The sequence below is a fragment of the Dialister micraerophilus DSM 19965 genome (assembly GCF_000194985.1).
Taxonomy (GTDB): Bacteria; Bacillota; Negativicutes; order Veillonellales; family Dialisteraceae; genus Dialister; species Dialister micraerophilus.
In genome coordinates this window covers 945471-1003141 of record NZ_GL878519.1, presented here as the reverse complement: position 1 = coordinate 1003141, position 57671 = coordinate 945471, and the positions used below count along the sequence as shown (strand labels likewise).

Sequence of the window (57671 nt, the reverse complement as noted above, 5' to 3'; positions counted from 1 at the left end):
TCGATTTTCCCGATTTTAGGAAGAAATACCACTCCGTAAGTTATTTCATCTTTACTGTATACGTCAACCATTCCCGACACGAGGTATTCGGGTTTTACGTATTCAATTGTATCTTCAAGTATTGTTTTTTCTTTATTTGCAAGTACAATTTCTTTTTTACGCTTTCCTTCTCCGTTTGCAAGACGTTCCGAAAGTGTTTTTCCCGTTGTTATATAGTCTACACTCGCATCTCCTTTTACTATGCGTTTTATTTCCGTTTTTTGATTTGCTTTACCTTGCGCAAATATCGCAATTATTCCGGGTACATATTTATCGTTTACATGGTAGTAATAAATTTTCCCGTTTCCTTTTATTTTCGCTTTTGCAACTATTCCGAATTCTTCAAGGTATTCAGGAGAGTCGGAAAAAAGAAGTTTACCTTCTTGTTTTACGGTTTTCATCTTAAGAGGTTCATAGTTTTTATCTATTAATGCCGTTTCTGCAAAAGCATTTACAGAAAACATCAAAGACATAATTGTAATTATTATTGCCGTTATTTTATTTTTCATATTTTTTCTTTTCTTTTTCTTCAAATCTTTTTACCATACTTGCAATTCGACCGAATCTGTGTGCCATTCCGGATTTCGATATGTGGCACATTTCTGCAAGTTCTTTCATTGATGCGTTCGGGTATGCTACTCGAATTTCACAGGTCTTTCTTATTTCCGGTGATAACGCCAGTATCGGTTTGTATCTCAATAATTTTTTTATATTTTCCATTTGTCTTACGGATGCATCTACAGTTTTTTGTAAATTTGCAGTCTCACAATTTACTTGTCTGTTTATACGATTTCGCATATCTTTTACAACTCTTACGCTTTCGAAATCCAAGTAGCTTTGAGATGCTCCTATTATTTGAATAAATCCGCTTACTCCGTCACCTTCTTTTATGTACACTATGTAATCGCTTTTTCTGTCTGTCAGTTTCCCGTTTAAATCGAAACTGTTCATAATTTTTATTATTTCTTTTGCAAATGCCGATGACTGTGTGACTATTTCAAGGTGATAATCGCCTTGAGGACGATTTACGGTTCCTCCGCCCAAAAACGCACCTGCCAGGTATGCTCTTTTTTCTTCTTGAGTTTTCAGCATGGAGGCATCTTCTACGGGTTTCATCGGATGCAAATTCAATTCTTCTATGAATTTCATACCTTCTTTTGATGGTTGTACTACTAATGTGTACATATTTTTCTTACGAAGTTTTCTTCCTTGTCGTACCATTGCCGAGGGATTGAGTCCGAAATCTTTTTTCAGTGTAACAAGCACTCGTCTTGCAACTGCGTTGTTTCCTGTAGAAAATTCCAGTCCGCTGCTTCCGTACATTCCCGTAACAAATGAACCGCCTATTCTCAAAAGTGAGAGCAGTTCGGCTTTACGTGATTTTTTATCTTCACGCACCAAGTGTGCAAGTTCATTTTTTACTTTTTCGGTAAACGACATTAATCTTTCCTCCGCAAATATTCCGTTAAAAGTTCGGGTTTTATATTTGAATTTAAAAGATTTCCTATGCTGATAATTTTGTCTGCAAGTATATCCATATCATGCACTGCACCTTTTGATTTTCCGATTAAATCGCAAGCTACGAATTGTATGCCCTTTTCTATCAATTTTTCTTCATCTATTTCTACGGGTTTCGAATTTGAAATTGCATATTTTTCTATATTTTCTTCGGAGGGTAAAGCATTGTTTATAAGTACGCAATCTATAATTTTTTTTCCTATATGCTCATATAATGCCTGCACGTGATCGCTTACAGTGTATCCTTCGGTTTCTCCCGATTGTGTCATTACATTACATATGTATATGCAAGGCGCCTTACTTTCCTTTATTGCTTGCATTATTTCTCCCACAGCCAAATTCGGAAGAACGCTCGTATAAAGACTTCCGGGACCAAGTGTAATTATATCCGCTTTACGTATGGCTTCCAATGCCGCTCCTACCGCTATAGGATTTTCCGGAATTGTAGTTATTTTCTTTATTCTTGCAGGATATTCCGCAATTTCGGTTTCACCTTCCACAATTTTTCCGTCCGCCATGAGTGCACGCAATTTTATTTTCTCAGGTGTCGCAGGCATTACTTTACCGCGTATATTCAATACTTTACTTGCAGCTTCAAGTGCAAATTGTACACTTCCGAATTCTTTTATAAGTGCTGCCAAAAATAAATTTCCCAAACTGTGTCCGGAAAGTTCTCCATTTCCTCCGAATCTGTACTGGAAGAGTTGTTCAAGTACGGATTCTTTTTCCGCCATTGCTACAAGGCAATTTCTTAAATCTCCGGGGGCTATTATATCCATTTCTTCTCTAAGTCGTCCGGATGAACCTCCGTCATCTGCAACCGTTACTATTGCAGATAAATTGGATGTTCTTTTTTTCATTCCGCGAAGCAACATCGATAATCCGTGTCCTCCGCCTATCGCAACTACGTGTACTCCCTTTGCAAGTTCAACTTTGCTTATTAACTTTTTGGATAATTCTTTTTGATCCGGTACAAGAAGTTGTAAAAAACGCTTCACCATTTTACGAACAGATACATACATTATGTATATACCTAAAATTGCAAGTAATATACCCGTACCTACAAGGAAGAAATAGTTATAACTTCCCGTCCACACATACAAAAGATATAGAACTTCATCTTCCAATGCACCGAAAAGTTGGTAGTTTATTATTAATGTCGCACCGAAAATCAATATAATAAGGCCTGTTGAAAACAAAATCATCCAACGTTTTATTTGAAGTCCGGGTGACATCCATCTCATTATTTCTTTCATAAATTTTCCTCTGCAACATCATGTTCAATTTTGTTTTTATGAAGATCTCTATGCTCTATATTTACACCGGTATGACTTTTTTTCAAAAATTTTCCGAGTTCTTCAGTGATGTATACGGATCTGTGCATACCTCCTGTGCACCCTATCGCTACCGTGAATTGAGCTTTTCCGGATTTTTCAAATTGATCCGCCATAAATGACATGAAATCAAAAAGATGCTTTTTGAAATCTTTCGTCACTTGTGAGGAGTCTATATAGTCTGCAACTTCTTTTACTCTTCCGGTCCAGTACTTGAACTTGTCTATATAAAAAGGATTGGGCAGACATCGTACATCTATAACCATATCCGCATCTATAGGTATTCCGTATTTAAATCCGAAGGAAAAGACCGTTATTTGCATTTCTTTTCGTCCGGAATTTATTCCGAATCTGTTTTTGAGGTACTTTGTCAGTTCGGATGTCTTCATATTTGTTGTATCTACAATCGTATCGGCTTGTGCACGTATACCGGCCAAAACCTTTCTTTCCTCACGTATACCTTCTTGTATACGCATATTTTTTGCAAGAGGATGCACACGTCTTGTTTCCATGTATCTTCGTACCAATGCTTCATCCGATGCTTCCAAAAATACTACTTCATGAGGTATTCCACGATTTGTCAGTTCGTCCAAAGCTTGAGGAAGTGCATCAAAAAACGATCCGCCTCGAATATCCGTAACTACAGCCACATAGTGCATATTGGCATTACTTTTCCAACATAATTCCGCAAAACGTGCTATAAGTACGGGCGGTAAATTATCTACACAATAATATCCTATATCTTCAAGTTTTTGCATGAAATTCGTTTTTCCGGCACCGCTCATACCGGTTATTACTACAAAGTGAAATTCTTCCATATTATGCCTCCAATACGTACTTTTCTATCGCATGTGCAACTCCGTCTTGATTGTTTGAAAGTGTTGTAAATCTTGCAGATGCTTTTGCAACTTCCGATGCATTTTCAACTGCAAACGACCATGGTGACAATTCAAACATTGAAATGTCGTTTTGTGCATTTCCGAAAGTCATTACACTGTCCAGCGGTATATTACGCTCATTACATAATTTTGTAATAGCGTTTCCTTTGGATACACCTTTTTTATTGAATTCGAAATAATTCGGTTGAGAAATAACACTTCCGGCAACTTTTTCAAATTTTTTACCTACAAGTTTTCGGATTTTTTCCATTACCGATAAATCATTGTCATAAAAAAGTACCTTTGTCGGTGCTTTTTCAGGTGTCCAAAAATCATCTCCGATTACATGTGCCCGTATATTACAAATACGCTCATAGTGATCGGTACGTTCATCTCTGAAAGGTACATAAACTTTGTCGTCAATATATGATTGCATGTACCAATTATTTTCTTTTCCTTCATTTAAAATATCTCTCGCAACGTTTAAATCCATACGTTGGTCCGAAATTATTTTTCCGCTTTCACAAAGTCCTACCATTGAACCGGTATATGCACACAGGGGTACATCTCCTATACCTATAGCTTTCCCCCATTCACGTGCGGAACAAAACATTCTTCCCGTTGCAATTACAATATGAACACCTTTTTCTCTCACTTTAGATAAAACTCTTTTTGTATAATCCGATACGGAAATATCATCACGAAGTAATGTTCCGTCCAAATCAATTGCTATTAAACGAATGTTTTTCATAAATTCACCTCAACTTATACCGATTTAATTCATTATATCACGCATTTATTTCAGTATTGAACACTTATAAGAGTAAGTCCTTGCGGCGGTGCGGTAAAGCCTGCATTACTTCGTTGTTTCGATTTCAAAACGTCGTATAACGAATCCGCATCTCGCTTGTTTTCTCCGACTTCAACCAAAGTTCCTACCATAATACGTATCATACCTTGCAAAAATCCGTCACCGCAAAAACGCAAGTGCAATATGTCGTTTGAAGTCGATATTTCTATGGAGTACACGGTTCTTACTGCGGATTTTTTAAAATGTTTATTGTTGCAAAATGCCGTAAAGTCATGAGTACCTTGCAATATTTCCGCCGCCCGTTTCATCTTTTCAATACAAAGAGGTTTTGCAAATTGCCATATGAAACGCTTCTGAAATACATCTTTATTACTTCCTATACGCAAATTATATTCGTAAATTTTACTTTTTGCATGAAATCTCGAATGAAATTTTTCTTCAACTTCAATGCATTGTTTTATATAAATATCATCGGGAAGAATTTCATTCAATTCATTTTTCAAGTTTTCCGCATTCAAATCATACGGTAAATGTACATTTGCGACTTGACCTTTTGCATGAACGCCGGAATCGGTTCGTCCGGCACCTATGATTTGTACATTTTCACCTGTAACTTTTTCAAAAGCTTTTTCAATTTTACCTTGCAACGTTTCATCGCTATGTTTTTGTTTTTGCCAACCTTCATAACGTGTTCCGTCATATTCAATAATCATTTTGTAATTCATAAGTTCACACTCCGATTTTTTCTCATGTTATAATTATAGACGATTTTAAACTCTTTTAATACTGAAAAAGGTGAATTGATTATGTACATGGATATAGCAAAAGATTTATTACATTTTATAGACAAATCTCCCTCTCCGTTTCATGTTTCCAACAGTATGAAAACGGCACTTATTTATAACGGGTTCATAGAACTTCGTGAAGAAGATTCATGGAAAATCGAAAAGGGAAATAATTACGTAGTCACTCGAGGCGGTACCGCATTGATTGCATTTTCCGTTCCGAATGAAAATGCAAAATCATTTCATATAACTGTCGCTCATTGCGATTCTCCTACGTTTAAGGTAAAGGAAAATCCTGAAATCAAAGATAAATATTACACACGTTTAAATGTGGAATCTTATGGCGGCATGAATATGCAGTCATGGATGGATCGTCCTCTTTCCGTTGCGGGAAGAGTTCTCGTTTCGCATAACGGATATGTAGTTCCGAAACTTGTGAATATAGAAAAAACAATTCTTACAATTCCTTCCTTGGCAATTCATATGAACAGAAATCTTAATCAAGGTCAGGCATTGAAGGTGCAAAACGATATGCTTCCGTTGTATGGACTTTCAAATTCAAAAAAATCTTTTATGGATCTTGTAGCGGAAACTGCAAAAGTAAATAAAAATCAAATATTAAGTCACGATTTATTTCTTTATTGCAGAGTTCCGGGAATTATTTGGGGAAGTGAAGATGAATTTATTTCTGCTCCCAAATTGGATGATTTACAGTGTGCATTTGCAACTTTCCGCGGTTTTACAACAGGAAAAAAAGAAAAACACATAAGTGTTTATACTCTCTACGACAATGAAGAGGTCGGAAGTACAACCGCACAAGGTGCAGGCTCTACATTTTTGTACAATGTACTGACACGTATAGCAAACTCTTTGGGACTTTCTTACGATGAGTCTATGGCAATGACGGCAAGAAGTTTCATGATTTCCGCAGATAACGGACATGCAATACATCCGAGCAGAATGGATGTAGCGGATCCGATAAACCGTCCCGAATTGAATAAGGGCATTATAATAAAATACAACGCACAACAAAGATATTGCACAACGGGATTTTCATCCGCAATATTTAAAAATTTATGTATGGAAAACAATATTCCGACACAAATATTTACAAACAACAGCAACATTGCCGGCGGTGCAACACTTGGAAATATTTCAAATACACAGGTTGCCATCCCGTCTGTAGATATAGGACTTCCGCAAATTGCAATGCATTCCGCATATGAGACTGCAGGTGTAAAAGATACCGATTACCTCGTTAAAGCAATAAGTGCATTTTTCGAATAAGGGAAAATAAAAAAGACTACGCACAAAGATTACTCTTCTGCATAGTCTTTTAAAATGCAAATATTTCAATAAAAACATTTGCTTCTTAATTAATGTCGTTCTTACATCATAGCGATTTTACGATTTACAACCGACCTAGATATTTATTTTCGTTTTCACCGCTTATTGAATTTTTCCGTTACTTGTTCTTTACAACGTATCAATACCTTTTACTCTGTCTTCATAGACCGGTATTAATTGTCTGACGGTATTTAATTGATCGGTGTCAATATTTCCTATAATGATTTCTTCTTGTTGCGTTCCTTGTGCAATATAATTTCCCAAAGGATCCAACAACATGGAGTTCCCCGCCAATATATTTTCTCCGCTTTTGCCTACTTGATTGACGGCACATACGAAGATTTGATTTTCAATTGCTCTTGCACGATTAAGTATATTCCAATGATTTTTTCTTAAATTTGGCCATGCGGCAACAACGAACAGTATGTCGATATGTTGCAATGCCAGTTTTCGAATTAATTCGGGAAAGCGTATGTCGTAACAAGTAGCGATACCTGCACGTAAATTTCCCAAAGTAAAAGATACCGGATTTTTACCTCTTTCAAATTGTTTGTGTTCACCGGAAGGACTGAATCTATGTATTTTATCGTAAACCGCCGCACATTCTCCGCTGCGATTGATACAGTAAGCTCTATTGTATAAATATTTTCCGTCAGTAACCGCAACCGTTCCTCCGATTATATGTACTTGATGTTTTTTCGCCAATTGTGTTAACAGATCAAGTGTGTGTTGCCCCTGATAATCAGCCAAATTATGCAATTTTTCTTTAGGAAAAAATCCAACATTCCACATTTCAGGCAGTACGACAATATCTACTTTTTGTTGTGCCGCTTTTTCTATAAGATGTTTTGCTTTGTCGAAATTTGTTTTAAAATCCGACATGACAACATTCATTTGTAATAAAGCAATTCTATATATCATATCCGTCTCCTGAAAACTTAAAAAAACCTGCCTAAAGGCAGGTTCATTTAATTTCCTTCCACACCGAGTTCTTGTTCCACAACCGATGCTATGTCATCTATTATTCTTTGCAATTGGTCCAAATCCTTACCTTCACCCATTACTCTTATGAGCGGCTCCGTTCCGGATGCACGTACCAATATACGTCCTTCTCCATTCAATTCTTCTTCTGCCGAAGCTATCGAATTTTGTATAAGTTCGTTGTTTTCCCAACCGTTTTTACTGTATACTTCAACATTTTTCAAAACTTGCGGATATGTTGTCATAAGTTTACGTAAATCAGATAATTTTTTACCGCTTTCTTTCAATACGCACATTGTTTGAACTGCCGTAATCAATCCGTCTCCCGTTGTATTGAACTGAGGGAAAATAATATGTCCGGATTGTTCTCCGCCCAATGAATAATCATGTTTTCTCATTTCTTCAAGCACATAGCGATCTCCTACACGTGTTGATACAGTCTTGCAGCCATGTTCTTTCAAAGCTTTTCCGAATCCTAAATTACTCATTACGGTTCCGACTACCATATTGTCTTTCAATTGATTTTTTTCTTTCATATGCAATGCGTTTATGAGCATAATATGATCTCCGTCCAACACATTACCTTCTTCATCTACCAAAAGACAACGATCTGCATCTCCATCATTTGCTATACCGCAAATTGCACCTTCTTCAACTACACGTTTTTGCAATGCTTCAATATGTGTTGAGCCGCAATTTTCATTGATATTCACACCATCCGGTTCACAAGAGAGTGCCACTACATCCACACCTAATACACGAAGAATTTCAGGCATGAATTTACTTGCCGCACCGTTTGCCGAGTCGGTAACTATCTTCATTCCTTTCAAATCTTGGAATGCGGTAGATGCCACATACTTACGATACTTTTCAGCCAATTCGGTACGCTGTCTTATAACACCTACATCGGCACCCAAAGGTCTCGGAATAAGTTCGTTGTGACGAAGTATATCTTCAATTTCATTTTCCATACTGTCCGGCAATTTATATCCGTTTTTGTCGAAAAATTTTATTCCGTTATCACGAAAAGGATTATGAGATGCCGAAATAACAACACCTGCATCGTATCCTTCCACACGAGTCAAATAAGCTATCGCCGGTGTAGGAATTACACCTGCAATATCAACATCTACACCGGATGAACACAATCCCGAAGCAAGAGATGCCATAAGCATAGTACCCGAAATTCGTGTATCCATACCGATTAAAAACTTATGTCTGCCTTCCCGTTTGCAAAAATAAGCACCTGCCGCACGACCCAATTGATATGCCAATTCCGGCATCAATGAAGAATTTACTACACCTCGTACACCGTCGGTACCAAATAATTTAACCATTTTCCTTCCCCCAAAAATTATTATCTGAACTTTCCAATAATAACTCTTTTAACATAAATTCGCAAATATTTTACAAATTACTCTTTCTTTATCTCGACAGTCACATTAACCGTACTCGGTGAAACTGTCGTATCATCCGGTGTTTCTATGGAAACCGTTCTCGTTACATCTTCGGTAGCTCCGCTTACATCCACACTTTCGGTTGAAAGTGAACTTTTCTCATCAAACAAACTGTAAGGCCCTCTTACACTTACAACCGGAGTATCTATTGAAATTCGCCCTACATGATACCCTTTCATGGGAGTACCGATGACTTGAGGCTTTACATTCAGCATTTCAGTCTTTGCTGCTTCCGTCACCTTGACATTTACCTTTACTTGAGTAGGCATTATATCTATACCGGTGACCGTACTTCCTGATTGATCAAGTACATTTATACTGTCATACTCGGAAAAATCTTTTTTCTTTCCGTCGGTTTTTACCGAAACTACCGCACGATCCGCTTTTGCTATACTTGCGCTGCTTCCCGCCACGGTTATGTATTCCGGAGTGACCTTATCCAATTTCACACCGAAATTCTGTGGAGATTTACCGAAAAATTCAACTGTAATAGGTAAAGTTTTTACCGCATAAGTATCTATTTCCACATCAATATATTCAGGACTTATCGAAACGGCCGGATCGCTGCCGGGTACCGATGCATGAACCGGTATATGCTGATAAACTCCATTCGAAAGTCCTTGTAAATCCACATAAGCTTTTATTTTATCGCTACGCAAATTAATCATTTCTTTCCTGTTGAGCTTTACTTTCACCTTCACCGTCTTAGGTAAATTTGTAGCAACAAGAGAACGATCCAGATTATGAACTTCTATCGGAACTTGAAATGTTTCTTCGACAATAGGATTTTGTTCATTTATTACATAAACCCAAAATGCAAATGCCGCTATAAGACACAGCAACTTGGGTAACCACCACTGTAACTTGGTAAACTTCATTTAAGCGGGCTCCATTTCTGTAAAATATTGCCTACACTTCTGTTCTTCTTTTGCAACAAAAATGTACGCAACCTGTTTCTAAGCGACTCGGAGTCCATATGACGATATATATGTCCTCCATATGCATAGGAAATAATTCCCGTTTCTTCACTTACAACTACGACTACGCAATCCGCCTGTTCGGATAAACCGATAGCCGCACGATGTCTTGTACCCATTTCCGATGACAAAGAACGATCTCTTGTGAGCGGCAAAAGACAACCTGCCGCCATAATTCTTCCTTCACGAATAATAACCGCTCCGTCATGCAAAGGTGTATTTACAATAAAAATATTTCCTAAAAGTTCTTTTGAAACCAGTCCGTCCACACGAATTCCAGAGTCTATATAGTCGTCAAGACCTACGCTGCATTCAAAAACAATCAAAGCACCGATTCTCTTTTCAGCCATAATCTCGGAAGCTTCAACAACATCATCAATTACCGATTCCCAATCGGTTTCATTCATAACTTGAGAAGAAATATAAAGCTTACCTCTTCCGATTTGTTCCAATGCACGTCTTAATTCCGGTTGAAAAACCACCGGCAATGCGACAATCAAGACTGTCATCAATTTTTCCAAAATCCAATTTACAACATGAAGTTGCAAACTTCCGGACAAAAGTGACAAAAATCCTAAAAAAAGTAAACCTTTTAAAAGTGCCGTAGCACGAGTATTCTTAATTAATGCATATATACGATAAAAGAAAAATGCAACGACCAATATGTCTACTACATCCCATATACCTATACCGTAATATGCCAATGAAAGTTGCTGAAATATAGACATCTTCATTCTCCATAAAATAATTTATTTTCATTGTATCACGTAAACATTGCCTTTGCACATAAAATACATATTCGCTTACAAAAGCTTTTAAACTGTGCATTTCTTTTTTTACAAAATTTACAACTTGCAATTTTTCAAAACTGTAAAAAAATCTCTCGCGATTCGATTTTCATCTCGAAAAGCAAGAGATTTTCAATAAACGATTTTTATTTCCTGTAAAAATCCCAACTCAATTTCAATAAATTGAAACGATTTTCAGAAGTTTGCTTTTGCAAAGCTCTTATATCTTTCTTTTGTTCTTTATTCTCCGACAATGCCGTTTCGGCTTCCCACCTTATATCATTCAGTTGATTATCATATTTTACAGACTCTATATTCATCATACGTTCCTGTAAATCTGAAATTTGGTATTGCTGCCATATCACAATTGCAAATAATACAAAAGTAATTATTTGCAATAAATTGTTTTTGATATATTTCATTTTTCTTTATTCTTCTGTATGATCACTTTCCGGCGTTTCATCCTCATTCAACAAAGAAAGGTGACGTTTTGTGAATTCTATCCACTGCCTTGCAGCTCTTGACAGATAGCGACCTTTTTTCCATATAGCATACAAGTGATGCGTCATTTTCGGTTCGGTCATAGGACGAATTGCTATTTTATCCTTGTATCTGTTTCTCGGACAAAGTCTTTTCGGAAGTATTGCAACTCCCAAACCTGCCGCTACAGTTTGTATCATAAGTTCACGCTGACTTGTTTCAAATACGACTTTCGGTGAAAATCCTATTTTTTTACAATTTAAGAGTATATCGTCATGAAGATTGAAGTCGTCACGATACAAAACCAAAGGATAATCAGCCAAAAGTTTCATCGGAACTTCTTCATGCTCTTCAAGAGGGTATCCCTTAGGCATCATTACGTACATATCATCTTCGGAAAGGAAGAAAGATTCAAATTCTTTGTTCGGTATTGTACAAATAATTCCTACGTCTATTACACCTTCCTGTACGGACGACTCTATCATCTTTGAACCGTGTTCATACAATTTTATCGAAATTTGAGGATATTCCTGTTTAAATTCTCCCAAAAGTTTTGCAAATACGTTTGCATTTGTTATGGGTGGCAATCCGATTTCTATTGTATCGTGTTTCATGTTGAATTCATTTTCAAAATCCGATTTCAAATGTTCGAAAACAAATAAACAACGTTTCGCATAATTCAAAAAAATTGTCCCCGGCGTAGTAATTTCTACAGTTTTTGCATTTCGTATGAAAAGTGTCACTCCGAGTTCATCTTCAAGCGACTTTATCATACGACTTATGGCTGATTGTGAAATGTGCAAATTTCTTGCGGCTTTGCTGAAGCTTTTTTGTTCTGCGACTTCCATAAAATACTTCAAGTGCCGATAGTCCATAATATTTCCTCCAATTTGATAATATTCTTCGACTTTGTATGATACATAAAATGATAGTATTATCTAAAAATAATATGCTTTCTTGTCTTAACATTGAGTTTATTCTATAATTAGTTGTAATGTGTTTTTTCAATAAATGTATTGAAAATGCATGTATAAATCAAACTCCTTATACTTATGCTATTTACTCATACATTCATTGTACAAAATTTTAAAAATTCTTGCAAGATTTAAACGGAGGAGTGGTATTGTGAGAAAAACTAAAACCATGGACGGAAATACTGCTGCAGCATATATTTCTTACGCATTTACGGAAGTAGCAGCTATTTATCCGATTACGCCGTCTTCTCCGATGGCTGAAATGGTAGACGAATGGGCGGCTCACGGAAAGAAAAATATTTTCGGTGATACTGTACATGTAGTGGAATTGCAATCTGAAGGCGGTGCCGCAGGTGCTTTCCACGGTTCGCTTCAAAGCGGTGCATTGACATCTACTTATACAGCATCACAAGGTATGATGCTTATGCTTCCTACAATGTACAAAGTAGCGGGCGAACTTTTGCCGGGTGTTTTTCACATAGCTGCACGTGCTTTGGCAAATCATGCACTTTCAATTTTCGGCGATCATCAAGACGTCATGGCGGCACGTGCTACGGGATGTGCAATTCTCGCTGAAAGCGGAGTTCAAGAAGTAATGGATTTATCTGCAGTTGCACATTTATCCGCAATAAAGGGACGTATGCCTTTTATTAACTTTTTTGACGGTTTCCGTACGAGTCATGAAATTCAAAAAATTGAAGTTTTGGAATACGATGAACTTGAACCTCTTATAGACAAAAAAGCTCTTGAAAATTTCAAAAACAATGCTATGAGTCCTAACAAACCGGTTGTACGTGGAACTGCACAAAATCCGGATGTATATTTCCAACATTGTGAAGCGGCAAATCCTTTTTATAATGCATTGCCTGAAATCGTGCAATCTTACATGGACAAAATAAATGAACTCACCGGTAAAGATTACAAATTATTCAATTACTACGGTGCAAAGGACGCAGACCGCATTATTATCGCAATGGGATCCGTCACCGACGTATGCAAAGAAGTTTGCGACGTGCTTAATTCACAGGGAGAAAAGGTCGGAGTTTTAAATGTACATCTTTTCCGTCCTTTCTCGGTAGAACACTTTTTAAAGGAAATACCGGAAACGGTAAAAAAAGTTGCCGTATTGGATCGCACACGTGAACCCGGTGCAATAGGAGAACCTTTGTACCTTGATGTACAAAGTGCTTTTGCATCCGGAAACAGAAGTGCAAAAATTTGCGGAGGACGTTACGGATTAGGTTCAAAAGACGTAATCGCAGAAGATATAGCGGCAGTTTATAAACATTTGGAAGATGAAAATCCTCGTCATAATTTCACATTGGGAATAAAAGACGATGTAACAAATTTATCGCTTGCTCCCGTTCCGATAAAAGAATCGGACGAATCTGCAATTTCATGTAAATTCTGGGGATTCGGTTCGGACGGTACGGTAGGTGCAAATAAAAATGCAATAAAAATTATCGGCGATCATACAGACATGTATGCACAAGGATATTTTTCATACGACTCGAAAAAATCCGGCGGAGTTACTATTTCTCACTTGCGTTTCGGCCCGAATCCCATACGCAAACCGTACTTGATCAGTCATGCAAACTATATCGCTTGTCACAGACCGTCTTATGTATACAAGTACGATTTACTCAGAGGACTTAATAAAGGCGGTATTTTCCTGCTTAATTGCCGTTGGCGCAAAGAAGATTTGAATCGTGCATTACCTGCAACTCTGAAACGTAAACTTGCAGCACTCGATGCACAGTTTTACATAATAGACGCTTTTGAAATAGCAAAGAAAATCGGACTCGGCGGAAGAATAAACATGATTATGCAATCGGCATTCTTCAACCTTACAAATATCATTCCGACAGAAGATGCTATAAGCTACTTGAAAAAAGCAATTGAAAAATCTTACGGACGAAAAGGCCAACATGTCGTAGATATGAACTACAAAGCAGTTGAACTGGGTGCTACAAGTTATACAAAAATAGACATACCCGAAGAATGGCTGCATGCAACAACCGGCGGTTCGATTGCACGTCCTTCACGTCCAGAATTTATTTCAAATTTCTGTGATGTAATAAACAAACAACAAGGTGACGATCTTCCCGTTTCAAGTTTCAAAGGAATGGAAGACGGAACATTCCCCGTAGGCACGACAAAGTACGAAAAACCTACAGCGGCAATAAATGTACCTGAATGGATTCCGGAAAATTGCATACAATGCAATCAATGTGCATTCGTATGTCCGCATGCGACTATTCGTCCTTTCATACTCTCGGAAGACGAAGCGGTAAAAGCTCCGGAAGGTATGATTGTAAGAGAATTGGCGGGACCGAAAAAGGGATTGAAGTTCTGCATCGTTGTAGATCCGGAAGACTGCTACGGATGCAATATCTGTGCAAATACATGTCCGGCACCGAAAAAAGCATTGGTGATGAAACCGATAGAAACACAATTGCACAAACAGAAATACTGGGATTATGCAATAAAATTACCGCGTAAAGAAAATCCGATGAACAAATTTACCGTTCGCGGATCTCAATTCGAACCTACATACTTCGAATTTTCAGGAGCTTGTGCAGGTTGCGGAGAAACACCGTACGTACACTTGGTAACACAACTGTACGGAGATCGCATGACAATAACGAATGCGACAGGATGTTCATCCATATACGGTGCAAGCTGCCCGTCAATCCCCTATACAACAAACTCCGGCGGACAAGGACCGGCATGGGCAAACTCGCTCTTCGAAGACAATGCGGAATTCGGATACGGTATGCACCTTGCAGAAATAAAGTTGAGAGAACGTGTCACACGTAAATTAAACGAAGTCCTCGAAACATCGGACGAAAATACACGCAGCGCTATTCAAGAATGGCTCGACAAAAAAGACCTCGGTGACGGTACAAGAGATCGTGCCGAAAAACTTGAACTCGCACTCAAAAACGCAGTAGATTTACACCCTGAGTACAAAGAAATACTTGCACTCAAAGAACACTTCATCAAAAAGAGTCAATGGATATTCGGCGGTGACGGTTGGGCATATGATATCGGATTCGGAGGACTTGACCATGTACTTTCATCCGGAGAAGATATAAATGTACTTGTACTCGACACCGAAGTATACTCAAACACCGGCGGACAATCATCAAAATCTACACCGTCGGCGGCAATTGCAAAATTTGCGGCATCAGGAAAACGTACCAAGAAAAAAGATTTGGGAATGATGGCGGTATCCTACGGATACATCTATGTAGCGCAAATCGCACTCGGTGCGGATATGAACCAAGCAATACGTGCAATACATGAAGCGGAATCCTACCCTGGTCCGTCACTCATAATTGCATACTCACCATGTATAAGCCACGGAATACGCTCCGGAATGGGACACGCATCACAAGAACAAAAAGATGCGGTAAACTGCGGCTACTGGTGCAATTGGAGATACAATCCTCAACTTCTTGAACAAGGAAAAAATCCTTTCAAACTCGACAGTCGTGAACCGAAAGGAAACTTCCGTGAATTCCTCTTGGGAGAAGTAAGATACTCAAGTCTTCAAAAACTCTTCCCGAAAGAAGCCGAAGAACTTTTTGCAAAAACCGAACAAGATGCAAAAGACAGAAGACGCAGCTATGTACGTATGCAAAAAGCATTCGACCTTGAAATCAAAGAAGCAAAAGCAAAAGCCGAAGCGGAAAAAGCAAAAATGCAAGCAGCAATGCAAACACAACAAGAAAACGCTCCAAGAGCGTAAAAATAAATCCTCGGAACTTATTACTCCGAGGATTTTTTATATTAAGTTTTTCGGCAATTTGAATTAATGTATAGCCTTGAGAAATATAATATTTCATATATTCGACTTTTAATTTTTATGAATAAATCTCTATTTAAACCGATTTAAACATTGTTCTGTGAACAACCGGTTACATTTACTCTTTATCCGCATTACAAGCAATTAAAAACACACATAGTTGCAACTATGTGTGTTTTTATTCTTATATTTATCTTTTTTGTTTATTGTAGTAAACAACTGTTTCCTTTTATCAAAACAGTTTGTTTTTACTTTATTTTAAGAAAAATATATCAATCTTTTTTCCATACGGGAAGATCCATTCCTATTATTTCTCCCGTAAATTTTTCATTCTCGTTTTCGGTATATTGTTTTGTCGCTTTCAACACATACTTAAATCCCATGTAGAGTATCGGAACGTTACAGTACACGATAATAATATTTCCTAAATCCGAGAACGCCCAGAGATTTGAGAGGTCATATCCCGCTATACTGCATGCTATACCGAATGCAGCTACGAAAAGTGCAAGTATACGTATACCGTTTATAAACCCTTTTGAACTGCTTATTCTGTTTGCCGCAATTTCCGAAAATGTAATAAATCCTATTACACATGTAAGTGCAAAAAGACAGAAGCAAAGCGATACTAAAAACATTATAAAATTTTCCATTCCCGACGGTGTGAGCGAGTGCATCGAAAGAAGGAATTTACCGTATGTTCCTGCATCTTTCCATGCTGCACCGTTTCCTGCCCATTGATGTGCCATGACTATAATAAAACCTGTCATTGTACAAATCACATGTGTATCGAGAAATACTCCCAATGCAGAAATAATTCCCTGTTCACCGGGATGTTTTGCCTCTGCAGCTGCCGCCGGCATGGTTATTGTACCTTGACCGGCTTCGTTCGACATAAGCCCACGTTTTACGCCCTGCATAAGCACGGTACCGAAAGCTCCTCCGAAAAGTGCATCCGGTGTAAACGCTCCTTCAAATACCGCTTTAAAGAAATACGGTATGCTGTTCAAATTTGTCACGATAAGAAGTAATACTGTAAGTACATAAATTATCGACATTACAGGTACAAATCTGTTGCTTGCACGTACTACACGTTTTATACCGCCGAAAGCAACTATTGCAGTCACGATAATTAAAAGTACGGATACTACGTAGAAAAATGCAGATTGTACCGGTATTTGAATTCCGGTTACTATATTTGCCATCGCACCGATAGAAGTTACTACATTGAGTCCTTGTGCAGGTAAACACATCAATGCATAAAAAATATAGATTGACGACAGAAGTGTACCTACCCACACTTTATTGTTGCAAATTTTTCGTGCATAAAAGGGAAGTCCGCCTACGAATTCGTCTCCTCTTTTTTCTTTGAAAATTTGTGCGAGCGTACATTCTACATATGCCGTCGCCATTCCGAAAAATGCCGACACCCACATCCAAAACAAAGCTCCCGGACCGCCGGCGGCTATAGCACCGGTTACACCTATCATATTACCCGGTCCTACACGCATTGCCGTGCTTAGGAAAAATGCCGCCAAAGGTGATATACCTTTATATATTTTTCTTTTCTCGCCAAGTACATGCACACCATGCTTGAATTTTCTTACTTGTATGAAACCTAAACGGAATGTGAAATATATACCGCTGCCTACAAGTACAATTACTGCAAGTGAGAATTCTCCTATCAACGGTATCGCTTTCCAAAAATCGAACATTTTCGGAAAATCCCAAAAGAAATCCGATACCGGTGTTACAAATGACAATACTGCATTTATCGTTGCAAATATACCTTGCATAAATACTCCTTACCAACTATTGATTTATACCTAGTTTTTTCATAGTTTCAACAAGTTTCAAGGCAAGCCCGTGCATTTTCTTTTCAGATACCGAACAAACGGCTACACGAACTCCGTTCTTCATCGGTACCAAAAATATATTTTCCTTTTCAAGTGTTGCACATATTTCCGATGATCTTTCTACGGGAACTGTAATAAAAAATCCGGATACGTACGGTACATACTTAAGTCCGACTTTATCGGCTTCTTTTGTAAATACACCCGCTCTTTGATTCAGCTTTGTTACATATACTTGTCTTTCTTTTTCAATATCTTTCAAAAGTTCTTCGTTTTCACAAATATGTACAAGCATATTCATACCGCTGCTGTTGCAATTTGACCATGTTCCTCTACTTGAATATTGCAGTGCCGCCATAAACTCGTCAATAACACTTTTTTCCTGACTTATTGCAATCATTGCACCGGCTCTTTGTCCGTACATTGTAAAACTCTTTGATAAACTGTATGCACAAACAAAAAGTATATTTTTCGGAAGTTTGTCGAAAACTTTAAAAAATTCACGAGTCTTTTCGTACTCTCCGGCATAGTCCATGTATGCAACGTCAGCCTCTATGATAGCACGTTTCCCGTTTTCACGCACTTCTTTTTTTAAAATATCTACCGCTTTTTGCCATTCTTCGACTGTCATACTGTAGCCGGTAGGATTATTTGCAATTCCGTTCAATATAATTACTATACTGTCTTGTTTTTCAAGTATTTCATGTACATTTCTTTGGAAATCTTCGGCATTGAATACACCTTTATCATTCAAAAATTTGAAAGTACGTACATTACGTCCTGCAATTTTTATAAATCCGTCATAAGCTGTCCAATGCCAATCGGTTATGAGTACATCATCTCCGCTTTCGGCATAATTATATACAACCTGCCTTAACGCTCCTGATCCTCCGGGAATTGCACAAACTCCTACATATCCGCTCGGACGATGTTTTCCGAAACATTGTTCAACGGCAAATTTTTTAAATTTATCATAGCCTGATATCGGTGCATATGCTGCAAATTCTTTCGGTGAAAGTGATTTATATGCTTCTTGTACACCTCTATAAACTACCAAATTACCTTCATCATCAAGAAGTGAACCTACAGTACCGTTTATTACTTTATCTTTTCCGATGCGATCTGCAAGTGCTATAGCCCTTCCGTTTGCCGCAAAAATATTGTCGTCGGCACGTTTTCCGCGTGCATGTGATGCTGCCATGCTGTACATAATTTCACCCTCCATATAACTATCAAAAGTCATTAATATTTTATCATTACAAAGATTACCGTTCAACGTTGACAAAAGAGTTTTTTTACACGCATTTTTGCCGAAAATAACGATAACATCTGGCTTTTTATGCTAAGTTTACAATTAATATATTTTATATTAAATTTTGTTTCAATCAACAAATTTAAGTGAAAGTTACTGAAAATTCGTTCGTTTTTTCATTTTTTCTTTTTTTATAATTACTTCAAAAATAAAAACTGACCCGAAAGTGAACTACCCCTCCCCGATAGTTGGACTTAAAAACCAACTAAAACGTTTCATATATATCAAACTAAAAACATGCTATTTGCACAAAGTATTATAGAAAAAGCGTTACCACTAATAGGAATACAAAATCACAAATCGCATGATACAAGACATACATTTATAACACTTGCAGATAACTGCAACATGAATGACGTAACTAAAAAATTAATTATCTGACATGTACAAGCGGATATGACAAAGTCAATTTATACCAACAAGTTAATTCAACAATTAACAAATGCCGTTGATATGTTGCCATATGGTGCTGAAATGTTTAACTTTATATCGAAAAAAATGATAGTCAAGGAGTAATCCTGAGATAAAAATTCACAAAATTTTATACATTTAAAAAAAATAATTTATAATAGTTGAAATTATAAATAAATATTTTTTATCAATAACAAATTCATTTAAAAGCAAAAAGATGCCACCTACAAATAAAGGTAAGCATCTTTTTGAAATATTAATTTAATATAGTTCCGCTTTGTGAGTACATAAAGATAAAAAATCTGTTTCGTTTAAATGTTTATGATTTTTTATTTTAAAGCAGTTACACAAATTTTAATATAATTTCCAGAGCGTTCTATTGAATACCGCATTCAATGTTTTGAACGAAAGGTATAGAATAAGTCCCGTTCCGAAGAGCAGAAGTCCACCGGAGAGAATTTTTACCCATATTACGGGGTAGTCTTGGCAGTAGTGAAGCAGTCCGTTTACAAATGCCATTGTAGGGAAGCTGCATGCCCACCAGCTCATTCTGAAATCGGATGTCTTCATAACGTGTAATATTTTCAGTACTACCGGCCAAAACATAAATATTCCGGCATTTATGAAAAGTTGTGTAAATGTGTCCGGTTGGAATGTGGATGTGTATGTAATATATCCCATTCCGAACGGTGCCATAAGTATCATCAGACTTGGTTGTACCGAGTCCGGCATATGTTTCGCAAATATACTGTGTGTGAACAGAAGTGCTATAACCGGAATCCCCAATATTATTCCTATTGCTACGCAGAATACGGATATATCATGAAATCCCGGTTGTTTCAGTACATTTCCCGCTACTGGAATGGTAATCGGTCCGAGTACGGCAAGCAACCATGCAGGTGTGACCGTTCGCAGTATCTGATCGTCATAGAGCCAATGTTTCAGAAGTATCCAACTGAACACCATAATAAGTATCATTCCGGCATACCAGAATATACATGCCAGTGTATAGTTGTACGGTGCGGTTACCGCTGCCAGAAGTACGGTCGATACGTTAAATGTTCCGAAGAAATTGATTTTCGTGGGACTGTTCCATTCCGCACGTACTGTGTCGAAGTCCAATTTCCATTTTTGTATATACCTTACAAGTATAAGTATGTACAAAAGTAATGCACACGCTCCGAAAAATTCTCCGATTATTGCCGGTGCTCCCCAGAGGTCATGTGCCATTCGCCAACCGAAACACATCCCGCAGTACCCCATTGATGCGGAAAAGGTAGATATGGACATAAAATGTACAAATCCTATTTCACGTATTTTTTTCCTGTCTACTATCTCAATAATTTCAGCCAAAGTGTTTCCTCCTCACCTGGCAGAAAGGACCGTTAAAACTGAATGAATCATTTTCATTTTGAGATATAAAATATGAAAGTGTTTGTCTTTCTGTCATTTCTATTCTATTCATAAGTTTTTACTTATATATTATAGCACATTTTTAATATTACATTTTTGTGCTAATTTTTTTGTTGCACTTAGATTATAAATTCAAGGCTTAAAAAACTTTCAGAAAATTTATTTCAAGTTACAATCACATTTTTGCTATATCTTTTTAAATAAAAAACGATTGATTACTCAATCGTTTTTTATTTTTATTTATTTCCATTATTGTTTTTATTTTCAAGCTCTTCACGTTCACGTTCTTCTTCCTGCTCAAGCAATTGCAATTCTTCCAATTCCAAAGCTTCTTCGCGTTTTCGAAGTGCGTCTTCTTCTCTGATGATTTCCTCTTCTTCTTCGAGAAGTTCTTCTTCTTCGTTCTTGACGAACATTAAAAGCAATGTAAAAGACAGAAGTATACAACTTATCCAAATCATTTTTGCACCGATTATGTGTGCAAGTCCTCCACCCAGACCGGCTCCGAATGCAAAGAGCAATATTAATCCCAAGTAATGTGCCGTCTGATGTAAAAATGAGTCATCGCCCGTTTCTATATATACGCTCAGTGCAGATATGCCTCTTCGCATATTTCCTATACACATGGTACTTGCGTATGGAAATCCGTTTACTTTACGGAATGACTGTACTTGCATTGCACATGCAAATGATGTCATCGCATTTGCTATAAAATTTATTTGTTCGGTACAAGGAAGCATACCTACTATAAACAGCAGTATAACTTCAATTAAAACTATTCTTTGTCTCCAATGAAATATATTGTGCATTTGATACCGACTTCTTATTTTTGTCGCCACAAATACACCTGCCATAAATGCCAATAGAGGAATTAAGTATTTGAAGAATGATTCCCATTGTCCTAAAAAAATGTGTTCACTCATAAAAACTATGTTTCCCGTTTGTGCGTTTGCAAATACTTTTCCTCTTATAAAGTATGAGTAAGCATCTTGCAATCCTCCCGATATTGTCAAAAGTGCCATAACTATTACCGTATCGGACATTTGTTTTTCTTTGTCGCACAATTTCTTACATTGAATTTTAAACTTTTCTACATATAAACTACCATCAAACACTTTCTTCCTGCTTTCTTTATTCAGCTGTTTTAATATTTATTTTCGTCACCTTGATTTATAGATAATTTTTATATATCTTATTATACTAATTTTCACTTTTTCTTTGCAACTTTATTCATTATGTATATAAATACCGTTTTTGCAAGTAACAAAAAAAGACGGTTTTCCGTCTTTTTTCGTATAGATTATAGTTTTTTTAAGGAGATAAAAACTATTCATGAGTAATTATACCTCTTTTTTGTATATTTTTCAATTTTTTTATTTTTATTTCATTTTTTCCGTTACTATATATGCTACTGATTTTGCTGCAACTAAAAGTGCATCTTCATCTATATCGAATTTCGGATTATGATTATAGATAACTTTTTTCACATTTTTTGGTGCTGCTGCTATAAAAAAATAACATCCTTTACAGATTTTGTTATAGTATGAAAAATCTTCAGAAGGTGCTTGCGGAGGAAATTCTTTTACTTCTTTTATATCTTTGTCTTTTTTTGCCGCTTTTTCCAAAATTTTTACTACTTTTTCAGTAAGTTCAATATCATTATAAAGCGGCGAATAATCATTCTTATAAGTAAGTTTACATTTTACCCCAAATCCCGTTTCTATTCCTTTTGCAAGTTTTTCAAGTTCCTCTCCAATTAATTTTTGTCCTTCGTTAGACATACAGCGTATATCTCCTTCAAGTTCGACACTTTCTTTTATAATGTTAAATTGTCCTTTCCCGTCAAATGATCCAATTGTGATTACTCCTACATCAAAAGGGTTCAATCTTCTGCTTATGACGGTTTGTGCTTGTGTAATGAAGTATGCACCTGCTACTATCGCATCGTTTGCAAGGTGCGGTGATGAGCCGTGTCCACCCACGCCTTTTATTTCAAGTTTCATATAGGATCTTCCGGTGAAACTGTATCCTTTATGCCAGCCTACCGTTCCTGCAGCCCCATCAGGTAAAAGGTGTATTCCGTATATTTCTTCCATGTCATCCAAAAGTCCGGATTCCACTATGTCTTTTGCTCCGCCAGGTGCCATTTCTTCCGCATTTTGATGTATTATTTTTATTGTTCCTTTTATTTCGTCTTTGAGTTTAATCAGGCAGTCCGCAAGTATCATAAGGTATGCGGTATGTCCATCATGCCCGCATGCGTGCATGACTCCTTCATTTTTTGATGCAAAAAAAAGCCCCGTTTCTTCCTTTATAGGAAGTGCATCGAAGTCCGCACGAATTCCTATGGTTTTCCCACTTTTTCCACCTTTTATCGTAACTACAATTCCGTTTTTACCTGCTATATTTTTATGTATTTCCACATCTTTCCCTTCGTAGAATTTTGCTATATATTTTGCAGTTTCGGTTTCGTGAAACGACACTTCGGGATTTTCATGAAGATGCCTTCTTATTTGTATCATTTCATCTTTCCGTTTTTCAAGCATTTTTATGAGTTTTTCTTGTAATTCCATTTTTTCTCCTTTAAAATTTTATTTCTGTCAGTTTCTTTATAACACAGTTAAAAAGTATTTACAATTTTTCGATATGTAATAAAAAAATTTACACTTCGTTTTCGTTGAAAGTGTAAATTTTTTCTTTTTATTTTATTGTGAACAAAAGGTCTCCGCCTTGCACGTTTTGTCCTTCTTTTACGTTCATTGATGTGATTGTTCCGTTTTTCGGTGCTATAATCGGATTTCCCATTTTCATGGCTTCAAGTACGAGTATTTCATCGCCTTCTTCCACTTTTTCGCCTGCCGTTCTGCTTACATATACGACTTTACCCGGCATCGGTGATGTTACCGGTTCTCCGTCACCTGCGGTTGTTTCAGGTTTCGGTACCGATGTTTGCGTTTGTGCTTGCATCGGTGCGGGTGTCGGTGCAGATGCTTGTTGCACTTGTACCGGCGATTGCGGTATTGTTCCGTTTTTTATTTCACTTACTTCTACTTCATATGTTTGACCGTTGACTGTGATTGAAAACTTTCTCATTACGGTGCCTCCTGATTTTTAATATATTCCGTTCGACATGCTTGCCAGTCTTGCCGCACGCTTCCATCCTGCATTGTCGGTGCGTTTTATAGATAATACCTGTCCTGCACCCATGCACATAACCGCTGCCGATATTACCGCTATGATTTGAGGATCGATTTCCTCGAGTTCATTTTGCGTTTTTTCTTGTGTCGGCATTGCGATTTTTTCTTGTGTTTCAAAATCTTTTTCCGTACATGGAATTTCTTCACCTTCTTCATATACTTCGCTCATGTCGATTTTTTCTATATCGGCTTGTTCTACATGATCCGGATATTGAGTATTGTTTATTTCTTGTACGTTTTTTACGTTCTCTTCATTTTGTATATTTTTTGCAAGAATTTCTTTTTTCGCTTTTTTTACGGATGAAAGTGCATAAAGTGCCGCTATACAACAAATGATTGCAATTGCCGCTGCCGCCAAGGTTATATACAGCATTTGTTCGTTTTCCATTTTATCATCCTTTCATCGTTATACGGGGAAGTTTCCATGTTTTTTTGCCGGCAATACTTCGTGCTTGCTTGCAAGCATTCTCAATGCGTTTATAATCATCGGTCTCGTTTTCTCCGGATCGATTACCGCATCTACATATCCCATTTCCGCCGCTTTGTACGGTGTTGCAAATTCATCAACGTATTCTTTTGTAAGTTCTTCTTTATTTTCAGATTTTTTGAATATTATATTTGCCGCACCTTGCGGTCCCATTACCGCAATTTCGGATGTCGGCCATGCAAATACTTGATCTGCTCCGAGTTCTCTTGAGCACATTGCAATGTACGATCCTCCGTATGCTTTTCTCAGTATTACGGTAACTTTCGGTACTGTGGCTTCGCAGTTTGCAAAAAGCATTTTCGCACCGTGTCTTATTACTCCGGCATATTCCTGTTGTTTCCCCGGTAAAAATCCCGGTACGTCTACAAGGTTTATCAATGGTATGTTGAAGCAATCGCAAAATCTTATAAATCTTGCTCCTTTATCCGATGCGTTGTAGTCGAGACATCCTGCCATACATAACGGTTGATTTGCAACTATTCCTACAGTTTGTCCGTCCATACGTGCAAAGCAGGTAATGATATTTTGTGCAAAATCTTTCGCAACGTCATAATATTCTCCGTTGTCGACTATTTCTTTAATTACATCATACATATCATAGGGTGCATTTACGTTGTCGGGAATTATACCGTTCAATGTTTCAGATATACGATCCGGCGCATCGCCTGTGTCTACACACGGCGCATCTTCCATATTGTTTGAAGGAAGGAAACTCAAAAGATATCTTATTTGATTTATACAATCTTCATCGTTTTCGGCTGCAAAGTGTGCAACTCCGGATGTATGTGTATGTGTCGATGCTCCGCCAAGTGCTTCGGCAGTAATTTTTTCTCCTGTTACCGATTCTACTACTTTCGGTCCCGTAAGGAACATTTGACTTGTATTTTTTACCATGTAAACAAAATCGGTGAGTGCCGGTGAGTATACCGCTCCGCCTGCCGCCGGTCCCATTATTGCGGATATTTGGGGAATTACTCCCGATGCATTTGTATTGCAACGGAATATTTTCCCGTATCCGGATAATGCGTTTACACCTTCTTGTATACGTGCTCCGCCCGAGTCATTCATAGCCACACAAGGTGCACCTACTTTGAGTGCCGTCTTACATATATGTACTATTTTTTCGGCGTGCATTTCACCAAGTGAACCTCCGATTACGGTAAAGTCTTGTGCATATGCAAATACAAGCCTTCCGTCAACCGTTCCGTATCCGGTTACTACACCTTCGCCCGGTAAATCCTTTTTTTCCTGTCCGAAATTGTGACAGCGTGATTTCACAAGTGCATTTACTTCTACAAAGGAATTATCGTCAAATAACAATGCCAAGCGTTCACGAGCTGTAAGTTTCCCTTTTTCATGTTGTTTTTTTATTCTTTCTTCTCCACCCATGTTTTCTGCATGTTTCAATTTTTCGTGAAGAATTTCCATTTTTTCCGAAACTGTTGCCATTATAATTCCTCCGGTTTATTTTTATGAGCAACTCCTAAGAGCTGCTACAAGATTATTATACAATATCTGTTTCTTTTGTAAATCTCATGTTTTCGATATTTCATTCTTTTAATTCAATCCATGCCGACATAATTATCGCAAAAATCGCCCAAAGACAGCCTGATACCGAACGACTGAAGAGTGTATAATCTCCTATTCCGCTTACAAGTATTCCTATTGTTACCAGAATTCCTCCGAGTCCGATTGATTTATTTATTACATCTTTTGCTTTTTTGTATAATTTAAAACTTGTATATCCATGTAAAAAAATAAGCAATATATAGGTAATTCCGCCTATTATTCCCGTTTCCGCAATTATGGAAAGATACATATTGTGTGCATGATACATTATAACCGTTTTATCTTGTATGTAGAAATTGTAATCGGGATATGTCAAAAAGTAACTTCCCCATCCTATTCCTAAAAACGGATGATCTTGTATCATCGCAATTGTACTTTGCCAAAGTCCGATGCGAAGCGATGCGGATGTATCCGATTGCGATAACAGCGACATGAGTCTGATTGCTATTTGTCCATGATAAAAGAAAGCTACAATAGGTATCGCCAAGAGTAAAATCAAAATTCTTTTGTCATACAAGATACCAAGTCCGGCTACCATTATAGCAAGACTTATCCATGCCGTTCGTGAGTATGTCAATGCTGCTGCAAAAAGAAGCGCTATGAGAAATATTCCTAAAAGAATTTTTTTCTTTTTCTCGTTTATTTGCAAAAAGAATGACGAAACAAATCCGATAATCATAATAAGGTATGTTCCGAAAAGATTAGGATTTTCAAGTGTAGAGTACATTCTTCGTGACAAAAGAGGGAACTTTCCTGCATCTACCCAACTTTGTGTAACAAGATCATGTGCCATGTCTTGTACGTTTGCGTATTGTATAAATCCGTATGCCAGCACAATTGCCGCAACTGAAAACAGCGCATATATAAGTTTTTTCCGACTATCGGTATTTCTTGAAAAATTTAATATGCTTACATACAAAATCGCATACATAAACGGTAAAAGCATCCAATTTGTAATCGAAAAAATTATGCCTTTCGAATTTATTGTCGAAATTGCGGAAATTACGAGAAATATCGCTCCTATATTTTTCAATGTTCCGAATTCGAGTTCCGTTCCGCTTTTTTTTATTTTTATGAGCATCAATACAAATGAAACTACCAGCGGTGCTGTCCATATGTATGCATTAAGCGGTATAAGAATTATTGTAGCTGCCAAGCAAAACATAAGAGTTTTACTTTCTTTCAGAGAAATGTTTTGTTTTTCGTTCATATATTCTCCTATAAAAACACCTTCTCTATTATATAAGAGTAGTTTACTTCTATCAAATTATAATATTTCATCATCTTCTGTTTTTAATCAAATCATAATCACATATTGCTTGACAATAGTTTTTTTTGATGATAAAGTAGATTTCAACTTGATAATGACAATGAAGAGAAGAGTAAATGTACATGAACATCTTAGAGAGCTTCGGTCGGTGAAAAGAAGCATGGAATTGCACATTGAAGATGGCCTCCGAGTCTGTTTTGCCGAATAGTCAGGCAATCCGGGAACTCCCGTTACAGAGAAAGAGTATCGAAAGAAATTTCCGTACTTTTAGAGGTGTATGCGGTGACGTATACATGAATTCGGGTGGTATCACGGTTTCTCCGTCCCTTTTGAGGGTCGGGGATTTTTTATTGTCAGGTATTTTATATTTTTAGGAGTTTTGGGAGGATTATTATGAATTTAAAGAAAACTGTTATTGCAGGTATCGTTGCTTTGTCGGCAGTAGGTTTGCTTGCCGGATGTTCTTCGGACTCGGCAACTAAAAGCGAATCGAATGAAGTTACATTGAAGGTCGGTGCTTCACCTGTTCCGCACGCACAAATTTTAAATCACATCAAGGACAAGTTGGCAAAGGAAGGTGTCAAACTCGAAGTTATAGAATTTAATGATTTCGTTCAACCGAATTTGGCTTTGGAAGATAAAAGTATTGATGCAAACTTCTTCCAGCATCTTCCGTACTTGGAAAAATTCAATCAGGAAAGAGGTACTCATGTAGTTTCCATAGGTAATATACATATCGAACCGATGGGTATTTATTCTTCAAAGATTAAGGATTTAAAAAATTTGAGTGACGGTTCACGTGTATTGATTCCGAACGATCCGACAAACGGCGGTCGTGCATTATTGCTTTTGCAGTCCGCAGGTTTAATCAAGCTTCGTGCCGGTGCTCCGATTACCGCTACGGTAGAAGATATTGCTGAAAATCCGAAGAATTTACAGTTCTCCGAATTGGAAGCGCCTCAACTTCCACGTTCAATAAATGATGCGGATATTGCGGTTATAAACATGAATTTCGCCATTCAGGCAAACATTTCTCCGTCTTCCGCTCTCTTTACCGAAGGTGCAAATTCTCCTTATGCAAACATTCTCTCGGTTCGCAAGGGTGATGAAAACAGACCGGAAATTCAGAAGTTGCTGAAGGCTCTGCAGAGTGATGATGTAAAAGAATTCTTGAAATCTGAATACAACGGAAGTATCGTTCCGGCATTCTGATAAATAATAAAACCTCGAAATCGATTATTGTGATTTCGAGGTTTTTAATTTATTCACATATGTAATTTATTCGCATATGTAATTTTCAATAAGTTCCAACAATTCTTTTCGTCCTTCATTCTTAAGTGACGAGTATGCAATCGGAGGATTTTTCAATTGAAATATTTTTTTCACTTGTGCGAGATTTTTTCTTTTTTCGTTATTTCCGAGTTTGTCCGCTTTTGTTGCGATTATTTGCACGTCAACGCCAGAATTTACAAGCCATTCATAAGCTTTCATATCCATGGCAAGTCCGGGGTGTCTTAAATCTACCAAAAGACATATAAGTATAAGTTTTTCCGATTTATATATGTAGTCGGATATGAAACTTGACCACATGTCTTTATTTTTTTGCGATGTTTTTGCAAAACCGTATCCCGGAAGGTCGACAAGGTACCAATCTTGTCTTTCTTCTTCTTCATTTATCGCTTTTCGTGATTGTACGGCGTAGTAGTTTATTGTACGTGTTTTCCCCGGTTCCCTACTTACTCTGGCAAGTTTTTTGTTTCCGCATAATGAGTTTATAAGTGATGATTTACCTACATTCGATCTTCCGATGAATGCTATTTCCACGTATTCATCTTCTGCGTATTGTTTCGCATTTACTGCCGATTTTACATACGCTGACGAAAATATATGAAATTTATTTTTATCTTTGATTTCCGCCATTATTTACCCCTTATTTCATTAATGCGTGTGCTAAAACTTCTTCTACATTCTTAACAAATATTATATCTATACCTTCTTGTATATTTTTAGGCATATCTACCAAGTCACGTTTATTTTTTATCGGTATGAGAACTTGTTTTATTCCGAATTGTTTTGCAGCGAGCAATTTTTCTTTAAGTCCGCCGATTGGAAGCACTTCTCCGGTGAGTGTGATTTCACCTGTCATTGCTGTATCGCCTCTGACTTTTCTTCCCGTATATATGGATGCCATTGCAGTTGCCATAGTTATTCCGGCAGACGGACCGTCTTTCGGTACCGCACCTTCCGGAAGGTGTATGTGCGTGTCCAAACTTTCATAGAAGTTTTCTTTGAGTCCGAGTTTTTTAGCTCTGCTTCTTATATATGTGTATGCCGTTTCCGCAGATTCTTTCATAACGTCACCGAGTTGTCCAGTGAGTATCAATCTGCCTTTTCCTTTTATTGTCACGGCTTCGGTGTCCAATACCTCTCCGCCTACCGCTGTCCATGCAAGTCCGTTTACTCTTCCTACTATGGATTCGTGTTCTTCCGACATAGGCATGAATTTTTCGGCTCCGAGGTATTTTATAATCGTTTTCGATGTAAGATTCGGAAGTTCTTCATCTTTCAATACTATTTTCTTTGCAACTTTACGACAAAGCGTACCTATTGTACGTTCGAGTTCACGTACTCCCGCTTCTCTTGTGTAACTTCTGATTATTTTTCTTATGAGTGCGGGTGTAAATCTCACATCTTCATTTTTAAGCCCGCTCATTTCTTTTTGACGCGGTACAAGGTATCTTTTCGCTATTTCAAGTTTTTCGTCTTCGGTATATCCGGAAAGACTTATTACTTCCATTCTGTCGAGTAATGCCGCCGGTATCGTAGACAATGTATTTGCAGTAGCTATGAAGAATACTTTTGAAAAGTCGAAAGGTATATCTATATAGTTATCGTGGAATGCTTTGTTTTGTTCAGGATCGAGCGCTTCCAAAAGTGCCGATGCCGGATCCCCTCTGAAGTCGGATCCCACTTTATCTATTTCATCCAAAAGTATCAAAGGATTTTTCGTTTTAGCTTGATTTATAGCTTCAATAAATCTTCCCGGCATTGCGCCTATGTATGTACGTCTGTGTCCTCGTATTTCGGCTTCGTCATGAAGTCCGCCCAATGAAATACGTGCAAACTTACGTCCCATTGCATCTGCAATTGATTGTGCAAGGCTCGTTTTACCTACTCCGGGCGGTCCTACAAAACAAATAATAGGTGCTTTTGCATTCGGTGCCAAAATTCTTACCGCCAAGTATTCGAGTATATGTTCTTTTATTTTTTCAAGTCCGAAATGCTCTTTGTCGAGCATTTTTTTCGCATGATGAAGATCGAGTTTGTCCTTGCTTTCTTTTTTCCAAGGAAGTCCCATTATCCATTCAAGATAGTTTCTTACAATTGCAGTTTCCGCCATCATCGGAGGCATCGTTTCAAGATGAGATATTTCTTTTTCGATTTTTGCCTTCGACTCTTCGGGTATACCGCTTTTTGCAAGTTTCTTTCTGTATTCTTCGGCTTCTTGTTCTTGTGAAATACGATCTCCCAATTTGTCGTGAATGCTCTTTATTTTTTGACGCAAGAAATAGTCACGCTGTTCTTTTTCCATACGTGTACGTACTTCTCCGTTTATTTCGGCTTCCATTCTTCCGATTTGTATTTCATCGTCAATGTATTTTTGTACAGCTTTCAATCTTTCCATTACATCCAAAGTTTCAAGCAAATCTTGCTTTCTGTTCATCGGAATAATGAGTTGTTGTGCTATAAAATCTACGGTACTACCCACTTCGGACATTGAACGCAGTTGTGCGGTTTGTTCTTCGGAAAGTGAGATTTTACCTTGTTGCATCCATTCAAAGAACGATGTAAGCAATACTCTTCTGTATGCTTCGGCTCTTATATTGTCTTCGGGATATATCTCTTTCACTTTTTCAAATTCGGCGGTTACATAGTCTTGTGTTCTTTTTATGCTTTTTACCGTCACTCGAGAGACACCTTCCACTAAAATACGGATAAGTCCTCCGGGAAGTTGAAGCATTTGTCTTATTTTTATGAGTGTACCGTATCTGTACAAATCTCCTTCTTCGGGTGCTTCTATTTTTCCGTCTTTTTGCATTACGCCTACAAACATTCTGTTTCCTTTTGATGCTTGGCGCACTGATGCTATCGAATCTATTCGTCCTATATCTAGGTTTGTTACTATACCGGGATATACAATCATGTCACGCAACGCCACCATCGGCAGTGTCACATAACTTGTATTTTCTATAATTTCGTCCATATATTTCCTCCATACCGGTTTTTATAAAAGTTTCAACCTTTATTTTATCATAATCACGATAATAAAAGTATAGAATACAAATTCATTTCTATATAATCAATTCATTTTAGTATCTCATTCCTTTTATACTTTGTTCAAATACATATATTGTAACTTTTGATATTTTATCTGCATAATCGCATTTCACTTACGCAATACCTTTTGTTCTTCCCGTTTACTTTTTATGATGAAAATTACATATATTTATATAAAGCAAATTTTCCCAATAAAAAACGTCAACATTGTTGACGCTTCTTACTAAAATTTGGCACTTACGCCAAGTTTTACTTTCATATTATTTTCATTTTTTCCGGTTCGATATGTAACTGCCGAATGAATCGTCACATCTTTCTTTATTTCTTTTTCCAATCCCAATTCAATCTCTCCGACAACGTCTATTCCTCGTTCTTTTTTCATTTTTCTAGAAGTGTATCTTTCCATTACTTTCCTTGCGTATGAGTTATCATAATTGTTTAAATATACATTCGCTTTCGCATATACATTTTTATGTGTCGCCTTGATACCCGCTCTAAGCTCATGAAGAGTGAAATCGAGTTTCGGTAACGGATTTAAATCCGGATACACATCATCTAAGCTGTCCTTATAACTGTCTCCATGCATTTTGAACATCGTATATTGAAGTTGCGGTTCTATATGCCAATCATTTTTCCATGGAATTTCCTTCCCTACTTCAAAAGATATTCCCGTTCCGTTTATACTGCGACTTGCCTTCTCATTGGCAAACATTCCGTTATCAACGGTTTCCATATTTCCCTTAGATTCTAAACGTTGAAAAGCAATGTCTGCATATACTCCGTTTTTCAAGTAGCGAGTATGATGAACTCCCCAACCGGACACCTTATAATCACCATCTGATACATAGTGCCCTTTCTCAGAAGAATTAAATTTGTTATAAGCATCAAATACGGTTCTTCTGAAATATTTGGCTTTTTCCGTTCCTTTAATCAAATATATACCCGTCAGTGTATCGGGATTCACCCGATCGATACCTATATGAAGCATATTTACATGAGATTCTTTTTTGAAATTTTTATTGCCTTTCAATATGCGGGAAGACAAACGGTTGGACTGATAATTAGTCCACACTTGGTAACGGTCGCCCAGCTCCCACCGATTACGCCTGTCATCTGCACTTAATATGCTCGATTTCATGATATTTACTTGATTATCCATTTCAGCCGGTTCAATGGCAACGGCATTATGGTATAAAACCATTCTACCATCCTTCAAAAAATAATGTGTCTGTCCATCTTTTTCTATTTTATATCTGATAGAACCGATCCAAGTCGTCAACCTTCGTGGAAAAGAGATATTCTTCTTGAAAATCGAATTATTATTTGCGATATTGGTTCGCATATTAACTTCGTATGTGGCTCCATGTTTTACAACTTGATATCTTATCCAACTAGGTTTCCCTTCAAATTCACCTTCCCAAACTTTAGTTTCCTCATTTGAGAAATAAATTACTTTTCCGTCATTTCGGACAAAACGAAATTCATCCTGAGGTTCAGCATATATGGGATTTTTCATGCACATAAGCAAAGTAAATATACATATTCCGATTATATTCTTTGAAATGTTTTTCATAATCATTCATCCGTTCATTTATTTAATACATATTTTCATCGAGAATTTAATTCTATCACACCCCCCCCCCCGATTTTTACAAATATATTTTAGCCTCTTTTACATAAAAAAACGAAATCGTCATTTTAAACGATTTCGTTTTTCTTTTATATCGCAAATATTTTCAATATTCAATTTATTAAGCATTCTTACTATCTGACAAGGTACCCTTCAAGTCATGATCGGTCATTGCACATACTACCGCATCCGACCATACATTTTCCGCAGTTTCCACCATGTCTATGATTGTGTATATAGGAAGTATTATTCCCATAATTCCTATGGGTGCTCCTACCGATGACATGAGTGAAAGTGTAAGAAAATAGCATCCCATCGGTACTCCTGCATTTCCTACCGCTGATATTACGGATACGAAGAGCCATACTATCATCATCGGAAGTGTCAGTTCGAATCCTCCGTTTTGCATGAGGAAAAGTGATGTAACCAAGATGAATGCCGCACATCCGTTCATATTTATGGTTGTACATATCGGAAGTACGAAACGTGATATTTTCGGATTTACTTTCAAATTTTCTTCTGCCGATGCCAGCGTGACCGGAAGTGTTCCGGCAGAGCTTTTCGAGAAGAACGCAAGTGTTATCGCCGGAAGCATTTTCTTAAATACTTTTACGGGATTGAGTCCTCTTGCAAGGAGATATAAGGGAAGTACTATAAAAAATTGTATTAAGTTTCCGACAATTATAACGAGTGTGTATTTTCCCAATGCTCCTACAATAATTCCGGTTGCAATTTGTGCGGAAAGTTGTGCAGAGAATGCCAAAATTCCGAGAGGCAATGCCCAAATTATCGCTTTTATCAATACAAACAGTATTTCTTGCAATCCGTTTATTCCTTTGAGCAAGACTGCGTGATTTTCAGTTTTGGGCATAAATGCAAGTGACAGCCCTACTGCAGCGGATATAATCATCACAGAGAGAGCATTTCCTTCCAAGTACGGTTGCAATATATTATTCGGTATTACTGAAAGGAAGTGATCATAATAGCTTATATGTGTCAGTTTTTCAGGTACTTGTTCGACACCTGCATTCACAAGCGATACCGGTAAGTTTCCGGGGTCAACAACTATGTATAGAGCAAGTCCTATGGCAGCGGCACATATTGTTGTAAGCAGTGTGTATGTAAGTGCGTGTACAAATATGCGTCCGGTGTCTTTTTTTACTCCTATTGATGCAAGTGTTGTTATTACGGTGAGTGAAATGGTCGGTATTGCTATGAATTGAAACAGTCGTGTAAATACGGTGGCAACAAATGCAAACATCTGGTTGAGCATCGTATTTCCAAGTCCACCCAGAATTCCTCCGACAATCAACGCGGCAATCCACAAAATGACTTGCTTGCTTTGGTGATTGTGTCGACTTTTGAGTATCAGTTCTTCCGCTTGTTTTTCAATCGAGATGTTTTTATTTTCTTTTTCCATTTTTGCCTCCTATGCACAAACAGTAAAAAACGTTCCATTTCCAATGGAAAGAGATACACTCCGATTGTTTGAATATTCCGACTTCCACATATAATACCGATGTTGTTTTTATTTTTTATCGATACCGGAAATTCTCGGTTTTGTGCACTTTTTTTCGGGTGAATATTATTTTCAGTCTATCATTCATGTTATTTATTGTCAACGAATTTTGTTTTTTCGATTTATTATATTTTCGTGCAAAAAAACGGGATAATTTCAAATATCCCGTTTCATTTACTATTTTCTTTTCAGTTCCGGTTGCTTGTTGTGTACAACTACGTCTTCGGTTATTATACATTTTTCCACGTCTTTCATTTCCGGTATGTCGTACATTACTTTTTGCATTATTTTTTCTATAATGGCACGAAGTCCTCTTGCACCTGTATTTCTTTCGATTGCTTTTTTTGCTATCGCACGTATTGCTTTTTCTTCAAATTCAAGTTCGACGTTGTCCATTTTAAGCAACTTTTTGTATTGCTTTATCAATGCGTTTTTCGGTTGTGTCAAAATTCGCACCAGTGCGTCTTCGCTCAAAGGACTGAGTGCTACAAGTATCGGAAGTCTGCCTATAAATTCCGGTATGAGTCCGAATTTCAAAAGGTCTTCAGGCTCTACCATGTTTAATATTTTTGCTACGTCTTTTTCTTCTTTTTTCTTTATATCGGCACCGAATCCGACTGCACTTTTTGTCAGTCGTTTTGCTACTACTTTGTCCATTCCTGCAAATGCTCCTCCGCATATGAAGAGTATTTTCGAGGTGTCGAGTTGTATCATTTCCTGATTCGGATGTTTTCTTCCTCCTTGAGGCGGTACGTTTGCAACCGTTCCTTCCAGTATTTTAAGGAGCGCTTGTTGTACGCCTTCTCCCGATACGTCTCGTGTTATTGACGGATTTTCCGATTTTCTTGCTATTTTGTCTATTTCGTCTATGTAAACTATTCCTCTTTCCGCTTTTTCAAGGTCGTAGTCTGCCGCTTGTATAAGTCTGAGCAGTATATTTTCTACGTCTTCACCTACATAGCCCGCTTCGGTAAGTGTTGTAGCATCGGATATTGCAAAAGGTACATCCAAAAATCTTGCAAGTGTTTGTGCAAGAAGTGTTTTTCCGCTGCCGGTCGGACCGAGCATTATTATATTGGACTTTTGCAGTTCGACATCGTCGTTTCCGCCGTCCTTTTCGTATTTTATACGTTTATAGTGGTTGTATACCGCTACTGCAAGTGCAATTTTGGCTTCTTCTTGATCTATAACGTATTGATCCATGTATTCTTTTATTTCTACCGGTGTCGGAAGCTTGAATTCTTCTTCAAATTCGGATTCGTTTACTTTATATTGTTCTTTCAATATATTTGCACAGACATCTATACATTCATTGCATATGTAAACGTCCGGTCCTGCAATAAGTTTTCTGACTTTGTCTGCAGTTCTTCCGCAAAAATTGCATTCCGGCGATTTTCTACGTTTATTATCCAAAATACCTCCTTCAGTCTTTTGCAGTTAATTCGTTTCTTGTGAGAATTTTGTCGATAAGTCCGTATTTCAAGGCGTTTTCCGCTGTCATGAAATTGTCTCTTTCGGTGTCTTTTTTTATCACGTCAAGGGGTTGTCCGGTATGTTTTGCCAAAATTCCGTTCAATTCGTCACGTAATCTTAAAATTTCACGTGCATGTATTTCTATTTCCGTTGCTTGTCCTTGTACTCCTCCCAAAGGTTGGTGAATCATAACATTTGAGTGGGGAAGTGCAAATCTTTTGCCTTTTGCTCCGGATGTCAAAAGTACCGCCGCCATGCTTGCGCATGAACCAATGCAAATGGTAGATACGTCGGGTCTTATATACTGCATTGTGTCATATATCGCCATTCCTGCGGTTACCACTCCTCCGGGACTGTTTATGTATAAGTGAATGTCTTTGTCCGGATCTTCTGCTTCCAAAAACAGAAGTTGCGCGATAATTACATTTGCCATATGGTCTTCTATTTGTCCGTCAAGAAATATAATTCTGTCTTTCAACAGACGTGAATAGATATCATATGAACGCTCTCCGTGAGAGGTTTGTTCTACTACTATCGGAACGTATGCCATTATTATCCCTTCTTTCATTTTTTGAAAAAAAGAGACGACAGTATAATCTGCGTCTCCTTTCTTGTATTTATTTTTTATTTTGCTTCTGCCGCTTCGATTGCTGCAATAATTTCAGCTTTCTTTGCTCTTGAATCCAAAGCGATGCCTTTTTCTTCAGCATATGCTTTCAATTCTTTAACGGTTTTTGATGCAAGATCGCTTTCGGCTTTTTCTTTCTTTTCTTCTTTTACTTCTTTTACTTCATCTTTCTTTGCTTCGCCGAAAATGAATGCTGCAGCTTTCTTTCTGCGTACATTATCTACGAGCATACCTACACGGTTTTCTTCCTTGATAATGTTTACTACATCTTTCGGTTCAGCATTGAATTGCTGTGCCATGAAGTATACTTCCATTGACAAGTCGTTGTCTGTTACAGTCAATTTTTCTTTGTCCGCTATTGCACCGAGTATCAAACTCTGACGAACTTCTTTTGCCGCATTTTCTTCATATTGCTTACGGAATTCTTCTTCAGTCTTGTTTACATTTTTCAAGTATGTATCGAAGTCGAGATTTCTTGCCTGCATATTGAGTTTCATTTCGGAAATGATTTCGTCAATTCTCTGATCGATCATTTCTTTCGGAATGTCCACTTCTGAATTTGCAACCGCTTTTTCCACCAATGCCTGACGGTACATGTCTTCAGCTTGCTGAACTGCCTGAAGCTGCATCTGCTGTTTCAAGCTATCTCTTAAGTCTTTAATTGTTTCGAATTTGCCGACGCTCTTTGCAAATTCGTCATTCAATTCCGGTACTTCTTTACGTTTTACGTCATTGATGTGTACTGCAAATTCCGCATCTTTGTTTTCAAGTTCAGCCTTGAAATAAGGTTTCGGGAATTTTACTTTTACGGTAACGTCATCTCCCGCTTTGTGTCCTTTGAGCTGATCTTCAAATCCCGGAATGAAGCTGTTGGAGCCGATTTCGAGCGGGTAGCCTTTTCCTTCTCCGCCTTCAAACGGTTTTCCGTCAACCGTTCCTTTGAAGTCGATGAATACGTAGTCGCCCTTTTCTACTGCAGAGCCTTCCGGAACCACTTTGAGACGTGCACTCTGTTGTGCAGCCATCTTGAGTTGTTCTTCTACTTGTTCATCCGTAATCTTTACGTCATGCTTTTCAACTTCCAAGCCTTTATATTCACCGAGTTTTACATCGGGCTGCTTAACGAATGTAGCTGTAAAAGTAGCACCTTCTTTTTCTGAGAAAACATCAGCTTTGATATCCGGCTGTGTTACCGGAACCAATTTATTTTCAGCAAGTGCTTCATTCATAGCTTTGTTAATTACGATATCCTGTGCTTCGGCAGCAACAATTGCTTTTCCGAAACGCATTTCCAAAGTCTTGCGCGGTGCTTTTCCCTTACGGAATCCCGGTACGTTGACACGATTGGAAATACGTGACACAGCCTGTTTAAAACCCTTTGCTACTGCTTCAGCCTCAACTTCGATATGAAGACTCACTTTGTGCTGATCCAGTGCTTCTACTTTTACCTTCATAAAAATTAATCCTCCTTAAGTCGGTATTCCGACAAATTGATACCTTTTTATCTTACCAACATAAGACAAATCGCAATGTATATTTTATCATATACAGCCCGAAATCTCAAACTTGCGCATTTTGCATTTTATATCTTTATGCCGATTTGATTAATATTCATACATAACTATAACATATCGGAGAAAAAATTTCTCCATTTTATACCGATATTAAATTTTAATTTATTTTAAATCGGACTTTTGGTCTTTTTTATAAGTCCGCCATGCACTTCCTGTACGTCAAATACCGACAAGAATGCGGCTTCGTCTATTTCACGTACAACCATTTTTAATTTCATAACTTCAAGTCTTGATACCACGCAATAAAGCACGTCTTTGCTGTCTTTCAAAAATCCGCCTTGTCCATGAAGTCTTGTAACTGCTCTACCCATGCTGTGCACTATGGCATCGGATACCGCATCGTAATTTTTTGTAATGATAAATACGCCTTTGGAAGAATCGAGTCCCGTTGCGACATTGTCCATCAATCTTGAGCATATGAAGTATGCAATAAGCGAGTACATTGCACTGTTCCAAGTGAAAACGAATCCTGATGTACCCAATATGAAAAAGTTGAAAAACATTACTATTTCACCGACAGAAAATGATGTTTTACGATCCAAAAGTATCGCAACTATTTCTATGCCGTCGGTCGAACCACCGAATTTTATTACAAGTCCGATACCTATACCCATTATAATTCCTCCGAATATTGTGGATAAAAACGGATCGGTAGTTGCAGGTGGAAGTTTTTTAAGCATATGGCTGGCAATCGAAAATACAAGTATGGAATAACCGGAGTACAAAGCAGTCCTTGCACCCAATCTTTTATATCCCAAGTAGAAAAAAGGAATATTAAGCAATACAACCAGTATACTGAAGTGTATGCCTGTAACAGCTTGCAACAACAGTGAAATACCGGTAACACCGCCGTCAATTACATTGTTCGGAACCAAAAAAAGACCGAGACCGGCGGAATATATTACAGCGCCCAAAGAAAGTCCTACAATGTTTCTTACGTGTGAAGACCATCCGTCTTCAACTAATGGCTTCATGCAATTCCTCCTTCCTATAAAAAAAACACCACGTTGTTCGTAGTGTTTTATAATGGCGGAAAGGGAGGGATTCGAACCCCCGAACCGTGTTCACGGTTAACGGTTTTCAAGACCGCCTCCTTAAACCACTCGGACACCTTTCCATAACATTAATATTGTAATAGATATGGCTTTATATGTCAAACACTTTTTACAATATTGCCTAATTGCCTATATAAATGTTTTTAACTTATAGGAAACAGTATTCGTGCCGCATATATAACTGCCGGCATTGTTATAACTGACAGAAATGTACTCATTGTAACTATTTCTGTGGCGAAATTTACACAGTTTTTAAATTCTATCGCATAAAGTACCGAGTTTACGGGTGCTGGGGCGCATGACATTATCAATATGGCTTGGCAGGTAATCGGCGAAAAATTTATACCGAACATATTTGCAAATTTTATCAAAATAAATCCAGTTACCGGTCCCATGATAAGTCTTAAAAAGCACGCAATCCACGAGTCAAAATGTTTAAATGATATTACGCTTCTATGTATTTGCACTCCCAATGCGGTCATAACCACCGCTACGAGAGCCGCCGCACTGTATTGAAATACCGGCCACATGAATGTACGTGTCATGTCTATATCAAGCCATTTAACGGCAAATACCGCAGCAAGTGTGTATATTACCGGTATATGAAATATAACTTTTATCGCATCTTGAGGTGTAAGTCTCCCTTTCCCGGCTTGGTATAATCCCAATGTGTTCAAAAACATATTCATTTGTATGAGTATCATCGTGGATGTTGCAAATGCTTCGGGTAGGTATATCGCTTTACCGTTCACAATAAACGGTGCATTTGAAAATACCAATGTTATAAGTGCGGCACCTATATTTCCTGTATTTGAAAACATTGTTCCGTTTTTTATGGCTTCTATTCGTGAGCTGTCAAATTTTCTCAACTTACCTACCACGGTGGCAAGTATTCCTACTATTATCATTTGCCCTATCGCTATAAAGTACACATTCAAAAGCATTATATTTATTTTTGCATTATAGATACTGTAGAATATAAAACTCGGCAAAATTACATAAAATGTAAGTTTTGTAAGTGCGGTCACTTGAAGATTGAATTTTATATCCATCAAGTATCCTACCGCTACAAATATAATGAGCGGCACTATATTATTTATTATTATATGTAAAAATTCCATTTTATTGTCCTATCGGAAATAAGTAAGGTGAAATATATATTACTGTCGACATTGTAATTATTCCGAGTATCGTGTTAAACAATATCGATTGCAGTACATACGATTTATATTTGTCGTGTTCATTTGCATATACAGCTGTCAAAAATGAACTTGATATCGATGAGTATATGAAAAATACTTGTGAATCCAACGGATTCGGTAAATTTATTATTTTCAAAATTATATATGCCAAAACAGGATTAATTATAAGTTTTGCAAATGCGGAAACATACATGAATTTATCCGGTTTTTTCCATTTGATACGATTTATTTGCATTCCTACAGATATCAGTACCAATATCATGAATGCTCCTATGTAGTGTTTGATAATCGACCAGAGAAATGTTGTTTCTATATGGAAACCGAGTGTTTTTACAAGTATTGCCAATATGATTGCATATATTGAAGGCATCTTGATTATATGTTTTATCGTATTTTTGAATGACAATTCTTCTTCGCCGAATTGACAGGGTTCAAAAATATATATCGCCGAAAGCATTATCAGCAAAAGAAGTACTATCGTGCCTCTGCTTTCATTTATAAGACTTTGTTCTATATCCGCTATATACGGCATTCTCGAGTAAATAAGCATCACAAGTGATATTCCTATATATCCTATGCTCGAGTAAGTGGATATCGCTTTAAATATGGTTTTTTTATCTTTTTCTATTTTAAAAAGTCTTGCAAATATACTTGAACAAAAATATTGCAGAGTTATAAGCACTATCGCCAGCGGAACAAGTACCAAGCTTGAGTATGAAGGAATATAATTATATATTCCGTAAAAAACAAAGCATGGTAATGTTACCCATATAATGAGTTTGTTGTATGTACTTAAATCTATTTTAAATTTAGAATCAAGAAATATTCCTGCTCCTATAAGCACTATAAGAGGAAGTATTCCGTCCCACAAAATTTCTAAAAATACCATATTTTTACCTTTCATAAATTATGTATTTCAGTATACATTCTATATGCTTCAGTTGCAATATTCATTTATTGTAATGCTTCTATCTTGATATATTTTATACATATAGTTCTTTTTTGGGGTTGTTTTTGTTATTTTCCTTATATTTTGGAAATATAAATGTATTTGTCATAATAAAATTTCAAAATAAAAAGGATTGTAAATAAAAAACAAAACAATATATCGTTTATTTCGTATTGTCCTATGTGAATTTTAATTTGTCCGTATTTAAGTATACCGCTTTTATGAAATTTGACACCGCAGCAAAAATAATCTCAATAAATTTTACTACAAAAAACTTTCATCATTTATTTACATAAATCAGTTCATATTCGATTAATTGTGATTAATTATATCGGTTTCCCGATAAATTAAAATCGAAGACGAATATTATTTACTTGCATCCGAATTTATTATAGAACCTTATTTATGCAACCGAGGTATTATATTTATTGATTTATATTATGCCTTTTGACTTAGTATCAACAAAAAAATTTTTGCATTGAAAAACGCTTCCCTTTCGGAAAGCGTTTTATTTTAGTCTACCAATTCAATGATTGCTTTCGGTGCGTTATCTCCCAAACGTGCATCCAACTTGAGTACACGGGTATAACCTCCGTTGCGATCTGTGAATTTTTTTCCTATTTCATCAAATAACTTTTTGGTTATCGCTTTGTCCATAATGAAAGATTCAGCCTGACGACGTGCATGGAGATCTCCTCTTTTGGCAAGGGAAATCATTTTGTCTGCTACGTGGCGAAGTTCTTTTGCCTTTGATTCAGTGGTCTGAATACGGCCATACTGGAAAAGAGATGTAACCAAGCTGCGAAGCAATGCTTTACGTGCTCCGCTGATTCTTCTCAGTCTACTACGAGCCATTTCTTTCCTCCTATTTATTACTCATCATTATCTTTAAGATGAAGTCCCCAGCCTTTGTATGCTGCGAGTTTTTCTTTTATTTCATCTACAGATTTCTTACCTAAATTACGTACGCGAGTTAATTCATCTTCCGTTTTGTCGGTTAACTGGTCGAGCATATTTATTTCCGCTCTCTTTAAACAGTTGAACGCTCTAACGGATAATTCCAATTCTTCAATCGGAATTACTGAAAGGTCCGGTGAATCGTCTTTTTCTTCGATTTCCGGCTCAATTTCATCAACGTCAATTTCAGGAATTTGTTTGGTTGCCAATCTCCGGAAATTTTCGAAGTACTTTATCAAAATGGTTGCAGCTTGCGCCACTGCATCTTCCACTTTAACTGATCCGTCAGTTTCCAATTCCAATGTCAGTTTGTCGTAGTCCATTTCATTTCCTACACGTGTGTCACTGACTTTGTAATTACATTTTACAACCGGAGTAAAAATGGAGTCGATAGGAATTATTCCGATTTCGTCATTTTTCTTGTTCTTGTTAAAAGGAACATAGCCATGACCTCTGTCGATTGTCAATTCCATACCTAAATGAGCATCGGCATCCAGAGTGCATATTTCCAAATCGGTATTTAACACGTCTATTTCAGACGGCAGTTGCATGTCTCCTGCATGGAAAATACCTTCTTTATCTATGTCTATACGAACTTGAATAGGAAATACCGCTTCATCATGAGCAATGAAACGAATTTTCTTTAAATTCAATATCATATCGGTTACATCTTCTCTAACGCCTTCAATTGTTGTAAATTCATGAAGTACGCCGTCAATTTTTATCGATGTAATAGCCACACCGTCTAATGATGAAAGTAATACGCGTCTTAAGCTGTTTCCCAATGTTATACCGAATCCTCTTTCGAGCGGTTCACATTCAAACTTACCATAACGTTTATCATCACTCAGTTCCACAATCTTTATCGCGAAGCTTGTATTTTCAATCATCCGAAAGTCCTCCTTCTGCGCCAGAAGACGCCAAAATTCTTACGCAAAAGCAATTATATTCTTCTACGTTTCGGAGGACGACAGCCGTTGTGCGGAATAGGAGTTACGTCCTTAATACTGCTGATTTCAATGCCTGCTGCCTGTAATGCACGGATAGCGGCTTCTCTACCTGCTCCCGGTCCTTTTACAAATACGTCTGCTGAACGCATACCGTGATCGATTGCAACTTTAGCTGCTTTTTCTGCTGCCATTTGTGCTGCAAACGGTGTGCTCTTACGTGATCCTCTGAAGCCCAATTCTCCTGCGGATGCCCATGAAATGGTGTTTCCGTTGGAGTCTGTAATCGTTACAATCGTATTGTTGAATGTTGAACGAATATGAGCTGCACCGGTTTCTACATGTTTTCTTTCTCTTCTCTTACTTTTTACTGTAGCCATGTTTCTCCTCCTTCAACATTACTTAACTGTTGCAGTTTTCTTTGCTGCAATAGTTTTTCTAGGTCCTTTACGTGTACGTGCATTTGTCTTTGTACGCTGTCCACGTGTGGGAAGTCCTAAACGATGACGACGACCTCTGTATGATCCGATTTCTACCAAACGCTTAATATTGAGGGATTCTTCACGACGAAGATCACCTTCAACTTTGTATTCACCTACTGCATTACGAATCTTTGCTACATCATCTTCATTTAAATCTCTAACACGGGTATCCGGGGATACTCCTGTTTCTGCCAATATTTTTTTGGAAAGAGTAAGGCCAATTCCATAAATATAAGTTAAGCCGATCTCAACGCGCTTATCTCTCGGTAAGTCTACACCAGCTATACGTGCCATATACTCTATACCTCCTTTTCTTTATTAACCCTGTCTTTGTTTATGTTTCGGATTTTCGCAAATAACCATTACACGGCCTTTACGCTTTATAACTTTACATTTGTCACACATCTTCTTGACGGACGGTCTGACTTTCATCTTGCTTCCTCCTTACTTACTTGTAACGATAGGTTATCCTGCCGTGATCCAAATCGTATGCTGTCAGTTCGACAGTGACTTTGTCTCCCGGTAAAATTCGAATGAAGTTCATTCTCATTTTTCCCGAGATATGTGCCAATACGATATGTCCGTTTTCTAATTTGACGCGGAACATGGCATTAGGAAGTTTTTCAACTACTTTGCCTTCCACTTCAATGACGTCTTCCTTGCTCATGAGAGCCTCCTTTGACTTTGTGAATTTATCAATATCGTAATACGTTTCAATTACGCAATGTCAAAATTTCAGGTCCTTCTTCGGTAATCACAAGGGTATGTTCCATGTGAGCTGACGGAAGTCCATCTTTTGTGAGTACGCTCCACCCGTCTTTCAGGGTGTATACTTTTTCACTTCCCATTGTAATCATGGGTTCTATACAGATGCACATTCCTTCTTCCAGTCGCGGACCATGTCCGGGAGTACCGTAATTCGGTATTTCCGGTTCTTCATGCATTTCCGTTCCTATACCATGCCCTACATATTCCCTGAGTACACCGTAGCCATAGGGCTTTACAAAGCTCTCTATCGCATGTCCGATATCACCGACATGATTACCGACGACTGCTTGTTTGATACCGGCAAAAAGAGCATTTTCGGTAACTTCTATAAGTTTCATGTTCTTTTTGCTTGTTCTGCCGACCGGAACGGTAATACAGGAGTCTCCTTTGTAACCGTCTACTTCTACGACAAGATCGATTGATATTATATCGCCTTTTCGAAGAATTCTTTTTGCTGAAGGTATTCCATGTACAACGACTTCATTTACCGATGTACACAGTGTTGCGGGGTATCCTTCATATCCTTTGCAGGCCGGTATACCTCCGTTTGCTCTTATAAATTCTTCAGCCATTTTGTCGAGGTCAAGCGTGCTTATTCCCGCTTTGACTTCTTTTGCCAACATAGAAAGTGTATCTGCTGTCAATTTGCTGGCAGCAGCTATCTTTTCTATTTCTTTCGGTGTACGAATCGTTATCATTTTGACGCTTTCTCCAATGCTGCTTGGATCTGTTTGTATACGTCTTCCATAGATTGATTACCGTCTATTTCACAATAGCTTCCGCTTTCCTTGTAATAGTCGATAAGAGGTTTTGTTTTGCTTTCGTATACTGCAAGTCTTTGTCCTACAGTTGCTTCGTTGTCGTCTGCACGCTGATAGAGTTCACTACCGCAGTTGTCGCAAATATTTTCTCTTACCGGAGGACGGAATTCTTTGTGGAATGAAGCACCGCATTTTTTACACATCATTCGTCCGCAAATTCTCTTTATGAGGTCTTTGTTTTCTACTTTGATGGTAATAACGGATGTCAACTTTATTCCGATTTCTTTCAAAATTTTATCTAATGCACGAGCTTGATCCGTATTGCGTGGGAATCCATCCAATATCCACCCTTTTTTGCAGTCTTCTTGCTGTAATCGTTCTTTAACGATGCCTATTGTTACGCTGTCGGGAACCAGTGCTCCTTTATCCATATAACTTTTGGCTTCGATACCCAGAGCGGTTCCAGCTTTCACGGCAGCTCTGAACATGTCTCCCGTTGAAATCTGGGGGATTCCGTAATCACGAATGAGTTTTTCTGCCTGTGTGCCTTTTCCTGCACCGGGCGGTCCCATTAATAAGATGTACATAGATCCCAACTCCTTCTAACTTTTAATTATTTTAAAAACCCTCGGTAGTTTCTTGTAACCATCAATGATTGTGCTTGACGCATCGTTTCCAATGCTACTCCGACTACAATCAGAAGTGCCGTTCCTCCGAAGTATACTCCTTGTATTCCGGTTATATTACCGATAAAGTTCGGAAGTATAGCTACAAAGGCAAGGAATATCGCTCCTGTAAGTGTAATTCTTGTGAGTACTTTGTCGATATACATCATTGTCGGTTCTCCGGGACGTATTCCCGGTATAAATCCACCGTATTTTTTCATGTTGTCGGCCAAGTCTTTTACATTTACCGTTATTGCTGTGTAAAAGTATGTAAACATGAATATCAATATTCCGTATAATATTGTGTTCGGCCATGTGCCCCAACCGAATAATGTGGCTAATGACTTCACCCAATTTATATGTACAAATTGTGCAAGTGTAACCGGCATCATAATTATTGATGATGCGAAAATTATCGGAATAACTCCTGCCTGATTTACTTTGAGAGGTAAAAAGGTGGAGTGTCCTCCGTACATTTTTCTTCCTACTACACGTTTTGCATATTGTACGGGTATACGTCTTTGTGCTTCATTTACAGCGATTACCACAAGTATCATTGCAAGTCCTATTACTACAAAAAGGAGTGCTTGCAACGGTGTTATCGTACCGACTTTAAGGTAATCCACAATTGTACTTGCAGCTTCCGGAAATCTTGCTACGATACCGCAGAAAATGATTAAGGAAATTCCGTTTCCTATACCTTTTTCAGTGATTTGTTCGCCAATCCATACCAAAAGGCATGTTCCTGCTGTCAGTACTATAACGATAAAGAATAAGAAAAACCAACTGTTGTCCAGCAACGCATTATTTGCACGCAGTGCATATGCCATTCCGAAGGCTTGAATGAATGCAAGTACTACAGTAAAGTAACGTGTTACTTTTTGTATTTTCTTGTATCCTTCTTGGCCATCTTTCTGCCATTCTTCCAGTGTCGGAATTACGGCGGTTAACAACTGCATAATAATGGATGAGTTGATATACGGGGTTATGCTCATTGCAAATAATGAAAACTTGCTCAGTGCTCCACCTGAAAATAAGTCCAAAAATCCGAAAATATTTCCGGATGTAAACAGACTTTCTATAACAGATGAGTCAACTCCAGGTACAGGAATATGTACTCCCAACCTGAAGATGACAAACATCACAAATGTGAACAGAATACGATCTTTGAGTTCTTTATTTGCAAATATATTTGCGAATGCAGACCCCATATTAGATCACCTCTGCTTTTCCACCGGCTGCTTCAATTTTTTGTTGTGCGGATTTTGTGAATCCTTGAGCTCTTACAGTAAGGGCTTTTTTCAATTCACCGTTTCCAAGAACACGTACACCATCACGAACATTTTTCAAAATTCCGGCTTCTACCAATGTTGCCGGATCTACTACAGCATTGTCTTCGAAACAGTTCAAGGATTCTACGTTTACGATTGCAAATTCATCTGCAAAAATATTCTTGAATCCACGTTTCGGAAGACGACGATACAGAGGCATCTGACCGCCTTCAAAACCCGGACGAACTCCACCGCCTGTTCTGGCATTTTGTCCTTTTGCACCACGGGTAGATTGTTTACCCATGCCTGAACCGATTCCGCGTCCTACACGACGACGTACTCTTGTAGAGCCTTCTGCCGGTTTTAATTCATGCAGTTTCATTAGTGCACCTCCTTCTCTTATTCAGCTTCTTTACATTCAACCAGATGACGGACTTTGTGCACCATGCCCTTTATCTGTGGTGTCAATTCTTTTTCTACTGAGGAATTGGTCTTTTTGAGACCAAGTGCCTTTACAGTTGCAACTTGATCGGGTTTGGAGCCGATCACGCTTTTCTTCAAAGTAATTATAACCTTCATGATCGCTCTCCTGTTAATTGTAAATCTCTTCTACACTTTTACCGCGAAGCGCTGCTACTTTACGAGCATCTTCCAATTTTGACAATCCGTCCAATGTAGCTCTTACCATGTTGATCGGGTTTGAAGAGCCCAAGGATTTTGTCAAAATGTCACGAACACCCGCTAATGTCAATACTGCACGAATCGGACCTCCGGCAATAACTCCACAACCTTCTGCCGCCGGTTTCATGAATACTCTTCCTGCTCCGTATTCACCGATCATTTCATGCGGAATTGTTCCGTTTTTAAGTGTTACGGTAATCAAATTTTTCTTTGCGTCTTCTACGCCTTTACGAATAGCTTCCGGAACTTCGGCAGCTTTTCCCAATCCTAATCCTACTCTGCCTTTTCCGTCTCCTACTACTACTACGGCTGCAAAGGAAAAACGACGACCGCCTTTTACAACTTTAGCTACGCGATTTATAAATACGACGTTTTCTTTTAAGTCGGATTCTTGTTTTTCAAATCTTGGCATGTGTTTTCTCCTTTACCTTAAAATTTCAAGCCGCCTTCACGCGCACCTTCTGCAAGAGCTTTCACTCTTCCATGATAAATGCATCCGCCGCGATCGAATACAACCGCTTCGATGCCCTTTTCCAAAGCTCTTTTCGCCACGAGAATTCCAACTTCCTTGGCTGCTTCTACATTGCCGCCATATGGAAATTTGGCTTTAATTTCTTTATCTAAGGTATTTGCCGATACCAGCGTTTTACCTGATTCATCGTCAATCACCTGTGCATAGATGTTGGCGAGACTGCGGTAAACATTAAGACGCGGACGAGCGGCAGTACCGGAGATTTTCTGACGAAGGCGCAGATGGCGACGTTCCAATTGTGCCTTACTTGCATTTTTACGCATATCTGTTTACCCCCTGATTACTTTGTCGCACCGGTCTTGCCTGCCTTACGGCGGACATGTTCACCGGAATAACGAATACCTTTACCTTTATATGGTTCCGGTTCACGCCATGAACGGATTTCTGCCGCAACTTGGCCTACCAGTTCCTTGTTTGCACCGGATACTTCAATTACTACTGAAGAAGGTGTTGTAATTGTTATTCCTTCCGGCGGTACTACTATGACCGGATGTGAGAATCCCAATGCCAATCTTAAATCTTTACCCTGCATCTTTGCATTGTAGCCGACGCCCTGGATTTCCAATTTCTTTTTGAATCCTTCGGTAACTCCCACAATCATGTTGTGAATGAGTGTACGGGTAAGTCCGTGTAATTCACGGCTTTCAATTTCATCATTCGGACGTGTAACGATTACTTCGTTACCTTCCAATTTTACATCCATTAATGGATGTAAATTACGTTCCAATGTTCCTTTTGAACCTTTTACGGTTACCTTATGTCCATCAATCTTGATTTCCACTCCTGCCGGTACCGCAATCGGTTTATTGCCTATTCTTGACATTATATACCTCCAACTGCTTACCAGACATACGCAAGAACTTCTCCGCCCAAACCGGCTTTTCTTGCCGCTTTGTCGGTCATAATTCCTTTGGATGTGGAAATAACTGCTATTCCGAGGCCTCCCAATACACGCGGTAATTCTTCTTTGTTTGCGTAAATTCTCAAGCCCGGTTTTGATATTCTTTTCAGACCTTTAATTACTTTTTCACGGTTTGCTCCATATTTCAGTGTTGCGCGCAAAACTTTGTGATTTTCAACTTCAATCTGTTCTACTGTACGGATAAAGCCTTCATCTTTCAAAATTTCAAGCACAGCGGCCTTAATTTTAGAAGCAGGCATATCTACTTTTTCATGATATGCATCGTTCGCATTACGAATACGAGTAAGCATATCCGCAATCGGATCGGTTGTTACCATTATATTTAATCCTCCTCCCGAAATTTATTACCAGCTGGCTTTTCTAACGCCCGGTATTTCTCCACGGTATGCCAAGTCACGGAATTGGTTTCTGCAAACTCCGAATTTACGCATGTATCCATGGGGACGTCCGGTCAATTTACAACGATTATGCAAACGTGTCGGAGAAGCATTGCGAGGCAATTTACTGAGAGCTTCATAGTCGCCCGCTTCTTTCAAAGCACGACGTTTGGCTGCATATTTCTGAACCGCGATTTCTCTTTTCTTTTCGCGTTCCAACATAGACTTCTTTGCCATATTGTCCTCCTGCTTACTTCTTAAACGGCATTCCGAAGAGTCTCAAAAGTTCACGAGCTTCTTCATCTGTTCTAGCCGTTGTAACTACTATAATATCCATTCCGCGGATTCTGTCGATTTTTTCGTAATCGATTTCCGGGAAAATCAACTGTTCTTTAACGCCCATTGCATAGTTTCCGCGGCCGTCAAAGCTTTCCGCACTGACTCCTCTGAAGTCACGTACGCGGGGAAGTGCAATATTAATCAAGCGATCTAAGAATTCATACATTTTTTCATGACGTAAAGTTACTTTGCAGCCTAACGGCATTCCTTCACGAATTTTCCATGATGCGAGTGATTTCTTGGCTTTACAGATAATCGGCTTTTGTCCTGTTATCTGAGCAAGATCTGATGCCGCAGCATCTACTGCTTTGGAGTTTTCTGTCGCTTCGCCTACACCGATATTAATTACGATTTTTTCCAATTTCGGTATTTCCATTTCGTTTGTGTAGCCGAATTTTTCACACATGGATTTCTTTATCTGTTCTACATATAAATCATGTAATCTGGACAATTTTTATCCTCCTTTCCCCGTTACTTAACCTTATCTAAAATAGCACCGCTCTTAACGGAAGCTCTTACATATTTTCCGTCTTCTTGCTGTACTTTCTTAATACGTGTCGGTTTCTTTGTTTCAGGATCTAAAATCATTACATTTGAAGCATGTAAAGGCGCTTCTTTTGAAATAATTCCGCCTTTCGGATTTGCCTGATTCGGCTTTATATGTTTCTTTACAATGTTGATTCCTTCTACAACTACTTTGTTGTCCTTGGGCATTGCGGAAATAATTTTTCCCTGTTTACCTTTATCTTTTCCGGATATTACTACTACCGTATCTCCGGTTTTTACGTGCATTTTATGACTCATTATGTGCCTCCCTTAGAGTACTTCCGGTGCCAGAGAGATGATTTTCATGAAATCTTTTTCACGTAATTCTCTTGCTACCGGTCCGAAAATACGGGTTCCTATCGGGCTCTTGTCGTCCTTGATTAAAACTACGGCATTTTCGTCAAAACGAATATGTGATCCGTCTGCACGATTTACGCCGTCTACTGTACGAACGATGACACCTTTTAATACCTGGCCTTTCTTTACAACGCCGCCGGGTGATGCGTCTTTCACCGTGCAAACTACTATATCACCGATGTTACCGCTTCTGCGGAAAGAACCGCCCAATACTTTAATCACAAGGACATTCCTAGCACCGGTATTGTCTGCAACGTTGAGTCTGCTTTCTTGCTGAATCATCGTGCCAATCCTCCTATTTTTTTATTACATTAATTATGACGGGCAACGATTTTTTCTACTCTCCAACGTTTGTCTTTTGACAACGGGCGAGTTTCAACTATGCGTACTACATCACCGATACGACATTCGTTGTTTTCGTCATGTGCTTTGAATTTTGTTGTGGTATTTATAGACTTTTTGTACTTCTTGTGCGGAACTTTACGTTCAACAGCTACAACAATTGTCTTGTCCATTTTGTCGCTGACAACAGTTCCCTGACGCACTTTACGTACGTTTCTTACTTCTGCCACGTTGAGATCCTCCTTTTGGATAAACCGTTATGCCTGCTTTTCTGCAGCCTTCAATTCTTCTTCACGCTGAACAGTTTTTATTCTGGCGATGGTCTTCTTTACTTCACGAATACGCATCGGGTTTTCAAGCTGTCCTGTAGCGAGTTGAAAACGGAGGTTAAACAGTTCTTCCTTCAAGCCGGCAACCTTCTTATCTAATTCGGCAGAGCTCAAATTACGAATTTCATTGACCTTCATTTTATTCACCTGCCACTTCTTGACCTTTAACTACAAATTTTGTCTTGATCGGCAGCTTGTGTCCTGCAAGACGCAATGCTTCTTTGGCCATTGCTTCCGGAATTCCGCCTATTTCAAACATTACGCGGCCCGGTCTTACAACTGCTACCCAGTATTCTACCGATCCTTTACCGCTTCCCTGACGGGTTCCGATCGGCTTTGCCGTTACCGGCTTGTCCGGGAATATTTTTATCCATACTTTCCCGCCACGTTTTGTGTAACGTGTCATAGCGATACGTGCCGCTTCTATCTGTCTACTTGTAATCCATGACGGTTCCATAGCAACTAATCCATATTCACCGTATGTTACAGTGTTTCCGCGACGATCTCTTCCTTTCATACGTCCACGAAATTGTTTACGGTATTTTGTACGTTTCGGAATTAACATCAGGAATCACTCCTTTCGGCATTTCTATGACGGCGATCGCTTCTTCTTCCGCCTCTGCGGTTTTCATTGCGGTTGTTTCTTTCCTTGCCTGTACGAACATTTTCCGCTTCGTCTACCATCTGTCCTGGTGCAAGTTCACCTTTATAAATCCATACTTTTATACCTATTGCACCGAATGTTGTATGTGCTACAGACACGCCGTAGTCAATGTTTGCTCTTAATGTCTGAAGCGGTATTGAACCTTCACGATAGCTTTCGGAGTGTGCAATTTCAGCTCCGCCCAAACGGCCTGATACTGTAACTTTTACTCCTTTTGCTCCGCTACGCATTGTTCTTCCTACTGCCTGTTTAACGGCACGACGGAAGCCGATACGACGTTCAAGCTGAGATGCTATGTTTTCTCCTACGAGAATAGCACTCAAGTCGCTGGATTTAATTTCCAATATATCAATATCAATTTCTTTATCTGTAACAGTTTTTAAAGCTTTCTTGATATCTTCGATACCTGTACCGCCTCTTCCGATAACCATTCCGGGCTTGGCTGTATAGATAGCAATCTTTACTCTGTTTCCTACGCGCTTAATGCCGATTTTTGAAATACCTGCTACGAAGAGGTGCTTTTTCAAAAATTGACGAATCTTTGTGTCTTCCACCAGCTGTGCAGCATAATTCTTTTCTGCAAACCATTTGGAATTCCAGTCATTGATTACGCCCACGCGCATTCCATGCGGATTTACTTTCTGACCCAAAACGTTTCCCTCCTTTGATTATTCTTTTTCAGAAACTTTCACCGTCAGTATGCTGGTACGTTTCATAATTGCGAACGCTTGTCCGCGAGAACGGGGATGAACGCGCTTCAACACCGGACCTGCATCTACGAAAATTGTAGAAACATACAAATTATCAATATTCATATTATTATTGTTTTCAGCATTTGCCATTGCGCTTTTCAGTGCTTTTTCAATTACACTTGAAGCGGCTTTCGGGGTATGACGAAGAATATTTATCGCTTCTCCTACATTTTTACCACGAATAAGGTCTGCTACAACGCGAACCTTACGAGGCGAAATGCGGATATTTCTTGCTATTGCCTGAACTTCCATCTTTTTCCTCCTCGTTAAGCGTTTTCGCTCTTGTTATGACCTTTGAAGGTACGAGTAGGTGCAAATTCTCCAAGTTTATGTCCTACCATATCTTCAGTTATATATACCGGTACATGTTTTCTTCCATCATGAATCGCAATCGTATGACCTACGAAGCTCGGCAGGATGGTAGAAGCACGAGACCAGGTTTTTACTATTTTGTTCTCATTAGCTTCATTCATCGCATTAATCTTTTTTACAAGTGAGAATGCGACAAACGGCCCTTTTTTAACGGATCTTGACACTTTTACTCCTCCTTATCTTACTTGCGTCTCTTTACGATCAATTTTGTGGATGCCTTTTTCTTATCGCGTGTCTTCACGCCGTATGCAGGCTTGCCCCACGGAGTAACCGGACGCTTACGACCGACCGGTGATTTACCTTCACCACCACCGTGCGGATGATCATTCGGATTCATTACTACACCACGGTTTGCAGGTCTTACGCCTAACCAACGATTTCTTCCTGCTTTACCTATGGTAATGTTTTCGTAGTCTTCATTTCCTACTGCACCTACGGTTGCTCTGCAACGAATGTGCACTTTACGTAATTCACCGCTCGGCAAACGAAGTAATGCATAGTCTCCTTCTTTAGCCATAAGCTGTGCGGAAGCTCCTGCAGAACGAACCATCTGTCCGCCTTTACCGATTTTCATTTCTACGTTGTGTACTACTGTACCTAACGGAATATTTACAAACGGTAAGCAGTTTCCTACTTTAATATCCGATTCCGGTCCGCTTGTTACAACGTCTCCGACATTAAGTCCCTTCGGTGCCAAAATGTAGCGCTTTTCACCATCTGCATAGTTCAAAAGTGCAATTCGACATGTACGGTTCGGATCATATTCTACGGTTGCAACTGTTGCCGGAATATTATCTTTATTTCTCTTAAAATCAATAATTCTGTACTTACGTTTATGTCCGCCACCCTGATGACGTACTGTCGTCTTTCCGGAATTATTACGTCCGCCATGATTATGAATAGGAGCCAGAAGTGATTTTTCCGGTCTATTTGTTGTAATTTCATCAAAACTTGAAACAGTCATCTGACGGCGTCCGGGGGTGTAAGGTTTAAATGATTTGTGACCCATTGTTTACTCCTCCCTTAACCTTCGAAGAGTTCAATTGTTTCGCCCGGTTTGAGTGTAACAATTGCTTTCTTCCAATCACTGCGACGACCCTGAGTGCGGCCCAGACGTTTCATCTTGCCTTCATAACGCATGGTATTCACAGCCTGTACTTTTACATTGAAGACTTGTTCTACCGCTTGACGAATTTCAATTTTCGTTACATTAAGCGGTACTTGGAATGTATATTTTCCCTCTTCCATAAGAGCTGTCGATTTTTCCGTTACAATCGGTTTTATGAGGATATCACGTGCGTCCATTATGCCAGTACCTCCTCAATCTGTTTAACTGCTTCTTGTGTCATAAACAACTTTGTGTAGTGAACAAGGTCATAAATATTTATTCCGCAAGTTCCGATTGCTTTTACACCCGGAATGTTACGTGCACTTAATACCGTGTTTTCTACAGCTTTTCCGCCGTCTATAATTAAAGCTTTACTTGCTTCAAAAGCTTTCATCATTTCTACAACCTGTTTTGTCTTCGGTGCTTCGAAGTTTATTTGGTCGATAACAATCAATTCATTTGCACGAAGTTTTTCGCTTAATGCAGATTTTACTGCCAATCTACGTGCTTTCTTTGTCATACCTTTTGCATGACTTCTCGGTGTGGGTCCAAATACTGTACCACCGCCTACCCACAATGGTGATCTGATTGATCCCACTCTGGCACGACCGGTACCTTTTTGTCTCCACGGTTTTTTACCGCCGCCTCGTACAAGGCCTCTGGTTTTTGTGGCATGTGTTCCCAAGCGTTCATTTGCTTGCTGACGAACAACTGCCTGATGAATTACAGCTTCGTTATATTCTACACCGAATATGCTGTCATTCAACTCTACCTCACCGGCTGCCTGACCGGCAATGTTATACAGTGTTACTTTCGGCATTGAGATTTTCCTCCCTCTTCAGAACATTTTTCTGTTGTTCCATACAATATTATTTTGCAGATTTAACGGCTTCCTGCACTTTTACAAGGCCGCCCTTAGGTCCGGGGATTCCGCCTTTTACAAGCATAAGGTTACGAGCGGTATCAATTCTTACCACTTTCAAGTTTTGCACGGTTACACGGTCACATCCCATGTGGCCCGGCATCTTCTTACCCTTGAAAACCTTTCCGCCGCCGCCTGACATACGAGCTCCCAATGAAGCTGTCTGACGGTGATTTTTTGAACCGTGGCTTTCCGGTCCGCGTTGATGGTTATGACGTTTAATTGTTCCGGCAAAACCCTTACCTTTGCTTATGCCGACTACGTCGATAACATCACCTTCTGCGAATATATCGGCAGCCAGAGTTTGGCCTACTTCATAAGCCGGTTTTTCCGAGAATCTGTGTTCACGAAGGAACTTTGTCGGAGCAACTCCGGCCTTTTCAAATTGACCCTTCAACGGTTTTGTAAGGTGTTTTTCTTTTATTGCGCCATATCCGAGTTGAACTGCATAATAACCGTCTGTTTCAACTGTTTTTACAGCAACTACTGTGTTCGGCAATACTTCAATTACAGATACCGGAACCAAATCTCCGTTTTCTGCAAACACCTGAGACATTCCTAATTTTCTTCCCAAAATAGCTTTAGACATTTCGCACCTCCTTACGCTTTAATTTCAATGCTGACACCCGCCGGTAATTCCAATCTCATCAGCGCATCTGCTGTTTTCTTGGACGGATCGAGAATGTCAATCAATCTTTTGTGAACACGCATTTCAAATTGTTCACGACTGTCTTTGTTGACATGCGGAGAACGAAGAATTGTGTACACATTTCTTTCTGTCGGAAGCGGAATCGGTCCTGAAACTCTAGATCCCGTTCTCTTCGCGGTTTCCGCAATCTTCGCCGCACTCTGATCTACAGCTTTGTGATCATAGCCTTTGAGGCGAATTCTGATTTTTTCCTGTTTCGACATACTAAACCTCCTACGTTCATTTCTTGAATGAACTGCTCCGTGGAAATTCCCCTGCATCGCAGGCCACCTTCCACTTCATAGTTTTTTCGGCACCATGTAAAGAACTGCTTGTGTATTCTTTCTATAATGCTCAACTTTTAAATAATACTATTATTTTTAATTATTCGCAACTATTTTATAAAAACTTTATATTTATTTTTACATATAGTTTAAAGTTCGACAAACACTGAATATTTCTTAAGTTTATATTTTTGTTATAATTAAAAACACGCATCCGTGTGTGTCCGCTTTTTTTCATTACTATATCATAATTTTTGCAAAACTTCCACTTTTTTACGTTTTCAGGCGTTTTTACGCTTTATTCGCTCCACTTCACGAATTAATTTATTTTTGTTTAAATTATTTGTTTTAACATCCGTCAACATTTTATTTTAAGAATAAGCTTTTTCCGATTATTCTGAAATAAATATTTTGTTTTATCAGGTTTATACAAAATATTGAAATAAAACATAATATTTCAAATTTCAAAAAACATTATCTACCGCTTTATATTATGAAGAATTTTACACATCAAATCGTAATACATCACTCATTCTTTGAAAAAAACG

General features: G+C 38.3%; 64 protein-coding genes, 1 tRNA gene and 1 other annotated feature (1 of these 66 only partly in view). Of the genes, 3 read left to right on the top strand and 62 right to left on the bottom strand.

The window, feature by feature from the left end:
- The 6 genes in view from HMPREF9083_RS04715 to truA are tightly spaced (at most 50 nt apart) and all read right to left on the bottom strand, a layout consistent with a single transcriptional unit that may run on beyond the window.
- Positions 1 to 548 carry the 5' portion of a hypothetical protein gene (locus HMPREF9083_RS04715; RefSeq protein ID WP_035062857.1) on the bottom strand. Its footprint begins 487 nt before the window's first position, so only the first 548 of its 1035 coding nucleotides appear in the window; the start codon lies at positions 546 to 548; the stop codon falls past the left edge of the window.
- Positions 538 to 1479: a DNA-binding protein WhiA gene (whiA, locus tag HMPREF9083_RS04710; protein WP_007556261.1), complete on the bottom strand. Its 942-nt coding sequence runs from the start codon at positions 1477 to 1479 to the stop codon at positions 538 to 540. Before whiA ends, HMPREF9083_RS04715 begins: the two co-directional genes overlap by 11 nt.
- Positions 1479 to 2813 (bottom strand): uridine diphosphate-N-acetylglucosamine-binding protein YvcK, encoded by a 1335-nt coding sequence (gene yvcK, locus HMPREF9083_RS04705; protein ID WP_007556260.1) that lies wholly within the window; start codon positions 2811 to 2813, stop codon positions 1479 to 1481. Before yvcK ends, whiA begins: the two co-directional genes overlap by 1 nt.
- A complete protein-coding gene (gene rapZ / locus HMPREF9083_RS04700; RefSeq protein ID WP_007556258.1) occupies positions 2810 to 3709 on the bottom strand; it encodes an RNase adapter RapZ in 900 nt (299 codons plus the stop codon). Before rapZ ends, yvcK begins: the two co-directional genes overlap by 4 nt.
- A gap of 1 nt (position 3710) precedes the next feature.
- On the bottom strand, positions 3711 to 4520 hold the full coding sequence (locus tag HMPREF9083_RS04695; RefSeq protein WP_007556257.1) for a Cof-type HAD-IIB family hydrolase: 810 nt from the start codon (positions 4518 to 4520) through the stop codon (positions 3711 to 3713).
- Between the two features lie 50 nt (positions 4521 to 4570).
- Positions 4571 to 5305: a tRNA pseudouridine(38-40) synthase TruA gene (gene truA / locus HMPREF9083_RS04690; protein WP_007556256.1), complete on the bottom strand. Its 735-nt coding sequence runs from the start codon at positions 5303 to 5305 to the stop codon at positions 4571 to 4573.
- Between the two features lie 81 nt (positions 5306 to 5386).
- On the opposite strand from truA, the gene HMPREF9083_RS04685 reads away from it, so the two are divergent.
- On the top strand, positions 5387 to 6652 hold the full coding sequence (locus tag HMPREF9083_RS04685) for a M18 family aminopeptidase (protein WP_007556255.1): 1266 nt from the start codon (positions 5387 to 5389) through the stop codon (positions 6650 to 6652).
- A gap of 189 nt (positions 6653 to 6841) precedes the next feature.
- Here HMPREF9083_RS04685 and HMPREF9083_RS04680 read toward each other — a convergent pair whose 3' ends face one another.
- The 6 genes from HMPREF9083_RS04680 to HMPREF9083_RS04655 all read right to left on the bottom strand — a co-directional run bounded on the left by HMPREF9083_RS04680 (position 6842) and on the right by HMPREF9083_RS04655 (position 12270).
- Entirely contained in the window at positions 6842 to 7633 is a 792-nt protein-coding gene (locus HMPREF9083_RS04680) for a carbon-nitrogen family hydrolase (RefSeq protein WP_007556254.1), read from the bottom strand.
- Positions 7634 to 7680: 47 nt separating this feature from the next.
- The gene (glmM, locus tag HMPREF9083_RS04675) at positions 7681 to 9030 is read right to left on the bottom strand and encodes a phosphoglucosamine mutase (RefSeq protein WP_007556253.1); all 1350 of its coding nucleotides are present in this window, start codon (positions 9028 to 9030) and stop codon (positions 7681 to 7683) included.
- A gap of 77 nt (positions 9031 to 9107) precedes the next feature.
- The gene (locus tag HMPREF9083_RS04670; RefSeq protein ID WP_007556252.1) at positions 9108 to 10028 is read right to left on the bottom strand and encodes a CdaR family protein; all 921 of its coding nucleotides are present in this window, start codon (positions 10026 to 10028) and stop codon (positions 9108 to 9110) included.
- A complete protein-coding gene (gene cdaA, locus HMPREF9083_RS04665) occupies positions 10025 to 10855 on the bottom strand; it encodes a diadenylate cyclase CdaA (protein ID WP_035062696.1) in 831 nt (276 codons plus the stop codon). The genes HMPREF9083_RS04670 and cdaA overlap by 4 nt, the downstream gene beginning before the upstream one ends.
- 206 nt (positions 10856 to 11061) lie before the next feature.
- A complete protein-coding gene (locus HMPREF9083_RS04660; RefSeq protein ID WP_007556250.1) occupies positions 11062 to 11337 on the bottom strand; it encodes a hypothetical protein in 276 nt (91 codons plus the stop codon).
- Between the two features lie 6 nt (positions 11338 to 11343).
- Positions 11344 to 12270 (bottom strand): LysR family transcriptional regulator, encoded by a 927-nt coding sequence (locus tag HMPREF9083_RS04655; RefSeq protein WP_007556249.1) that lies wholly within the window; start codon positions 12268 to 12270, stop codon positions 11344 to 11346.
- 247 nt (positions 12271 to 12517) lie between these two features.
- On the opposite strand from HMPREF9083_RS04655, the gene nifJ reads away from it, so the two are divergent.
- Positions 12518 to 16123, top strand: a complete 3606-nt coding sequence (gene nifJ, locus HMPREF9083_RS04650) for a pyruvate:ferredoxin (flavodoxin) oxidoreductase (RefSeq protein WP_256998192.1) — start codon at positions 12518 to 12520, stop codon at positions 16121 to 16123.
- A gap of 329 nt (positions 16124 to 16452) precedes the next feature.
- Here nifJ and HMPREF9083_RS04645 read toward each other — a convergent pair whose 3' ends face one another.
- The 9 genes from HMPREF9083_RS04645 to HMPREF9083_RS04605 all read right to left on the bottom strand — a co-directional run bounded on the left by HMPREF9083_RS04645 (position 16453) and on the right by HMPREF9083_RS04605 (position 27629).
- Positions 16453 to 17973: an alanine/glycine:cation symporter family protein gene (locus tag HMPREF9083_RS04645; protein ID WP_007556247.1), complete on the bottom strand. Its 1521-nt coding sequence runs from the start codon at positions 17971 to 17973 to the stop codon at positions 16453 to 16455.
- 16 nt (positions 17974 to 17989) lie between these two features.
- The gene (locus HMPREF9083_RS04640; RefSeq protein ID WP_155800631.1) at positions 17990 to 19240 is read right to left on the bottom strand and encodes an aminotransferase class I/II-fold pyridoxal phosphate-dependent enzyme; all 1251 of its coding nucleotides are present in this window, start codon (positions 19238 to 19240) and stop codon (positions 17990 to 17992) included.
- An 867-nt stretch (positions 19241 to 20107) separates the two neighbouring features.
- Complete coding sequence (locus HMPREF9083_RS04635; RefSeq protein ID WP_007556244.1) at positions 20108 to 21106, bottom strand: SLAC1 family transporter; 999 nt, start codon at positions 21104 to 21106, stop codon at positions 20108 to 20110.
- A gap of 296 nt (positions 21107 to 21402) precedes the next feature.
- Positions 21403 to 22281, bottom strand: coding sequence for a YoaK family protein (locus tag HMPREF9083_RS04630; protein ID WP_007556243.1), 879 nt, complete (start codon positions 22279 to 22281; stop codon positions 21403 to 21405).
- Between the two features lie 264 nt (positions 22282 to 22545).
- Positions 22546 to 23739 (bottom strand): amidohydrolase, encoded by a 1194-nt coding sequence (locus tag HMPREF9083_RS04625; protein WP_007556242.1) that lies wholly within the window; start codon positions 23737 to 23739, stop codon positions 22546 to 22548.
- 127 nt (positions 23740 to 23866) lie between these two features.
- Positions 23867 to 24259, bottom strand: coding sequence for a biotin/lipoyl-containing protein (locus tag HMPREF9083_RS04620; protein WP_007556241.1), 393 nt, complete (start codon positions 24257 to 24259; stop codon positions 23867 to 23869).
- An 18-nt stretch (positions 24260 to 24277) separates the two neighbouring features.
- Complete coding sequence (locus HMPREF9083_RS04615; protein ID WP_007556240.1) at positions 24278 to 24751, bottom strand: hypothetical protein; 474 nt, start codon at positions 24749 to 24751, stop codon at positions 24278 to 24280.
- Between the two features lie 18 nt (positions 24752 to 24769).
- Complete coding sequence (mmdA, locus tag HMPREF9083_RS04610; RefSeq protein WP_007556239.1) at positions 24770 to 26299, bottom strand: methylmalonyl-CoA decarboxylase subunit alpha; 1530 nt, start codon at positions 26297 to 26299, stop codon at positions 24770 to 24772.
- A gap of 100 nt (positions 26300 to 26399) precedes the next feature.
- Complete coding sequence (locus HMPREF9083_RS04605; RefSeq protein WP_007556238.1) at positions 26400 to 27629, bottom strand: O-antigen ligase family protein; 1230 nt, start codon at positions 27627 to 27629, stop codon at positions 26400 to 26402.
- A gap of 151 nt (positions 27630 to 27780) precedes the next feature.
- Positions 27781 to 28020: a binding site (T-box leader), on the top strand.
- 62 nt (positions 28021 to 28082) lie between these two features.
- Between HMPREF9083_RS04605 and HMPREF9083_RS04600 the strand changes: the two genes are divergently transcribed.
- Entirely contained in the window at positions 28083 to 28901 is an 819-nt protein-coding gene (locus HMPREF9083_RS04600; RefSeq protein ID WP_007556236.1) for a MetQ/NlpA family ABC transporter substrate-binding protein, read from the top strand.
- Between the two features lie 66 nt (positions 28902 to 28967).
- On the opposite strand, the gene yihA is transcribed toward HMPREF9083_RS04600, so the two are convergent.
- From yihA to rpsJ, 41 genes are all read right to left on the bottom strand, one after another.
- Positions 28968 to 29609 carry a ribosome biogenesis GTP-binding protein YihA/YsxC gene (gene yihA / locus HMPREF9083_RS04595; protein ID WP_007556235.1) on the bottom strand — a complete coding sequence of 214 codons (642 nt, stop codon included), beginning with the start codon at positions 29607 to 29609 and terminating at the stop codon, positions 28968 to 28970.
- 10 nt (positions 29610 to 29619) lie between these two features.
- Positions 29620 to 31953 (bottom strand): endopeptidase La, encoded by a 2334-nt coding sequence (gene lon / locus HMPREF9083_RS04590; protein WP_007556234.1) that lies wholly within the window; start codon positions 31951 to 31953, stop codon positions 29620 to 29622.
- 297 nt (positions 31954 to 32250) lie between these two features.
- Positions 32251 to 33600: an autotransporter outer membrane beta-barrel domain-containing protein gene (locus HMPREF9083_RS04585; protein ID WP_035062694.1), complete on the bottom strand. Its 1350-nt coding sequence runs from the start codon at positions 33598 to 33600 to the stop codon at positions 32251 to 32253.
- 178 nt (positions 33601 to 33778) lie between these two features.
- A complete protein-coding gene (locus HMPREF9083_RS04580; RefSeq protein ID WP_007556232.1) occupies positions 33779 to 35077 on the bottom strand; it encodes a dicarboxylate/amino acid:cation symporter in 1299 nt (432 codons plus the stop codon).
- 276 nt (positions 35078 to 35353) lie between these two features.
- Complete coding sequence (gene clpX / locus HMPREF9083_RS04575; RefSeq protein ID WP_007556231.1) at positions 35354 to 36589, bottom strand: ATP-dependent protease ATP-binding subunit ClpX; 1236 nt, start codon at positions 36587 to 36589, stop codon at positions 35354 to 35356.
- A 10-nt stretch (positions 36590 to 36599) separates the two neighbouring features.
- On the bottom strand, positions 36600 to 37199 hold the full coding sequence (clpP, locus tag HMPREF9083_RS04570; RefSeq protein ID WP_174249865.1) for an ATP-dependent Clp endopeptidase proteolytic subunit ClpP: 600 nt from the start codon (positions 37197 to 37199) through the stop codon (positions 36600 to 36602).
- A 74-nt stretch (positions 37200 to 37273) separates the two neighbouring features.
- Positions 37274 to 38731 carry a trigger factor gene (gene tig / locus HMPREF9083_RS04565; protein ID WP_007556228.1) on the bottom strand — a complete coding sequence of 486 codons (1458 nt, stop codon included), beginning with the start codon at positions 38729 to 38731 and terminating at the stop codon, positions 37274 to 37276.
- A 227-nt stretch (positions 38732 to 38958) separates the two neighbouring features.
- Positions 38959 to 39825, bottom strand: a complete 867-nt coding sequence (locus HMPREF9083_RS04560; protein WP_007556227.1) for a YitT family protein — start codon at positions 39823 to 39825, stop codon at positions 38959 to 38961.
- 53 nt (positions 39826 to 39878) lie between these two features.
- A tRNA-Ser gene (locus HMPREF9083_RS04555) sits at positions 39879 to 39968 on the bottom strand.
- 81 nt (positions 39969 to 40049) lie between these two features.
- Positions 40050 to 41027, bottom strand: a complete 978-nt coding sequence (locus tag HMPREF9083_RS04550; RefSeq protein WP_007556226.1) for an AEC family transporter — start codon at positions 41025 to 41027, stop codon at positions 40050 to 40052.
- A 1-nt stretch (position 41028) separates the two neighbouring features.
- Positions 41029 to 41997, bottom strand: a complete 969-nt coding sequence (locus tag HMPREF9083_RS04545; protein ID WP_256998187.1) for an AEC family transporter — start codon at positions 41995 to 41997, stop codon at positions 41029 to 41031.
- A gap of 573 nt (positions 41998 to 42570) precedes the next feature.
- Positions 42571 to 42912, bottom strand: coding sequence for a 50S ribosomal protein L17 (rplQ, locus tag HMPREF9083_RS04540; RefSeq protein WP_007553958.1), 342 nt, complete (start codon positions 42910 to 42912; stop codon positions 42571 to 42573).
- Between the two features lie 17 nt (positions 42913 to 42929).
- A complete protein-coding gene (locus HMPREF9083_RS04535; protein WP_007553956.1) occupies positions 42930 to 43904 on the bottom strand; it encodes a DNA-directed RNA polymerase subunit alpha in 975 nt (324 codons plus the stop codon).
- A gap of 53 nt (positions 43905 to 43957) precedes the next feature.
- Complete coding sequence (gene rpsK, locus HMPREF9083_RS04530; protein ID WP_007556224.1) at positions 43958 to 44341, bottom strand: 30S ribosomal protein S11; 384 nt, start codon at positions 44339 to 44341, stop codon at positions 43958 to 43960.
- A gap of 18 nt (positions 44342 to 44359) precedes the next feature.
- Positions 44360 to 44737 (bottom strand): 30S ribosomal protein S13, encoded by a 378-nt coding sequence (gene rpsM, locus HMPREF9083_RS04525; protein WP_007553983.1) that lies wholly within the window; start codon positions 44735 to 44737, stop codon positions 44360 to 44362.
- A 24-nt stretch (positions 44738 to 44761) separates the two neighbouring features.
- Positions 44762 to 44875, bottom strand: coding sequence for a 50S ribosomal protein L36 (rpmJ, locus tag HMPREF9083_RS04520; RefSeq protein WP_007556223.1), 114 nt, complete (start codon positions 44873 to 44875; stop codon positions 44762 to 44764).
- 16 nt (positions 44876 to 44891) lie between these two features.
- The gene (infA, locus tag HMPREF9083_RS04515; protein ID WP_007554001.1) at positions 44892 to 45110 is read right to left on the bottom strand and encodes a translation initiation factor IF-1; all 219 of its coding nucleotides are present in this window, start codon (positions 45108 to 45110) and stop codon (positions 44892 to 44894) included.
- A gap of 46 nt (positions 45111 to 45156) precedes the next feature.
- Positions 45157 to 45909, bottom strand: coding sequence for a type I methionyl aminopeptidase (gene map / locus HMPREF9083_RS04510; RefSeq protein WP_007553999.1), 753 nt, complete (start codon positions 45907 to 45909; stop codon positions 45157 to 45159).
- Positions 45906 to 46559, bottom strand: coding sequence for an adenylate kinase (locus tag HMPREF9083_RS04505; RefSeq protein WP_007554079.1), 654 nt, complete (start codon positions 46557 to 46559; stop codon positions 45906 to 45908). Before HMPREF9083_RS04505 ends, map begins: the two co-directional genes overlap by 4 nt.
- A 26-nt stretch (positions 46560 to 46585) precedes the next feature.
- Positions 46586 to 47848 (bottom strand): preprotein translocase subunit SecY, encoded by a 1263-nt coding sequence (gene secY, locus HMPREF9083_RS04500; RefSeq protein ID WP_007554003.1) that lies wholly within the window; start codon positions 47846 to 47848, stop codon positions 46586 to 46588.
- Position 47849: 1 nt separating this feature from the next.
- Positions 47850 to 48290: a 50S ribosomal protein L15 gene (gene rplO, locus HMPREF9083_RS04495; RefSeq protein WP_007554040.1), complete on the bottom strand. Its 441-nt coding sequence runs from the start codon at positions 48288 to 48290 to the stop codon at positions 47850 to 47852.
- 17 nt (positions 48291 to 48307) lie between these two features.
- Positions 48308 to 48487: a 50S ribosomal protein L30 gene (gene rpmD / locus HMPREF9083_RS04490; RefSeq protein ID WP_007556222.1), complete on the bottom strand. Its 180-nt coding sequence runs from the start codon at positions 48485 to 48487 to the stop codon at positions 48308 to 48310.
- A gap of 13 nt (positions 48488 to 48500) precedes the next feature.
- Positions 48501 to 49001: a 30S ribosomal protein S5 gene (gene rpsE / locus HMPREF9083_RS04485; RefSeq protein WP_007553950.1), complete on the bottom strand. Its 501-nt coding sequence runs from the start codon at positions 48999 to 49001 to the stop codon at positions 48501 to 48503.
- 17 nt (positions 49002 to 49018) lie between these two features.
- Positions 49019 to 49384, bottom strand: coding sequence for a 50S ribosomal protein L18 (gene rplR, locus HMPREF9083_RS04480; RefSeq protein ID WP_007553992.1), 366 nt, complete (start codon positions 49382 to 49384; stop codon positions 49019 to 49021).
- A gap of 17 nt (positions 49385 to 49401) precedes the next feature.
- Complete coding sequence (rplF, locus tag HMPREF9083_RS04475) at positions 49402 to 49944, bottom strand: 50S ribosomal protein L6 (RefSeq protein ID WP_007556221.1); 543 nt, start codon at positions 49942 to 49944, stop codon at positions 49402 to 49404.
- Positions 49945 to 49961: 17 nt separating this feature from the next.
- Positions 49962 to 50360 carry a 30S ribosomal protein S8 gene (rpsH, locus tag HMPREF9083_RS04470; protein WP_007554070.1) on the bottom strand — a complete coding sequence of 133 codons (399 nt, stop codon included), beginning with the start codon at positions 50358 to 50360 and terminating at the stop codon, positions 49962 to 49964.
- A 27-nt stretch (positions 50361 to 50387) separates the two neighbouring features.
- A complete protein-coding gene (gene rpsN / locus HMPREF9083_RS04465; RefSeq protein ID WP_007554072.1) occupies positions 50388 to 50657 on the bottom strand; it encodes a 30S ribosomal protein S14 in 270 nt (89 codons plus the stop codon).
- A gap of 13 nt (positions 50658 to 50670) precedes the next feature.
- Positions 50671 to 51210, bottom strand: a complete 540-nt coding sequence (gene rplE / locus HMPREF9083_RS04460; RefSeq protein ID WP_007556220.1) for a 50S ribosomal protein L5 — start codon at positions 51208 to 51210, stop codon at positions 50671 to 50673.
- 20 nt (positions 51211 to 51230) lie between these two features.
- On the bottom strand, positions 51231 to 51563 hold the full coding sequence (gene rplX, locus HMPREF9083_RS04455) for a 50S ribosomal protein L24 (protein WP_007556219.1): 333 nt from the start codon (positions 51561 to 51563) through the stop codon (positions 51231 to 51233).
- A 12-nt stretch (positions 51564 to 51575) separates the two neighbouring features.
- The gene (gene rplN / locus HMPREF9083_RS04450; protein ID WP_007556218.1) at positions 51576 to 51944 is read right to left on the bottom strand and encodes a 50S ribosomal protein L14; all 369 of its coding nucleotides are present in this window, start codon (positions 51942 to 51944) and stop codon (positions 51576 to 51578) included.
- Between the two features lie 29 nt (positions 51945 to 51973).
- Positions 51974 to 52234, bottom strand: coding sequence for a 30S ribosomal protein S17 (rpsQ, locus tag HMPREF9083_RS04445; RefSeq protein ID WP_007556216.1), 261 nt, complete (start codon positions 52232 to 52234; stop codon positions 51974 to 51976).
- A 27-nt stretch (positions 52235 to 52261) separates the two neighbouring features.
- Positions 52262 to 52471 (bottom strand): 50S ribosomal protein L29, encoded by a 210-nt coding sequence (gene rpmC / locus HMPREF9083_RS04440; RefSeq protein WP_007554074.1) that lies wholly within the window; start codon positions 52469 to 52471, stop codon positions 52262 to 52264.
- A 1-nt stretch (position 52472) separates the two neighbouring features.
- The gene (rplP, locus tag HMPREF9083_RS04435; RefSeq protein WP_007554082.1) at positions 52473 to 52898 is read right to left on the bottom strand and encodes a 50S ribosomal protein L16; all 426 of its coding nucleotides are present in this window, start codon (positions 52896 to 52898) and stop codon (positions 52473 to 52475) included.
- The gene (gene rpsC, locus HMPREF9083_RS04430) at positions 52898 to 53647 is read right to left on the bottom strand and encodes a 30S ribosomal protein S3 (RefSeq protein WP_007556214.1); all 750 of its coding nucleotides are present in this window, start codon (positions 53645 to 53647) and stop codon (positions 52898 to 52900) included. The genes rplP and rpsC overlap by 1 nt, the downstream gene beginning before the upstream one ends.
- An 18-nt stretch (positions 53648 to 53665) precedes the next feature.
- Positions 53666 to 54001 (bottom strand): 50S ribosomal protein L22, encoded by a 336-nt coding sequence (rplV, locus tag HMPREF9083_RS04425; protein WP_007553984.1) that lies wholly within the window; start codon positions 53999 to 54001, stop codon positions 53666 to 53668.
- 14 nt (positions 54002 to 54015) lie between these two features.
- Positions 54016 to 54285, bottom strand: a complete 270-nt coding sequence (rpsS, locus tag HMPREF9083_RS04420; protein ID WP_007554076.1) for a 30S ribosomal protein S19 — start codon at positions 54283 to 54285, stop codon at positions 54016 to 54018.
- A 17-nt stretch (positions 54286 to 54302) separates the two neighbouring features.
- Positions 54303 to 55130 (bottom strand): 50S ribosomal protein L2, encoded by an 828-nt coding sequence (gene rplB / locus HMPREF9083_RS04415; protein WP_007554051.1) that lies wholly within the window; start codon positions 55128 to 55130, stop codon positions 54303 to 54305.
- 14 nt (positions 55131 to 55144) lie between these two features.
- Entirely contained in the window at positions 55145 to 55426 is a 282-nt protein-coding gene (gene rplW, locus HMPREF9083_RS04410; protein WP_007554037.1) for a 50S ribosomal protein L23, read from the bottom strand.
- Positions 55426 to 56049: a 50S ribosomal protein L4 gene (rplD, locus tag HMPREF9083_RS04405; protein WP_007556213.1), complete on the bottom strand. Its 624-nt coding sequence runs from the start codon at positions 56047 to 56049 to the stop codon at positions 55426 to 55428. Before rplD ends, rplW begins: the two co-directional genes overlap by 1 nt.
- A 49-nt stretch (positions 56050 to 56098) precedes the next feature.
- On the bottom strand, positions 56099 to 56740 hold the full coding sequence (gene rplC, locus HMPREF9083_RS04400) for a 50S ribosomal protein L3 (RefSeq protein ID WP_007554006.1): 642 nt from the start codon (positions 56738 to 56740) through the stop codon (positions 56099 to 56101).
- A gap of 11 nt (positions 56741 to 56751) precedes the next feature.
- Positions 56752 to 57063, bottom strand: a complete 312-nt coding sequence (gene rpsJ, locus HMPREF9083_RS04395; protein ID WP_007553960.1) for a 30S ribosomal protein S10 — start codon at positions 57061 to 57063, stop codon at positions 56752 to 56754.
- Positions 57064 to 57671 lie beyond the last annotated feature (608 nt).

Excerpts from the sequence above, each read along its gene's own strand:
- whiA (WP_007556261.1), bottom strand. The coding sequence starts at position 1,479 with ATGTCGTTTACCGAAAAAGTAAAAAATGAACTTGCACACTTGGTGCGT.
- yvcK (WP_007556260.1), bottom strand. The coding sequence starts at position 2,813 with ATGAAAGAAATAATGAGATGGATGTCACCCGGACTTCAAATAAAACGT.
- rapZ (WP_007556258.1), bottom strand. The coding sequence starts at position 3,709 with ATGGAAGAATTTCACTTTGTAGTAATAACCGGTATGAGCGGTGCCGGA.
- HMPREF9083_RS04695 (WP_007556257.1), bottom strand. The coding sequence starts at position 4,520 with ATGAAAAACATTCGTTTAATAGCAATTGATTTGGACGGAACATTACTT.
- truA (WP_007556256.1), bottom strand. The coding sequence starts at position 5,305 with ATGAATTACAAAATGATTATTGAATATGACGGAACACGTTATGAAGGT.
- HMPREF9083_RS04685 (WP_007556255.1), top strand. The coding sequence starts at position 5,387 with ATGTACATGGATATAGCAAAAGATTTATTACATTTTATAGACAAATCT.
- HMPREF9083_RS04680 (WP_007556254.1), bottom strand. The coding sequence starts at position 7,633 with ATGATATATAGAATTGCTTTATTACAAATGAATGTTGTCATGTCGGAT.
- glmM (WP_007556253.1), bottom strand. The coding sequence starts at position 9,030 with ATGGTTAAATTATTTGGTACCGACGGTGTACGAGGTGTAGTAAATTCT.
- HMPREF9083_RS04670 (WP_007556252.1), bottom strand. The coding sequence starts at position 10,028 with ATGAAGTTTACCAAGTTACAGTGGTGGTTACCCAAGTTGCTGTGTCTT.
- cdaA (WP_035062696.1), bottom strand. The coding sequence starts at position 10,855 with ATGTCTATATTTCAGCAACTTTCATTGGCATATTACGGTATAGGTATA.
- HMPREF9083_RS04660 (WP_007556250.1), bottom strand. The coding sequence starts at position 11,337 with ATGAAATATATCAAAAACAATTTATTGCAAATAATTACTTTTGTATTA.
- HMPREF9083_RS04655 (WP_007556249.1), bottom strand. The coding sequence starts at position 12,270 with ATGGACTATCGGCACTTGAAGTATTTTATGGAAGTCGCAGAACAAAAA.
- HMPREF9083_RS04645 (WP_007556247.1), bottom strand. The coding sequence starts at position 17,973 with ATGCAAGGTATATTTGCAACGATAAATGCAGTATTGTCATTTGTAACA.
- HMPREF9083_RS04640 (WP_155800631.1), bottom strand. The coding sequence starts at position 19,240 with ATGTACAGCATGGCAGCATCACATGCACGCGGAAAACGTGCCGACGAC.
- HMPREF9083_RS04625 (WP_007556242.1), bottom strand. The coding sequence starts at position 23,739 with ATGGAATTACAAGAAAAACTCATAAAAATGCTTGAAAAACGGAAAGAT.
- HMPREF9083_RS04620 (WP_007556241.1), bottom strand. The coding sequence starts at position 24,259 with ATGAGAAAGTTTTCAATCACAGTCAACGGTCAAACATATGAAGTAGAA.
- HMPREF9083_RS04615 (WP_007556240.1), bottom strand. The coding sequence starts at position 24,751 with ATGGAAAACGAACAAATGCTGTATATAACCTTGGCGGCAGCGGCAATT.
- mmdA (WP_007556239.1), bottom strand. The coding sequence starts at position 26,299 with ATGGCAACAGTTTCGGAAAAAATGGAAATTCTTCACGAAAAATTGAAA.
- HMPREF9083_RS04605 (WP_007556238.1), bottom strand. The coding sequence starts at position 27,629 with ATGAACGAAAAACAAAACATTTCTCTGAAAGAAAGTAAAACTCTTATG.
- HMPREF9083_RS04600 (WP_007556236.1), top strand. The coding sequence starts at position 28,083 with ATGAATTTAAAGAAAACTGTTATTGCAGGTATCGTTGCTTTGTCGGCA.
- yihA (WP_007556235.1), bottom strand. The coding sequence starts at position 29,609 with ATGGCGGAAATCAAAGATAAAAATAAATTTCATATATTTTCGTCAGCG.
- lon (WP_007556234.1), bottom strand. The coding sequence starts at position 31,953 with ATGGACGAAATTATAGAAAATACAAGTTATGTGACACTGCCGATGGTG.
- HMPREF9083_RS04585 (WP_035062694.1), bottom strand. The coding sequence starts at position 33,600 with ATGAAAAACATTTCAAAGAATATAATCGGAATATGTATATTTACTTTG.
- HMPREF9083_RS04580 (WP_007556232.1), bottom strand. The coding sequence starts at position 35,077 with ATGGAAAAAGAAAATAAAAACATCTCGATTGAAAAACAAGCGGAAGAA.
- clpP (WP_174249865.1), bottom strand. The coding sequence starts at position 37,199 with ATGGCATACGTTCCGATAGTAGTAGAACAAACCTCTCACGGAGAGCGT.
- tig (WP_007556228.1), bottom strand. The coding sequence starts at position 38,731 with ATGAAGGTAAAAGTAGAAGCACTGGATCAGCACAAAGTGAGTCTTCAT.
- HMPREF9083_RS04560 (WP_007556227.1), bottom strand. The coding sequence starts at position 39,825 with ATGAAGCCATTAGTTGAAGACGGATGGTCTTCACACGTAAGAAACATT.
- HMPREF9083_RS04550 (WP_007556226.1), bottom strand. The coding sequence starts at position 41,027 with ATGGAATTTTTACATATAATAATAAATAATATAGTGCCGCTCATTATA.
- HMPREF9083_RS04545 (WP_256998187.1), bottom strand. The coding sequence starts at position 41,997 with ATGGTATTTTTAGAAATTTTGTGGGACGGAATACTTCCTCTTATAGTG.
- rplQ (WP_007553958.1), bottom strand. The coding sequence starts at position 42,912 with ATGGCTCGTAGTAGACTGAGAAGAATCAGCGGAGCACGTAAAGCATTG.
- HMPREF9083_RS04535 (WP_007553956.1), bottom strand. The coding sequence starts at position 43,904 with ATGATTGAAAATACAAGCTTCGCGATAAAGATTGTGGAACTGAGTGAT.
- rpsK (WP_007556224.1), bottom strand. The coding sequence starts at position 44,341 with ATGGCTACAGTAAAAAGTAAGAGAAGAGAAAGAAAACATGTAGAAACC.
- rpsM (WP_007553983.1), bottom strand. The coding sequence starts at position 44,737 with ATGGCACGTATAGCTGGTGTAGACTTACCGAGAGATAAGCGCGTTGAG.
- rpmJ (WP_007556223.1), bottom strand. The coding sequence starts at position 44,875 with ATGAAAGTCAGACCGTCCGTCAAGAAGATGTGTGACAAATGTAAAGTT.
- infA (WP_007554001.1), bottom strand. The coding sequence starts at position 45,110 with ATGAGCAAGGAAGACGTCATTGAAGTGGAAGGCAAAGTAGTTGAAAAA.
- map (WP_007553999.1), bottom strand. The coding sequence starts at position 45,909 with ATGATAACGATTCGTACACCGAAAGAAATAGAAAAGATAGCTGCTGCC.
- HMPREF9083_RS04505 (WP_007554079.1), bottom strand. The coding sequence starts at position 46,559 with ATGTACATCTTATTAATGGGACCGCCCGGTGCAGGAAAAGGCACACAG.
- secY (WP_007554003.1), bottom strand. The coding sequence starts at position 47,848 with ATGGGGTCTGCATTCGCAAATATATTTGCAAATAAAGAACTCAAAGAT.
- rplO (WP_007554040.1), bottom strand. The coding sequence starts at position 48,290 with ATGAAACTGCATGAATTAAAACCGGCAGAAGGCTCTACAAGAGTACGT.
- rpmD (WP_007556222.1), bottom strand. The coding sequence starts at position 48,487 with ATGAAGGTTATAATTACTTTGAAGAAAAGCGTGATCGGCTCCAAACCC.
- rpsE (WP_007553950.1), bottom strand. The coding sequence starts at position 49,001 with ATGCCAAGATTTGAAAAACAAGAATCCGACTTAAAAGAAAACGTCGTA.
- rplR (WP_007553992.1), bottom strand. The coding sequence starts at position 49,384 with ATGCGTAAAAATGCAAGTAAGGCACAATTGGAACGTCGCCATCTGCGC.
- rplF (WP_007556221.1), bottom strand. The coding sequence starts at position 49,944 with ATGTCAAGAATAGGCAATAAACCGATTGCGGTACCGGCAGGAGTGGAA.
- rpsH (WP_007554070.1), bottom strand. The coding sequence starts at position 50,360 with ATGGTAACAACCGATCCGATTGCGGATATGCTTACTCGTATTCGTAAT.
- rpsN (WP_007554072.1), bottom strand. The coding sequence starts at position 50,657 with ATGGCAAAGAAGTCTATGTTGGAACGCGAAAAGAAAAGAGAAATCGCG.
- rplX (WP_007556219.1), bottom strand. The coding sequence starts at position 51,563 with ATGAGTCATAAAATGCACGTAAAAACCGGAGATACGGTAGTAGTAATA.
- rplN (WP_007556218.1), bottom strand. The coding sequence starts at position 51,944 with ATGATTCAGCAAGAAAGCAGACTCAACGTTGCAGACAATACCGGTGCT.
- rpmC (WP_007554074.1), bottom strand. The coding sequence starts at position 52,471 with ATGAAGGTCAATGAAATTCGTAATTTGAGCTCTGCCGAATTAGATAAG.
- rplP (WP_007554082.1), bottom strand. The coding sequence starts at position 52,898 with ATGTTAATTCCGAAACGTACAAAATACCGTAAACAATTTCGTGGACGT.
- rplV (WP_007553984.1), bottom strand. The coding sequence starts at position 54,001 with ATGGAAGTTCAGGCAATAGCAAGAAATATCCGCATTTCGCCTCGTAAG.
- rplB (WP_007554051.1), bottom strand. The coding sequence starts at position 55,130 with ATGGGTCACAAATCATTTAAACCTTACACCCCCGGACGCCGTCAGATG.
- rplW (WP_007554037.1), bottom strand. The coding sequence starts at position 55,426 with ATGGACGCACGTGATATCCTCATAAAACCGATTGTAACGGAAAAATCG.
- rplD (WP_007556213.1), bottom strand. The coding sequence starts at position 56,049 with ATGCCGAAAGTAACACTGTATAACATTGCCGGTCAGGCAGCCGGTGAG.
- rplC (WP_007554006.1), bottom strand. The coding sequence starts at position 56,740 with ATGTCTAAAGCTATTTTGGGAAGAAAATTAGGAATGTCTCAGGTGTTT.
- rpsJ (WP_007553960.1), bottom strand. The coding sequence starts at position 57,063 with ATGTCGAAACAGGAAAAAATCAGAATTCGCCTCAAAGGCTATGATCAC.